At 73.0% G+C, this 56,301-nt stretch carries 54 protein-coding genes, 2 tRNA genes and 1 pseudogene (1 of these 57 only partly in view); 42 read left to right on the top strand and 15 right to left on the bottom strand.

Annotated features, from left to right (window positions below):
• From metG to V2J52_RS12960, 8 genes and pseudogenes are all read left to right on the top strand, one after another.
• Positions 1 to 738: the 3' end of a methionine--tRNA ligase gene (metG, locus tag V2J52_RS12990; protein ID WP_331228148.1), read on the top strand. 1,062 nt of this gene lie to the left of the window's left edge; 738 of the gene's 1,800 nt are visible here — the last part of the coding sequence; the start codon falls outside the window, past its left edge; the stop codon is at positions 736 to 738.
• Positions 735 to 1,649: a TatD family hydrolase gene (locus V2J52_RS12985; protein ID WP_331228147.1), complete on the top strand. Its 915-nt coding sequence runs from the start codon at positions 735 to 737 to the stop codon at positions 1,647 to 1,649. The genes metG and V2J52_RS12985 overlap by 4 nt, the downstream gene beginning before the upstream one ends.
• 129 nt (positions 1,650 to 1,778) lie before the next feature.
• Positions 1,779 to 2,162, top strand: a pseudogene (locus V2J52_RS17135) (ubiquitin-like domain-containing protein); the annotation flags it as partial.
• 12 nt (positions 2,163 to 2,174) lie between these two features.
• On the top strand, positions 2,175 to 2,849 hold the full coding sequence (locus tag V2J52_RS17130; RefSeq protein WP_491062111.1) for an aggregation-promoting factor C-terminal-like domain-containing protein: 675 nt from the start codon (positions 2,175 to 2,177) through the stop codon (positions 2,847 to 2,849).
• Positions 2,850 to 3,058: 209 nt separating this feature from the next.
• On the top strand, positions 3,059 to 4,348 hold the full coding sequence (locus V2J52_RS12975) for a resuscitation-promoting factor (RefSeq protein WP_331228145.1): 1,290 nt from the start codon (positions 3,059 to 3,061) through the stop codon (positions 4,346 to 4,348).
• 128 nt (positions 4,349 to 4,476) lie between these two features.
• On the top strand, positions 4,477 to 5,385 hold the full coding sequence (rsmA, locus tag V2J52_RS12970; protein WP_331228363.1) for a 16S rRNA (adenine(1518)-N(6)/adenine(1519)-N(6))-dimethyltransferase RsmA: 909 nt from the start codon (positions 4,477 to 4,479) through the stop codon (positions 5,383 to 5,385).
• The gene (locus V2J52_RS12965) at positions 5,382 to 6,311 is read left to right on the top strand and encodes a 4-(cytidine 5'-diphospho)-2-C-methyl-D-erythritol kinase (protein WP_331228144.1); all 930 of its coding nucleotides are present in this window, start codon (positions 5,382 to 5,384) and stop codon (positions 6,309 to 6,311) included. The genes rsmA and V2J52_RS12965 overlap by 4 nt, the downstream gene beginning before the upstream one ends.
• Before the next feature lie 64 nt (positions 6,312 to 6,375).
• Positions 6,376 to 7,233: a siderophore-interacting protein gene (locus V2J52_RS12960; protein ID WP_331228143.1), complete on the top strand. Its 858-nt coding sequence runs from the start codon at positions 6,376 to 6,378 to the stop codon at positions 7,231 to 7,233.
• 55 nt (positions 7,234 to 7,288) lie between these two features.
• Here the strand turns inward: V2J52_RS12960 and V2J52_RS12955 are convergent, their stop codons facing one another.
• The 5 genes from V2J52_RS12955 to V2J52_RS12935 all read right to left on the bottom strand — a co-directional run bounded on the left by V2J52_RS12955 (position 7,289) and on the right by V2J52_RS12935 (position 12,846).
• Positions 7,289 to 9,079 carry an ABC-F family ATP-binding cassette domain-containing protein gene (locus tag V2J52_RS12955; protein ID WP_331228142.1) on the bottom strand — a complete coding sequence of 597 codons (1,791 nt, stop codon included), beginning with the start codon at positions 9,077 to 9,079 and terminating at the stop codon, positions 7,289 to 7,291.
• Between the two features lie 81 nt (positions 9,080 to 9,160).
• Positions 9,161 to 9,676, bottom strand: coding sequence for a MarR family winged helix-turn-helix transcriptional regulator (locus tag V2J52_RS12950; RefSeq protein WP_331228141.1), 516 nt, complete (start codon positions 9,674 to 9,676; stop codon positions 9,161 to 9,163).
• A gap of 187 nt (positions 9,677 to 9,863) precedes the next feature.
• A complete protein-coding gene (locus tag V2J52_RS12945) occupies positions 9,864 to 11,096 on the bottom strand; it encodes an ABC transporter permease (RefSeq protein WP_331228140.1) in 1,233 nt (410 codons plus the stop codon).
• Entirely contained in the window at positions 11,093 to 12,079 is a 987-nt protein-coding gene (locus V2J52_RS12940; RefSeq protein WP_331228139.1) for an ABC transporter ATP-binding protein, read from the bottom strand. The genes V2J52_RS12945 and V2J52_RS12940 overlap by 4 nt, the downstream gene beginning before the upstream one ends.
• A gap of 116 nt (positions 12,080 to 12,195) precedes the next feature.
• Entirely contained in the window at positions 12,196 to 12,846 is a 651-nt protein-coding gene (locus tag V2J52_RS12935) for a TetR/AcrR family transcriptional regulator (RefSeq protein ID WP_331228362.1), read from the bottom strand.
• A gap of 140 nt (positions 12,847 to 12,986) precedes the next feature.
• Here V2J52_RS12935 and V2J52_RS12930 point away from each other — a divergent pair.
• The 3 genes from V2J52_RS12930 to V2J52_RS12920 all read left to right on the top strand — a co-directional run bounded on the left by V2J52_RS12930 (position 12,987) and on the right by V2J52_RS12920 (position 15,716).
• Positions 12,987 to 13,058: transfer RNA gene (locus V2J52_RS12930), tRNA-Gln, on the top strand.
• Positions 13,059 to 13,209: 151 nt separating this feature from the next.
• Positions 13,210 to 14,739 carry a bifunctional UDP-N-acetylglucosamine diphosphorylase/glucosamine-1-phosphate N-acetyltransferase GlmU gene (gene glmU / locus V2J52_RS12925; RefSeq protein ID WP_331228361.1) on the top strand — a complete coding sequence of 510 codons (1,530 nt, stop codon included), beginning with the start codon at positions 13,210 to 13,212 and terminating at the stop codon, positions 14,737 to 14,739.
• The gene (locus V2J52_RS12920; protein ID WP_331228138.1) at positions 14,736 to 15,716 is read left to right on the top strand and encodes a ribose-phosphate diphosphokinase; all 981 of its coding nucleotides are present in this window, start codon (positions 14,736 to 14,738) and stop codon (positions 15,714 to 15,716) included. The genes glmU and V2J52_RS12920 overlap by 4 nt, the downstream gene beginning before the upstream one ends.
• 72 nt (positions 15,717 to 15,788) lie before the next feature.
• Here V2J52_RS12920 and V2J52_RS12915 read toward each other — a convergent pair whose 3' ends face one another.
• Positions 15,789 to 16,301 carry a MarR family winged helix-turn-helix transcriptional regulator gene (locus tag V2J52_RS12915; protein WP_331228137.1) on the bottom strand — a complete coding sequence of 171 codons (513 nt, stop codon included), beginning with the start codon at positions 16,299 to 16,301 and terminating at the stop codon, positions 15,789 to 15,791.
• An 81-nt stretch (positions 16,302 to 16,382) separates the two neighbouring features.
• Here V2J52_RS12915 and V2J52_RS12910 point away from each other — a divergent pair, with 81 nt between their 5' ends.
• The 13 genes from V2J52_RS12910 (at position 16,383) to pth (ending at position 27,830) form a co-directional block, all read left to right on the top strand.
• The gene (locus V2J52_RS12910) at positions 16,383 to 18,611 is read left to right on the top strand and encodes an MMPL family transporter (protein WP_331228136.1); all 2,229 of its coding nucleotides are present in this window, start codon (positions 16,383 to 16,385) and stop codon (positions 18,609 to 18,611) included.
• Positions 18,608 to 19,387, top strand: a complete 780-nt coding sequence (locus V2J52_RS12905) for a TspO-related membrane protein (RefSeq protein WP_331228135.1) — start codon at positions 18,608 to 18,610, stop codon at positions 19,385 to 19,387. The genes V2J52_RS12910 and V2J52_RS12905 overlap by 4 nt, the downstream gene beginning before the upstream one ends.
• A gap of 47 nt (positions 19,388 to 19,434) precedes the next feature.
• On the top strand, positions 19,435 to 20,481 hold the full coding sequence (locus V2J52_RS12900) for a polyprenyl synthetase family protein (RefSeq protein WP_331228134.1): 1,047 nt from the start codon (positions 19,435 to 19,437) through the stop codon (positions 20,479 to 20,481).
• Positions 20,478 to 21,341: a phytoene/squalene synthase family protein gene (locus V2J52_RS12895; RefSeq protein ID WP_331228133.1), complete on the top strand. Its 864-nt coding sequence runs from the start codon at positions 20,478 to 20,480 to the stop codon at positions 21,339 to 21,341. The genes V2J52_RS12900 and V2J52_RS12895 overlap by 4 nt, the downstream gene beginning before the upstream one ends.
• A complete protein-coding gene (crtI, locus tag V2J52_RS12890) occupies positions 21,338 to 22,897 on the top strand; it encodes a phytoene desaturase family protein (RefSeq protein ID WP_331228132.1) in 1,560 nt (519 codons plus the stop codon). The genes V2J52_RS12895 and crtI overlap by 4 nt, the downstream gene beginning before the upstream one ends.
• Positions 22,894 to 23,235 carry a lycopene cyclase domain-containing protein gene (locus V2J52_RS12885; protein ID WP_331228131.1) on the top strand — a complete coding sequence of 114 codons (342 nt, stop codon included), beginning with the start codon at positions 22,894 to 22,896 and terminating at the stop codon, positions 23,233 to 23,235. Before crtI ends, V2J52_RS12885 begins: the two co-directional genes overlap by 4 nt.
• Entirely contained in the window at positions 23,232 to 23,549 is a 318-nt protein-coding gene (locus V2J52_RS12880) for a lycopene cyclase domain-containing protein (protein ID WP_331228130.1), read from the top strand. Before V2J52_RS12885 ends, V2J52_RS12880 begins: the two co-directional genes overlap by 4 nt.
• Positions 23,546 to 24,427: a prenyltransferase gene (locus V2J52_RS12875; protein ID WP_331228129.1), complete on the top strand. Its 882-nt coding sequence runs from the start codon at positions 23,546 to 23,548 to the stop codon at positions 24,425 to 24,427. Before V2J52_RS12880 ends, V2J52_RS12875 begins: the two co-directional genes overlap by 4 nt.
• Positions 24,427 to 25,038: a DUF2238 domain-containing protein gene (locus tag V2J52_RS12870; protein WP_331228128.1), complete on the top strand. Its 612-nt coding sequence runs from the start codon at positions 24,427 to 24,429 to the stop codon at positions 25,036 to 25,038. Before V2J52_RS12875 ends, V2J52_RS12870 begins: the two co-directional genes overlap by 1 nt.
• On the top strand, positions 25,035 to 25,853 hold the full coding sequence (locus V2J52_RS12865) for a glycosyltransferase family 2 protein (protein WP_331228127.1): 819 nt from the start codon (positions 25,035 to 25,037) through the stop codon (positions 25,851 to 25,853). Before V2J52_RS12870 ends, V2J52_RS12865 begins: the two co-directional genes overlap by 4 nt.
• Complete coding sequence (locus tag V2J52_RS12860) at positions 25,850 to 26,338, top strand: pyrimidine dimer DNA glycosylase/endonuclease V (RefSeq protein ID WP_331228126.1); 489 nt, start codon at positions 25,850 to 25,852, stop codon at positions 26,336 to 26,338. Before V2J52_RS12865 ends, V2J52_RS12860 begins: the two co-directional genes overlap by 4 nt.
• Positions 26,339 to 26,493: 155 nt before the next feature.
• Positions 26,494 to 27,126 carry a 50S ribosomal protein L25/general stress protein Ctc gene (locus tag V2J52_RS12855; protein WP_331228125.1) on the top strand — a complete coding sequence of 211 codons (633 nt, stop codon included), beginning with the start codon at positions 26,494 to 26,496 and terminating at the stop codon, positions 27,124 to 27,126.
• Positions 27,127 to 27,230: 104 nt separating this feature from the next.
• Positions 27,231 to 27,830 (top strand): aminoacyl-tRNA hydrolase, encoded by a 600-nt coding sequence (gene pth / locus V2J52_RS12850; RefSeq protein WP_331228124.1) that lies wholly within the window; start codon positions 27,231 to 27,233, stop codon positions 27,828 to 27,830.
• A gap of 3 nt (positions 27,831 to 27,833) precedes the next feature.
• Here the strand turns inward: pth and V2J52_RS12845 are convergent, their stop codons facing one another.
• Positions 27,834 to 28,454 (bottom strand): L-threonylcarbamoyladenylate synthase, encoded by a 621-nt coding sequence (locus tag V2J52_RS12845; RefSeq protein ID WP_331228123.1) that lies wholly within the window; start codon positions 28,452 to 28,454, stop codon positions 27,834 to 27,836.
• Positions 28,455 to 28,615: 161 nt separating this feature from the next.
• Here V2J52_RS12845 and mfd point away from each other — a divergent pair, with 161 nt between their 5' ends.
• From mfd to V2J52_RS12790, 11 genes are all read left to right on the top strand, one after another.
• Positions 28,616 to 32,299, top strand: coding sequence for a transcription-repair coupling factor (gene mfd, locus V2J52_RS12840; protein WP_331228122.1), 3,684 nt, complete (start codon positions 28,616 to 28,618; stop codon positions 32,297 to 32,299).
• Between the two features lie 119 nt (positions 32,300 to 32,418).
• On the top strand, positions 32,419 to 32,574 hold the full coding sequence (locus V2J52_RS12835; protein ID WP_331228121.1) for a hypothetical protein: 156 nt from the start codon (positions 32,419 to 32,421) through the stop codon (positions 32,572 to 32,574).
• A gap of 82 nt (positions 32,575 to 32,656) precedes the next feature.
• The gene (locus tag V2J52_RS12830; protein WP_331228120.1) at positions 32,657 to 33,220 is read left to right on the top strand and encodes a hypothetical protein; all 564 of its coding nucleotides are present in this window, start codon (positions 32,657 to 32,659) and stop codon (positions 33,218 to 33,220) included.
• A gap of 253 nt (positions 33,221 to 33,473) precedes the next feature.
• Positions 33,474 to 34,754: a phosphopyruvate hydratase gene (gene eno, locus V2J52_RS12825; protein WP_331228119.1), complete on the top strand. Its 1,281-nt coding sequence runs from the start codon at positions 33,474 to 33,476 to the stop codon at positions 34,752 to 34,754.
• Between the two features lie 146 nt (positions 34,755 to 34,900).
• The gene (locus V2J52_RS12820) at positions 34,901 to 35,587 is read left to right on the top strand and encodes an FtsB family cell division protein (RefSeq protein WP_331228118.1); all 687 of its coding nucleotides are present in this window, start codon (positions 34,901 to 34,903) and stop codon (positions 35,585 to 35,587) included.
• Positions 35,588 to 35,646: 59 nt separating this feature from the next.
• Positions 35,647 to 36,249, top strand: a complete 603-nt coding sequence (locus V2J52_RS12815) for a DUF501 domain-containing protein (protein ID WP_491062185.1) — start codon at positions 35,647 to 35,649, stop codon at positions 36,247 to 36,249.
• Positions 36,246 to 37,178 (top strand): Ppx/GppA phosphatase family protein, encoded by a 933-nt coding sequence (locus V2J52_RS12810; protein ID WP_331228117.1) that lies wholly within the window; start codon positions 36,246 to 36,248, stop codon positions 37,176 to 37,178. Before V2J52_RS12815 ends, V2J52_RS12810 begins: the two co-directional genes overlap by 4 nt.
• A gap of 67 nt (positions 37,179 to 37,245) precedes the next feature.
• On the top strand, positions 37,246 to 38,349 hold the full coding sequence (locus tag V2J52_RS12805) for a bifunctional 2-methylcitrate synthase/citrate synthase (RefSeq protein ID WP_331228116.1): 1,104 nt from the start codon (positions 37,246 to 37,248) through the stop codon (positions 38,347 to 38,349).
• Positions 38,346 to 39,185, top strand: coding sequence for a uracil-DNA glycosylase (locus V2J52_RS12800; protein WP_331228115.1), 840 nt, complete (start codon positions 38,346 to 38,348; stop codon positions 39,183 to 39,185). Before V2J52_RS12805 ends, V2J52_RS12800 begins: the two co-directional genes overlap by 4 nt.
• 32 nt (positions 39,186 to 39,217) lie before the next feature.
• A tRNA-Leu gene (locus tag V2J52_RS12795) sits at positions 39,218 to 39,291 on the top strand.
• 133 nt (positions 39,292 to 39,424) lie between these two features.
• The gene (locus tag V2J52_RS12790; RefSeq protein ID WP_331228114.1) at positions 39,425 to 40,828 is read left to right on the top strand and encodes an NAD(P)/FAD-dependent oxidoreductase; all 1,404 of its coding nucleotides are present in this window, start codon (positions 39,425 to 39,427) and stop codon (positions 40,826 to 40,828) included.
• Between the two features lie 20 nt (positions 40,829 to 40,848).
• Here the strand turns inward: V2J52_RS12790 and V2J52_RS12785 are convergent, their stop codons facing one another.
• Genes V2J52_RS12785 through V2J52_RS12770 form a run of 4 tightly spaced genes read right to left on the bottom strand, consistent with a single transcriptional unit; the run spans position 40,849 to position 44,688 of the window.
• On the bottom strand, positions 40,849 to 41,523 hold the full coding sequence (locus V2J52_RS12785; protein ID WP_331228113.1) for a response regulator transcription factor: 675 nt from the start codon (positions 41,521 to 41,523) through the stop codon (positions 40,849 to 40,851).
• A complete protein-coding gene (locus tag V2J52_RS12780) occupies positions 41,520 to 42,833 on the bottom strand; it encodes a sensor histidine kinase (protein ID WP_331228112.1) in 1,314 nt (437 codons plus the stop codon). The genes V2J52_RS12785 and V2J52_RS12780 overlap by 4 nt, the downstream gene beginning before the upstream one ends.
• Before the next feature lie 53 nt (positions 42,834 to 42,886).
• On the bottom strand, positions 42,887 to 43,729 hold the full coding sequence (locus V2J52_RS12775) for an ABC transporter permease subunit (protein WP_331228111.1): 843 nt from the start codon (positions 43,727 to 43,729) through the stop codon (positions 42,887 to 42,889).
• Entirely contained in the window at positions 43,726 to 44,688 is a 963-nt protein-coding gene (locus V2J52_RS12770) for an ABC transporter ATP-binding protein (protein ID WP_331228110.1), read from the bottom strand. The genes V2J52_RS12775 and V2J52_RS12770 overlap by 4 nt, the downstream gene beginning before the upstream one ends.
• A 289-nt stretch (positions 44,689 to 44,977) precedes the next feature.
• Here V2J52_RS12770 and V2J52_RS12765 point away from each other — a divergent pair, with 289 nt between their 5' ends.
• A complete protein-coding gene (locus tag V2J52_RS12765; RefSeq protein WP_331228109.1) occupies positions 44,978 to 45,871 on the top strand; it encodes a Bax inhibitor-1/YccA family protein in 894 nt (297 codons plus the stop codon).
• Positions 45,872 to 45,987: 116 nt separating this feature from the next.
• Positions 45,988 to 46,851, top strand: coding sequence for an LLM class flavin-dependent oxidoreductase (locus V2J52_RS12760; RefSeq protein ID WP_331228108.1), 864 nt, complete (start codon positions 45,988 to 45,990; stop codon positions 46,849 to 46,851).
• 70 nt (positions 46,852 to 46,921) lie between these two features.
• Here the strand turns inward: V2J52_RS12760 and V2J52_RS12755 are convergent, their stop codons facing one another.
• Positions 46,922 to 50,080: an efflux RND transporter permease subunit gene (locus V2J52_RS12755; RefSeq protein WP_331228107.1), complete on the bottom strand. Its 3,159-nt coding sequence runs from the start codon at positions 50,078 to 50,080 to the stop codon at positions 46,922 to 46,924.
• 67 nt (positions 50,081 to 50,147) lie between these two features.
• Here V2J52_RS12755 and V2J52_RS12750 point away from each other — a divergent pair, with 67 nt between their 5' ends.
• Together V2J52_RS12750 and V2J52_RS12745 are read left to right on the top strand one after the other, a co-directional pair.
• Positions 50,148 to 50,663 carry a MarR family winged helix-turn-helix transcriptional regulator gene (locus tag V2J52_RS12750; protein WP_331228106.1) on the top strand — a complete coding sequence of 172 codons (516 nt, stop codon included), beginning with the start codon at positions 50,148 to 50,150 and terminating at the stop codon, positions 50,661 to 50,663.
• Positions 50,664 to 50,674: 11 nt separating this feature from the next.
• Positions 50,675 to 51,076 carry an FKBP-type peptidyl-prolyl cis-trans isomerase gene (locus tag V2J52_RS12745; protein ID WP_331228105.1) on the top strand — a complete coding sequence of 134 codons (402 nt, stop codon included), beginning with the start codon at positions 50,675 to 50,677 and terminating at the stop codon, positions 51,074 to 51,076.
• Between the two features lie 19 nt (positions 51,077 to 51,095).
• Here V2J52_RS12745 and V2J52_RS12740 read toward each other — a convergent pair whose 3' ends face one another.
• Entirely contained in the window at positions 51,096 to 51,320 is a 225-nt protein-coding gene (locus tag V2J52_RS12740) for a hypothetical protein (protein ID WP_331228104.1), read from the bottom strand.
• 571 nt (positions 51,321 to 51,891) lie between these two features.
• Entirely contained in the window at positions 51,892 to 52,509 is a 618-nt protein-coding gene (locus V2J52_RS12735; RefSeq protein WP_331228103.1) for an ABC transporter ATP-binding protein, read from the bottom strand.
• Between V2J52_RS12735 and V2J52_RS12730 the strand changes: the two genes are divergently transcribed.
• Positions 52,510 to 52,902 carry a hypothetical protein gene (locus tag V2J52_RS12730; protein WP_331228102.1) on the top strand — a complete coding sequence of 131 codons (393 nt, stop codon included), beginning with the start codon at positions 52,510 to 52,512 and terminating at the stop codon, positions 52,900 to 52,902.
• Positions 52,903 to 52,940: 38 nt separating this feature from the next.
• Here V2J52_RS12730 and msrA read toward each other — a convergent pair whose 3' ends face one another.
• Entirely contained in the window at positions 52,941 to 53,711 is a 771-nt protein-coding gene (gene msrA, locus V2J52_RS12725; protein ID WP_331228101.1) for a peptide-methionine (S)-S-oxide reductase MsrA, read from the bottom strand.
• 179 nt (positions 53,712 to 53,890) lie between these two features.
• Between msrA and V2J52_RS12720 the strand changes: the two genes are divergently transcribed.
• Both V2J52_RS12720 and V2J52_RS12715 read left to right on the top strand, forming a co-directional pair.
• A complete protein-coding gene (locus V2J52_RS12720; RefSeq protein ID WP_331228100.1) occupies positions 53,891 to 55,243 on the top strand; it encodes an AI-2E family transporter in 1,353 nt (450 codons plus the stop codon).
• Positions 55,243 to 56,301: threonine ammonia-lyase (locus V2J52_RS12715; protein WP_331228099.1), on the top strand; the 1,059-nt coding region annotated here is incomplete at its 3' end. The genes V2J52_RS12720 and V2J52_RS12715, both read left to right, overlap by 1 nt.

Here is a 56,301-nt window from a genome sequence, read left to right as displayed (position 1 = left end):
CGCGGCGTCGTCATCTACGTGCGTGACGTGCTCGAGCGCTATCAGCCCGACGCCCTGCGCTACTTCATCTCCGCGGCCGGGCCGGAGACCCACGACAGCGACTTCACCTGGGCGGAGTTCCTCAACCGCACCAACGGCGAGCTCGTCGCCGGGTGGGGCAACCTCGTCAACCGGACCGCGTCGATGATCCACAAGAACGTCGGGCAGGTGCCGGCCGTCGGCGAGCTCACCGAGGTCGACCGCGCGCTGCAGCAGCAGATCGCCGCCGGCTTCGACGCCGTCGGCGACCTCATCGGCCGGCACCGTCAGCGTGCCGCGCTCGGCGAGGTGATGCGCCTCGTGGGCGAGGCGAACAAGTACATCACCGCCACCGAGCCCTACAAGCTCAAGGACGAGGGGCAGCAGGAGCGCCGCGCGACCATCCTCCACGTCGCCGTGCAGGCGGTCAGCGACCTCAACATCATGCTCAGCCCGTTCCTGCCGCACAGCGCCAACGCCGTCGACGCCGCCATCGGCGGTACCGGCGACGTCGCCCCGCTGCCGCGGCTCGAGGAGGTCGAGGACCTCGACGGCGGGCCGGGCTACCCGGTCATCACCGGCGACTACTCCGGGGTGCCGACGTGGGGGCAGCGCCCGGTCCGGGTGGGGGAGCCGGTCGGCAAGCCGGCGCCGATCTTCACCAAGCTCGACGACTCGATCGTCGCCGAGGAGCTCACCCGCCTCGGCGTCGAGCCGTGAGCCGCAAGGAGCGCGGCTGGCCACCGGTCCCGGAGCCGCTGCCCGCACCGGTCATCGACAACCACACCCACTTCCCGGTGGGCGCCGACGACGACCCGGGCGTCCGGGACGGCATGGCGCCGCTGAGCGTCGCGGAGCACCTCGCACGTGCCGCTGAGGTGGGCGTCACCCGGATGGTGCAGGTCGGCTGCGACCTCGACACCCTCGCGCCGAGCGTCGCGCTGGCCCACGAGCACCCGCAGGTCGTCGCCTCGCTGGCGATCCACCCGAACGAGGCGCCGCTCCACGCCGGCATCCGGGAGGTCGCGCCGGACGGCCTGGACCCCGCCGTCGCGCCGCGCCACGAGACGTCCCTGGACGACGCCGTCGCCCGGGTCGCCGAGCTTGCCCGCGACGAGCGGGTCCGGGCGATCGGCGAGACCGGCCTCGACTTCTTCCGGGGCGGGGAGCAGGCCCGGCGGGTGCAGCGGGAGTCCTTCCGGGCCCACCTCGCGCTGGCCAAGGAGCTCGACCTGCCGGTGCAGATCCACGACCGGGAGGCGCACGCCGACGTCGTCGACGTCCTCCTCACCGACGGCGCCCCCGCCCGGACGGTGTTCCACTGCTTCTCCGGAGACGTGGAGCTGGCCCGGCGCTGCGCCGAGCACGGCTGGTACCTCTCGGTCGCCGGCCCGGTGACCTTCAAGGCCAACGACCCGCTCCGGGCGGCGCTGCGCGAGGTGCCGGTCGAGCTGCTGCTTGTCGAGACCGATGCGCCCTACCTCACCGCCGCGCCCTACCGGGGCCGGCCCAACGGCCCGTACCTCATGCCGCTGACCGTCCGCCGGCTGGCCGAGGAGACCGGCACCGACCTCACCCGGCTGTGCCACCAGCTGACCGCCACCACCGAGGCCGTCTACGGCACCTGGTAGCACTCTCGGCGTCCACCGCTGCCCGATCGGCACTTGGGATCAGGTCACGAATCGGTTACGGTCTACCACAGGTCAGTCACGCTCGGTCGACGTCGTCGGCCGGGCGCCCTCCCTCAGACAGGACCAGCCGTGCCCGATCTCGAACCCCGGGCGAGACACCGTGAGGTCGTTCCGCCCGCCCACCGCCTGCAGCACGCCGCCCGCCGCGGCCTGCGCGGCGCGGTGCTCACCGCCATCGTCGGCGGCACCCTCGCCTTCGCCGTCGCGACCCCGTCGACGACGACCCAGCCGCTCGCGCCGGTGACCGCCGCCGCCTTCGAGGGCCGGGGCGACGCCGTCGAGCGGCACGCGGCCGGCTCCGCCGTCGCCTCCCGCTTCGAGTCCCGGGTCCCGCTGCCCGGCGCCGCGATCGAGATCGTCGTCGACGGCGAGCCGCAGCAGCTGACGACCTCGGCGACGACGGTTGCCGAGGCGCTGCTCGAGGCCGGCGTGCTCGTCGACGCCGACGACGTGGTGTCGGTGCCCATGGGCCAGCGGCTCTCGCCGGGCATGACGATCGCGATCACCTCGGTCGTGGCGCACGACCGGCACGAGACCGACACCGACCCGTTCGAGACCATCGAGGAGGAGGACGGCTCGCTCCTCACGGGCGAGCGGGAGGTCCTCACCGAGGGCGTCGACGGCGTCACCGCCACGACCGTGCGGATCACCCGCCGCGGCGAGGGCGAGGAGGACCGCGAGGTCATCGCCCGCGCGGTGCTCAGCGAGCGGGTCGACGAGGTCATCCGGGTCGGCACCGCCGAGCCAGAGCCGGAGCCGGAGCCGGTCGCGCCCCCCGCCGCGTCCAGCAGCAGCTCCTCGGGCTCGTCCGGCGACGCACCTGTCCCCACCTTCAGCAGCGGCGACACCCGCGCGATCGGCGCCGAGCTGGCCGGCGCCCGCGGCTGGGGCGGCGACCAGTTCCAGTGCCTCGACCAGCTGTGGGAGCGCGAGTCGAACTGGCGGACCACCGCCGAGAACCCGAGCTCGGGCGCCTACGGCATCCCACAGTCGCTGCCGGGGTCGAAGATGGCCTCGGCCGGTTCCGACTGGCGGACCAACCCGGCCACCCAGATCACCTGGGGGCTGGACTACATCGCCGGCCGCTACGGCACCCCGTGCGGTGCGCTCTCTCACAGCCACGCCCGCGGTTGGTACTGATCCACTGACCCGCTACCCCGCGTGAGCGACCTCACGTAGACCGACGCGTAACGATCCGGTTACATTCGTTGGCGGGTCTCTGGCGAGGCCCCGGTCGCTGCCCGCGACTCACCGCCGGATCAGACAGTGCGCGCACTCGCCGCGCACCCTCCGGGCCCAGCTCTCCGTCAGGCCCTCGTCTGTGCCGGACCTGCTACCCAAGGAATCCTGTGCCCTCGACTCCAGCCGTGCCCGAGAACCTCTACCCCGAGCCGACGCCGTCGCTCGACGACCAGTCGGCTGCCCGCCCCCGCCGCCGGCGCCGCGCCCTCGTCGCCGGGCTGGTCGCGGTCCCGATGCTCATCGGTGGTGGCGTGGCCGTCGCCACCGCGCACAAGACCGTCGAGCTCGACATCGACGGTGTGCAGACCACGGTGACGACTTTCGCCGGTTCGGTCGACGGGTTGCTCACCGAGCAGGACATCGAGCCCGGGGAGCACGACGCCGTCGGGCCCGCCCCGCAGGAGCCGCTGCATGACGGCGCGCTCGTCGTCGTGCGCTCCGCGCAACAGATCCAGGTGGACGTCAACGGGGAGCCGCGCGAGGTGTGGACCACCGCGCAGACGACCGCGGACGCCATCCACACCGTCGGTGAGGCCGGCCGTGCCGTCACGGTGGCCGCCTCCCGGTCGCTGGACGGCACCCGCCGCGCGCTGGACATGCCGCTCGTCGACGGTGAGCCGGTCGACGTCGTCGTCGACGGCGAGACGATCCGGGTGACGCCGAAGGACGAGGCTCACGTCGACGACGTCCTCGCCCTCGCGGAGGTGACCCTCGGCAAGCTCGACGACGCCGTCGTCACCACCGGCAACGACGGCGTCGCGCAGCTGATCGTCACGCGGGTGGCCCACACCCTGCGCGCGGACGCCGAGTCCATCCCGTTCGACACCACCGAGCGGCAGGACGACTCCCTCTACGTCGGCGAGACCCGCGTGGTCGAGGAGGGCGAGGAGGGCCGTCGGGTGCGCGCCCGGCTGGCGGTGCTCACCGGCGAGGACGAGTCGGTCAGCGACCCCAGCAGCTACGTCACCGTGCGCGAGCCGGTCGCACGGGTGGTCGCGGTCGGCACCAAGGAGCGTCCGGTCGCGCGGCCCAGCACCCCGGCCCCGTCGAGCTCGTCGTCCTCCGGTTCCTCGTCTTCTGGTTCCTCGTCTTCTGGTTCGTCGTCCTCCGGCTCTTCGGACTCCGGTTCGTCCGGCTCCTCCGGCGGCGGGGTCTCCGGCGGTGTGTGGGCGTCCCTCGCGCAGTGCGAGTCCGGTGGCAACCCGAGCATCGTCAGTGCCAACGGCCTCTACCACGGGCTCTACCAGTTCTCGGTGGGCACCTGGCAGTCGGTCGGCGGCAGCGGGCTGCCGTCGCAGGCATCGCCCGCGGAGCAGACCCAGCGCGCCCAGGCGCTCCAGGCCCGGTCCGGCTGGGGCCAGTGGCCCGCCTGCTCGGCCAGCCTCGGGCTGCGCTGAGCCGCCGCCTGACGAGGAGCCGCCGCCGCCCCGGCCGCGGCGGCTCGTCGGCGCCTGCGGTGGTTGCGGCTACGCTCGAGGACGTGACTGACCCGCAGCCGGCCGCCCCGGTGCCCCCGCCCGCCGGGGTGAGCGGAGAGGCGCCGCCACCGGCGGCACTCCTCGGCCCCGCTGACGTCCGCGCGCTCGCCGCCCGGCTGGGCATCCGCCCGACCAAGACGCTCGGGCAGAACTTCGTCGTCGACGCCGGCACCGTTCGACGGATCGTGCGGATCGCCGGTACCGGCCCGGGCGACGTCGTCCTCGAGGTCGGGCCGGGACTGGGCTCGCTCACCCTGGCGCTGCTGGCGACCGGCGCGCACGTCGTCGCCATCGAGATCGACCCGGTGCTGGCCGCCGCGTTGCCCGGCACCGTCGCGCAACGGATGCCGGACGCCGCCGGCCGGCTGACCGTGGTCGAAGCCGACGCGATGGCGGTCACCGAGCTGCCCGCGCTGCCCGACGGGACACCGGCCGCGCCGGACGCGCTCGTCGCCAACCTGCCGTACAACGTCGCGGTACCCGTCCTGCTCACCCTCCTCGAGCGGATGCCGAGCCTGCGCAGCGGCCTGGTGATGGTGCAGGCCGAGGTCGCCGACCGGCTCGCCGCGCCGCCGGGCTCGCGCACCTACGGGGTGCCGTCAGCCAAGGCCGCCTGGTACGCCGACACCCAGCGCTCGGCGACGATCGGCCGGACGGTGTTCTGGCCGGTGCCCAACGTCGACTCCGCGCTCGTCCGGCTCGAGCGCCGCGACCCGCCGTCGACCACCGCGGGGCGCGCCGAGGTGTTCGCCGTCGTCGACGCCGCCTTCGGGCAGCGGCGCAAGACGCTGCGGTCCGCGCTGGCTGGCTGGGCAGGTTCACCGGTGCTGGCCGCCGAGGCGGTGACCGCCGCCGGGCTGGACCCGACGCTGCGCGGTGAGCGTCTCGGCATCGTCGACTTCGCCCGGATCGCCGAGCACCGTCCCGTGCCGTCGGCGGCGCAGGAGGCTCGATGACCGAGTCCGTCCACGTACGCGCCCCGGGGAAGATCAACCTCGCGCTACGGGTCGGCGCGCCGGACAGCACCGGCTACCACCCGCTCACCACCGTGTTCCAGGCCGTCGACCTCTACGAGGACGTCACCGCGACCCGGACGGGCGCGTCCGACGGCGAGCTCACGCTGAGCGTCGTCGGCCGCGGCGCCGCGGCCGTTCCCACCGACGCCACCAACCTCGCGGTACGGGCGGCGGAGCTGCTGCGCGAGACCACCGGCGCCACGGCGGGCGCGCACCTGGAGATCGTCAAGCGGGTCCCCGTCGGTGGCGGCATGGGCGGCGGCTCCGCTGACGCCGCCGCGGCGCTGCTCGCCTGCGACCAGCTGTGGGGCCTGGGGCTCGACCGCGCGGAGCTCGTGGCGCTCGGCGGCCAGCTCGGCGCCGACGTCCCGTTCGCCCTCACCGGGCTCACCGCCGTCGGCACCGGCCGCGGCGACGTCGTCACGTCTGCGATGAGCAGCGGCACCTACCACTGGGTGCTGGCCACCCAGGCCCGCGGGACGCCGACACCGACGGTGTTCGCGGAGTTCGACGAGCTCGGCGGGCGGACCGCCGCGCCGCCCGAGCTCGACGACGACCTGCTGGCCGCGCTGCGCGCCGGCGACCCGCTCCAGCTCGCCCGGCACCTTGCCAACGACCTCGAGGAGGCGGCGCTCGAGCTGCGTCCCGAGCTCGCCGACGTCCTCGCGGCCACCGACCGTGCCGGCGCCCTCGCCGCCGTGGTCTCCGGCTCCGGGCCCACGGTCGCGGCGCTGTGCATCGATGCCTCCCACGCCCAGTCCGTCGCCAGCGTGCTGCGCGCCGCGCAGGTGGCCGACGACGTCCTCACCGTCACCGCGCCGACACACGGCGCACGCGTCCTCGAGCACGTCCAGCGCGAGGACTGATCACCGCGCCGGTGGGCGCAGCTGCCTGCCACCGGCCCCGCCCCCGACCGAGAGGGTCCGACCGATGACGACACCAACCACCGCCCCCGACCAGCGGCGCCCCCGTCCCGCGCGCCCGCAGCACGTCCTCACCGTGGTCTCGACCGAGCAGATCGGGCCACACCTGGTGCGGGTGGTCGCCACCGGGGAGTCACTGGCGCAGTTCTCCGACAACGGTGCCACCGACGCCTACGTCAAGCTGGTGTTCGTCGACCCCGCGCTCGGCCTCGAGCCGCCCTACGACATGGCCGCGCTGCGCGAGACGCTGCCGCCCGAGCAGCGCCCGGTGACGCGCACCTACACCGTGCGGTGGGTCGACCGGCCCGCCCGCCGGATCGCCATCGACTTCGTCGTCCACGGGGACACCGGCCTCGCCGCGCCGTGGGCAGCCGCCGCGGTGCCCGGCGACCAGCTCGTGCTCTCCGGCCCCGGCGGTGGCTACATGCCCGACCCGGCGGCCGGCTGGCACGTGCTCGCCGGGGACCTGTCAGCGGTGCCGGCGATCGCCAACGCCCTCGAGGCGCTGCCGGCGTCCGCACGCGGCGTCGCCCACCTGGAGGTCGAGGACGAGGCAGACATCATCGAGCTGGTGAGCCCCAGCCAGGTCCAGGTCCAGTGGCTGGTCAACCCCGACACCGACGACGTCGACTTCCTCGCCCGTGCGCTCGACGCCGGGCCTTGGTCGGCCGAGCCCGGCGTGGTCGCCGAAGACGTCCAGGTGTTCGTGCACGGGGAGCGGGAGTCCATCAAGGCCGCCCGTGCGGTGCTGCGTCGCCGCGAGATCCCCCGCGAGGCGACCTCCATCTCCGGCTACTGGGCGCGGGGCCGCACCGAGGACGTGTTCCAGGCCGAGAAGCGTCAGCCGATCGGCAAGATCGACTGAGCCGCGTCGCCCCTCGGCCGAGCGGGTGCGGCGCTCGGCCGAGCCGGTGCGGCGCTCAGCCGAGCTGGTCGGCGAGGTCCAGCCAACGGTCCTCGAGGGTGTCGGCCTCGTCCTCCAGCCGGGTGATCTCCGCCATCTCGGCGGCGATGGCGACATAGTCGGACTGGTCGATGTCCACGAGCTTGCGGCGGGCCTCGGCGGCGGTGGCGCGCATCCGCTCCATCCGGCGCTCCAGGGACGCCAGCTCCTTGGTCGCCTCGCGCAGCTCGCGGCCCGAGAGCCCGCCGCCGGCGTCGGCCGCGGGCGCGTCGTCGCCGCGCAGCGGAGCTGCCCCGGTGCCCGCCGGCTCGGCGGCCCGCAGCCGCAGGTACTCGTCCACCCCGCCGGGCAGGTGGCGCAGCCGGCCGTCGACGATCGCGTACTGCTGGTCGGTCACCCGCTCGAGCAGGTAGCGGTCGTGAGAGACCACGATGAGCGTCCCCGGCCAGGAGTCGAGCAGGTCCTCCATCGCGGTGAGCATGTCGGTGTCGACGTCGTTGGACGGCTCGTCGAGGATGAGCACGTTGGGCTCGGCGAGCAGCAGCAGGAGCAGCTGGAGGCGCCGCTGCTGGCCGCCGGAGAGCTCACCGACCCGCGTCGAGAGCTGCTCCTTCGCGAAGCCCAGACGCTCGAGCAGCTGGGCCGGCGTCATGTCCTTGCCATCGACGACGAACGTCGCCTGAGTCCGGGCCAGTACCTCGCGTACCCGGTCCCCGGCGATCTCGACGAGGTTGGCGAACTCCTGGTCCAGCACACCGAGCTTGACCGTCTTGCCGCGCTTGACGCGTCCGGAGTCCGGCGCCTGCGTGCCGGCGATGACGTTGAGGAGGGTGGACTTGCCCGAGCCGTTGGCACCGAGGATGCCGGTGCGTTCCCCGGGCGCGATCCGCCACTCGACCTCGCGCAGCACCGGCCGGTCGAAGGCCACCGAGACGTCGAGCAGGTCAATGACGTCCTTGCCGAGCCGCGCCGTCGCCATCTTGGTGAGCTCGACGCGGTCGCGGATCGGCGGCACGTCGGCGATGAGCTGGTTCGCGGCCTCGATGCGGAACTTCGGCTTGGCGGTGCGGGCCGGCGCGCCGCGGCGCAGCCACGCCAGCTCCTTGCGCATGAGGTTCTGCCGCTTCGCCTCGCTGGAGGCGGCCTGCCGGTCACGCTCCACCCGCTGCAGCACGTAGGCGGCGTACCCGCCCTCGAAGGGGTCGACGACGCCGTCGTGCACCTCCCAGGTGGTGGTGGCGACCTCGTCGAGGAACCAGCGGTCGTGAGTGATGACCAGCAGCCCGCCGGTGGCGGCCGGCCAGCGCCGCTGCAGGTGGCGGGCGAGCCAGGTGATGCCCTCGACGTCGAGGTGGTTGGTCGGCTCGTCGAGGCCGATGACGTCCCAGTCACCGACGAGGAGCGCGGCCAGCGCCACCCGGCGCCGCTGGCCACCGCTGAGGCTGCCAACAGTCGCGTCCCACGACAGGTCGCTCACCAGCCCGGAGATGACGTCGCGGACCCGGGGGTCGCCGGCCCACTCGTGCTCGGCGCGGTCACCGACGACGGCGAAGCCCACGGTGGCCGTCGGGTCGAGGGTGTCGCCCTGGTCGAGCACCGCCATCTGCACGCCGCCGCGGCGGGTGACCCGCCCGGCGTTCGGCTCGATGCGGCCGGCGAGCAGCCGCAGCAGGCTGGACTTGCCGTCCCCGTTGCGCCCGACGATGCCGATCCGGTCACCCTGGTCCACCCCGACGGTCACCGAGTCGAGGACGAGCTTGGTCGGGTACTCCAGGTGCAGGGACTCGGCCCCGAGAAGATGTGCCACTGCTCCAGGGTAAGGCGCCCCGGAGACGCCGCCGCGCGGCCGGCGCGGGGCGGCGCCCGCAGCCCGCACCCGGCGCGGGCGTCAGGTCTCGAAGGGGAGGGTGAGGCGGCGCAGCAGGCTGGTGAGCAGGGCGACCTCGTCGTCGTCGAGCTGGGCGAGGAGCTCCTGCTCGGAGTCGAGGAGGTCGGCCATCGCGGCATCGACCTTGGTCCGGCCGTGCTCGGTGAGGCGCACGAGCACCACCCGGCGGTCGGTGGCGCCGACCGCGCGCACGACGAGGCCGTGATCGACCATCCGGTCGATCCGGTGAGTCATCGTGCCCGAGGAGACGAGGGTCTCGGTGAGCAGCCGGCCGGCGGTCAGCTCGTAGGGCTCACCGGCGCGGCGCAGCGCCGACAGCACGTCGAACTCCCAGCCCTCGAGGTCGTGGTCGGTGAAGGCGCGACGGCGGGCGAGGTCGAGGTGGCGGGAGAGGCGCGACACCCGGGAGAAGATGTGCAGCGGCCTCGGGTCGAGGTCCGGCCGTTCCCGTCCCCAGGCCGCGACGATCCGGTCGACCTCGTCCTGAGTCGGCTGGGTGTCGCCCGGGAGTGCCATCCTCCGAGATTACTCGACATCGAGATATCTGCGGAGGAACCGCCCTGCCGGGGCCGGTCGCCCGGCCCCGGCACGCCCGGGTCAGCCTCGCAGGGCTTCGGTGAGCTTCATGCGGCCGCCGGTGNCCCCCCCCCCCCCCCCCCCCCCCCCCCCCCCCCCCCCCCCCCCCCCCCCCCCCACGCCCGGGTCAGCCTCGCAGGGCTTCGGTGAGCTTCATGCGGCCGCCGGTGTGGAGGACGCCGCGCTTGTAGATCCGGCCGGCGATCCACACCAGCAGCGGGATGATCGCCAGTGCGATGACGACGGCGAGCCCGATCTCCCAGGCCGCCACCGCTCCGTACACGCTGCGCATCGGCATCATGAACGGGGCGAAGAACGGCACCTGCGAGAGCACCTTGACGGCGGTGCCGTCCGGGTTGCTGGTGATGAGGAACATCGACAGGTAGAACGGCACGAACATGAGGAACATCAGCGGGGTGGTGACCGCGCCGATCTCCTCCTGCCGGGAGATGAGCGCGGCGAACCCGCCGAAGAGCAGCGAGTAGACCGCGAAGCCGAGCAGGAACCAGACGATCAGCATGAGCAGCGCCAGGCCGAGGTCGACCTCCACCCCGGACATCACCCCGGTGGCCGCCATCGCGGCGAACGTGCCACCCCCGAGGAGCAGGACCTGCGCGAGGCCGACGACGCCGATCCCGAGGATCTTGCCGGCGAGCAGCTCCGATGGCCGGATGGTCGCGAGGAGGATCTCCACGACCCGGGAGGACTTCTCCTCCACGACGCCCATGGCGATGAGCGAGCCGGTGCCGATGAGCGCGAACAGCAGCAGCGAGATCGCCACGATGGCGATGAGGTACTGGGGGCCGAACTGGTCGTCGTCCTCGTCCACGGCGAGCGAGGAGACCTGCGGCACCGCCTGGGCGAGCGCCTGCTGGACCTCGGCGGGGTCGCCGCCGAGCTCGGTCACCTGCACGGTGAGGACGTGCTCCTGGGTGGCGGTGGTGACGAGCGCGACGAGCTGCTCGTCGGGGGTGCTCTGCACCAGCAGCTCAGGGCGGTCCGCGGAGCCGGCGAGGAAGCCGTCGAGGTCGTCCTCGAGAGCCGTCTCGGCCGCGGCGCGATCCATGGTCTCGAGGTCGATGCTGGTGCCCATCGCGGCCGCGGCGGCGGTGAGGTGCGGCTCGAGGTCGGCGACGCCGGCATCGACGGCCACCGTGTAGTCGGCGCCGGTGTCGGCCTCGTCGCGGCTGACGAAGTAGTCGAGCACGAAGACACCCGCGACGAGCACGACGAGCATGATCGCCAGCGAGATGAGGTTGGACTTCGCCAGGAAGCGCACCTTCACCTCGCGCCGGGCGACGAGGCCGATCGCCCGCATGGTGCCGGTACGGCGCTGGTCTGGCTGCTGGTCGTTGCTCACGCGGCGTCCTTCCGTCGGCGGCCCAGACCTCGATGGCCCCGGCGCCCAGCGGTCTCCTCGGTGGGTTCCTCGGTCTCGGTGTCCGTGGTGCTGACGACATCGCGGAAGAGGTCGGACAGGCTCGGGCGGACGGCGGCGAACTCGCGCACCAGGCCGGCGCGCATCGCGGCCTCGAGGAACGGCTGCTCGACGCCGACCTCCTTGCCCTGCAGCTCCACGACGACCTCACGGCCATCGTCGCGCTGCACCGTGGCACCGGGCACCTGCTGCGCCCAGCCCGCGGCGGAGCCGTCGACGACGGCTCGCCACCGGAGGTTGGAGGTTGCCCGCAGCTCGTCCTGGGTCCCCACCGCCACCATGGTGCCGGAGCGGATGATGCCGACCCGGTCGCAGAGCCGCTCGACCAGCTCGAGCTGGTGGGAGGAGAAGATCACCGGCACGCCGTCGGCGGCACGCTCCTGCAGCACGGAGCTCATGACGTCCACCGCGACCGGGTCCAGCCCGGAGAAGGGCTCGTCGAGGACGAGGATCTCCGGGCCGTGGACGAGCGCGGACGCCAGCTGGACGCGCTGCTGGTTGCCCAGCGAGAGCTTCTCGACGTCGTCGCCGCGCCGGCTCGCCACACCGAGCCGCTCGGTCCACTGCTCCATCGCGGTGGTGGCGTCGGCGGTGCCCAGGCCGTGCAGCTTGGCGAGGTAGACCAGCTGGTCGCCGACCTTCATCCGCGGGTACAGGCCACGCTCCTCGGGCATGTAGCCGACGCGGCGACGCATCTGAAGGTCGAGCGGGCGGTCACGCCACCGGACCTCGCCGGAGTCGGCGGCCAGCACACCGAGCGCGATACGCATCGCGGTCGTCTTGCCGGCACCGTTGGACCCGACGAAGCCGAAGATCTCCCCGCTGTCGACAGCAAAGGTGAGGTCGTTCAAGGCCCGCAACGAACCGTAGGACTTGGTGATGTGCTCGAACTCGAGACGTGGCATCGGTGAAGAGCTCCCGGTGGTCGGAGTCGTCGCTCAGGGATGGTGGGCGTCACGACAGTATCTGTCGACCGCCGCGCCCCGCCATCGGGGCCGCGGTGAGTCGCGGCCCGCGGCCGTCACGCGTCGGTCGTCGGCGCGGGCGGCGTCGTCGGCGTGGTAGCAGCAGCCGGTCGCTCGGCGGTGAGGTGCGGGGTGGGCTCCAGGCCGCGCAGGCCGTTCCAGGCGAGGTTGACCAGGTGCGCGGCGACCTGCTCCCGGTCCGGGCTGCGGGCCTCGAGCCACCACTGGCCGGTGAGCGCGATCATCCCGACGAGCATCTGCGCGTACATCGGCGCGGTGTCGGGTGACAGCCGCCGACGGCGGAACTGGTCGGCGAGCATGTGCTCCACCTGGGTGGCGACGTCGCCGATGAGCGAGGAGAACGTACCGGTCGCCTGTGCCACCGGAGAGTCGCGGACGAGGATCCGGAAGCCGTCGGTGTTGGAGTCGATGTACTCCAGCAGTGCGAGCGCCGTGCGCTCGACGATCTTCTTCGGGTGGCCGCCGGTCTTGAGTGACTCGCTCAGCACCCCGAGCAGCTGGTGCAGCTCGCGGTCGACGATGACGGCGTACATCCCCTCCTTGCCGCCGAAGTGCTCGTAGACCACCGGCTTGGAGACCTTTGCCCGGGCGGCGACCTCTTCGACGCTCGTCCCCTCGAAACCCTTCTCGGCGAACAGTGCCCGGCTGACGTCAAGGAGCTGCTCCCGGCGCTGACCGGCGGTCATCCGGGGGCGAGAGGGGCGCGAACGGGTGGTGGACACCGCACCATCATGCCCTGCGCCCGCGACCGGCCCCCGGGCGGCAGAGGTGAGTCATGGCCGGTGCGCCTGGCAGACTGGTCGCTGCGTCGGCGCGGCCGGCGCGGTCCGCCCTGGTGTAACGGCAGCACACAGGCCTTTGGTGCCTTGAGGTCCGGGTTCGAATCCTGGGGGCGGAGCCGGCGGGTGGGTGCCGGCCTTGCCGCCCGGGCTAGAGTAGGAAGGCACGAGTCCGGGTCCGTCCCGGGCTGGAACCCGACGAGGGAGCCGTCCCGAGTGAGCGCTCAGCCAGCCGCCGTCATCGTCCTCGCCGCGGGCGAGGGCACGAGGATGAAGTCCCGCACCCCCAAGGTCCTGCACGCCATCGGTGGTCGTAGCCTGCTCGGCTTCGCGCTCGCCGCCGGCCAGGAGCTGCGGCCCCGCCGCCTCGCCGTCGTCGTCCGTCACGAGCGCGAGACCGTGGCCGCGCACGCGACCGAGCTCGTGCCCGGCGTCGTCGTCGTCGACCAGGACCAGGTCCCGGGCACCGGCCGGGCGGTCCAGTGCGCCCTCGGCGTGCTCGACGCCAAGGAGGAGGCCGGTCGCGCCCACGGCGGCGGCACCGACCGGATCAGCGGTCCGGTCGTCGTCACCGCCGGCGACGTCCCGCTGCTCGACGCCGGCACGCTGGGCGAGCTGCTCGCCGCCCACGAGGCCGACGGCAACGCCATCACGCTGCTGAGCACCCGCCTCGCCGACCCCTCCGGCTACGGCCGGGTCGTGCGCGGCGAGGACGGCGGGGTCACCGCCGTCGTCGAGCACCGCGACGCCACCGAGGAGCAGCGCGAGATCGACGAGATCAACGCCTCCGTCTACGTCTTCGACGCCGAGGTCCTGCGCGACGCGCTCGGCCGGGTGGGGACGCAGAACGACCAGGGTGAGGTGTATCTCACCGACGTCGTCGCGCTCGCCCACGAGGACGGCAAGCGGGTGCGCGCCGTCGTCGCCGACGACCCGTGGCTGGTCGAGGGCGTCAACGACCGCGCCCAGCTCGCCGCGATCGGCGCGGAGCTCAACCGCCGGATCGTCGAGGACTGGATGCGCGAGGGCGTCACCGTTGTCGACCCCGCCACGACCTGGATCGACGTCGACGTCACGCTGTCGCAGGACGTGACGATCCTGCCGGGCAGCCAGCTCCACGGCACGACGACCGTCGGTGACGGCGCCGAGATCGGGCCCGACACCACGCTGCGCGACGTCGTCGTCGGCGCCGGGGCGCAGGTGGTGCGCAGCCACGCCACCGCCGCGGAGATCGGGGCCGGCGCGAACGTCGGCCCGTTCGCCTACCTGCGGCCGGGCACGGTGCTCGGCGACGCCGGCAAGATCGGCACCTTCGTGGAGACCAAGGAGGCGCGGATCGGCGCGGGCTCCAAGGTGCCGCACCTGAGCTACGTCGGGGACGCGGAGATCGGTGAGGGCACCAACATCGGTGCCGCCTCGGTGTTCGTCAACTACGACGGCGTGGCCAAGCACCGCACCAGGATCGGCTCCAACGCACGCACCGGCTCGGACAACATGTTCGTCGCGCCGGTGACCGTCGGCGACGGCGCCTACACCGGCGCCGGCACGGTGGTGCGCCACGACGTGCCCGCCGGCGCGCTGGCGATCAACACCGTCAACCAGCGCAACATCGAGGGCTGGGTGCTGCGCCGACGCGCCGGCACCCCGGCGGCCGACGCAGCGCAGGCGGCGCTGGACGCCGACGCGGGCCGCGAGCTCTCCCCGCAGGCTCGGGCGGAGCTCGCCCGCGGCAACCATGGGCAGGCCGTTCCCCGTGACGGCAACACGACCGAGCAGACCGGGAGCGGCACCGACCGATGACAGGCATCACCACACGCGGCGAGAAGCGGCTCGTCGTCGTCTCTGGACGCGCCCACCAGTCGTTGGCCGACGACGTCGGCCGCGAACTGGGTATCGACCTCGTCCCGACGACGGCCTACGACTTCGCCAACGGCGAGATCTACGTCCGCTTCGAGGAGAGCGTGCGCGGCTCGGACGTGTTCGTCCTGCAGTCGCACACCGCCCCCATCAACCAGTGGTTGATGGAGCAGCTGATCATGGTTGACGCGCTCAAGCGGGCGTCGGCCAAGCGGATCACCGTGGTGGCACCGTTCTACCCCTACGCCCGGCAGGACAAGAAGCACCGCGGCCGCGAGCCGATCTCCGCGCGCCTGGTGGCCGACATGTACAAGACCGCCGGCGCCGACCGGCTGATGTCGATCGACCTGCACGCCGCGCAGACCCAGGGCTTCTTCGACGGGCCGGTCGACCACCTGTGGGCGATGCCGATCCTCACCGACTACGTCCGCTCCCGGGTGGACACCACCAACGTCACGGTCGTCTCGCCCGACGCCGGTCGCATCCGCGTGGCGGAGAAGTGGGCGGCCAAGCTCGGCGGCAGCCCGCTGGCGTTCGTGCACAAGACGCGCGATGTCACGCGGCCCAACCAGTCGGTAGCCAACCGGGTGGTCGGCGAGGTCGAGGGTCGCACCTGCGTGCTCGTCGACGACCTCATCGACACCGGTGGCACGATCGCCGAGGCCGTCAAGGTGCTGCTGGGCGCGGGCGCGCTCGACGTCATCGTCGTCGCGACGCACGGAGTGCTGTCCGACCCGGCGCCCCGGCGGCTGAGCGAGTGCGGTGCGCGTGAGGTGGTCATCACCGACACGCTGCCGATCGAAGCCAGCAAGATGTTCCCCAAGCTCACCGTGCTGCCCATCGCGCCGCTGCTGGCGCGGGCGATCCGCGCGGTGTTCGAGGACGGCTCGGTCACCAGCCTGTTCGACGGCGACTCCTAGTCAGTCACCGGCCGCCCGGCTCAGCCGGGCGGCCGGTGCGCGCTGCACCCGCCCGGCGGCAGGCGGGGGGCGCTAGACCGTGTCGCGCTCGTCGGTCAGCGGCATCGCGGTGACCAGCTCGATGAGCAGCCCGCGCAGCTGGTCGATCTGTGCCGGGGAGAGCGAGTCCCCGATGAGCGACTCCACCGCGTGCGCGTCGTCGAGCGTCGTCAGCGACTGCCGGCCGCTCGGGGTGAGCGCGACCACCTGACGACGACGGTCCGCCGGGTGCCGCTGGCGGGTCACGTGGCCGCTGCGCTCGAGGTTGCGCACCACCCGGCCGACCGCCTGCTCGGTCACGTGCATCTGCGCGGCGACCTGACGCTGCGACAGCGGGCCGCGGGCGAGCACGACGAGCACCGGGACCGAGGCGTGGCTGAGGTCCCAGGACAGCAGGTAGGCGTCCCAGGCGCGCTCGACCCGGCGGGCGGCCGCCGAGAGCAGCCGGCCGGTCGGCCACTTCTCCGGTGACGGGTACGCGATCGTCGGTCGCGTCGCGCCCTCCTCGCCGTCGCCCTCGGCATCGGTGCTGCCGGCTACCGTCACGGTTGCGGTGTGGTCGGCGCCATACCGGCCGCGAGGCGGCCGGAGTTGCGAGGTTGGGCGAGAGCAGGCATATTCCTCAACGTGCTTAGTATCAAGTCGGGTTCCGAACGTCGCAGCCAGCCTACCGGCGCGTCGCGCGGTGGGGCGATCGGGCGGGCGCTGCTGCTGCTCGCCGTGCTGGCGGCGTGGCTGGGGGTGGCCGCTTTCGGCGGGATGGCGCAGGGATCGCTCTCCGAGGTGCAGGAGAACGACCCGGCCGCGTTCCTGCCGTCGAGCGCGGAGTCCACCCGCGCCGACGAGCTCGCCGCTGGGTTCACCGACAGCCAGTCGCTGCCGGCGCTCATCGTCCTCGAGCCGGCCGGCGGCGGCGAGGTGAGCCCCGAGCAGATCGGTGCCGCCGAGGAGCTGGCTGCCCAGATCCCGCAGCACCCGCTGCCCGGCGGTCAGGTTATCGGCGACGTCCTCGCCGGCCCGGTCGTCGTCGTGCCCGCAGAGGACGGCGCGGCACTCATGCTCCCGGTGCCGGTCGATGCCGAGCTCGCCAACGAGCCACTCGGCGACACCGGCGAGCGCACCGTCAACGCCGTCGTCGACGAGCTGCGCACCCTCAGCGCCAACACGCTGCCCGGCGCCGAGCTCACCGGCTGGGTGACCGGCCCGGCCGGCTTCGTCGCCGACCTCGTCAACGCGTTCGCGGGCATCGACGGCGTGCTGCTGCTGGTCGCGCTCGTCGTCGTCCTCGTCATCCTCGTCCTCGTCTACCGCTCGCCGATCCTGCCCTTCACCGTGCTGCTGACCTCGGTGTTCGCGCTCTGCGCGGCCGCCCTCGTGGTCAAGCCGCTCGCCGGCAACGGCACGCTGCTGCTCAACGGGCAGAGCCAGGGGATCTTGTCGATCCTCGTCATCGGCGCCGCGACCGACTACTCGCTGCTGCTCGTCGCGCGCTACCGCGAGGAGCTCACCCGCCACGCCGAGCCGGTCGACGCGATGCGGGCTGCGTGGCGCGCCTCGGTCGAGCCGATCCTCGCCAGCGCCGGCACCGTCATCGTCGGCCTGCTCTGCCTGCTGCTCTCCGACCTCGGCTCCAACGCCAGCCTCGGCCCGGTCGGTGCCATCGGGATCGCCTCGGCGGTGCTCGCCGCGCTGACGCTCCTGCCGGCGCTGCTGCTCGTCGCCGGGCGGCGCTCCCGGGTGCTCTTCTGGCCGCGCCGGCCGGACCACGCCCCCGAGGCGGCCGCCGGCTCGGATCCCGTCACCACCGGGTTGTGGGGCCGGGTCGCCGGCCTCGTCGGCCGCCGGCCGCGCGCGGTGTGGGTGACCGTGGCGGTCGTCCTCGTCGGGCTCGCGGCGTTCCTGCCCACGCTGCAGGCGGACGGCACCGGCGAGACCGAGGTGTTCCTCGGCGACGTCGAGTCCGTCGCCGGCGAAGAGGTCCTGGTCGAGCACTTCGACGCCGGCCAGGTCCAGCCCATCGTCGTCATCACCGCGGAGGGTGAGGCCGACGCCGTCCTCGACGCCGTGCTCGAGGTGGACGGGATCCTCGACGGGCAGATCACCGCCGACCAGGAGTCCGGGCAGCCGGTCGTCGTCGACGGCCTGGTCCAGATCGAGGCCACGACGAGCGACCCCAGCGAGAGCCAGCAGGCCACCGTCACCGCCGCCGAGGTGCGTGACGCCGTGCACGCCGCGGACAGTGAAGCGCTGGTCGGGGGCGCCGCGGCGCAGCGGCTCGACACCCAGGAGACCGCCCGCGCCGACCTGCTGACCATCGTGCCGGTCGTCCTCGTCGTCATCTTCCTTATGCTCGTCCTGCTGCTGCGGGCGATCGTCGCGCCGCTGGTCATCCTCGCGGTCAACGTGCTGTCCTTCGCGGCGACCATGGGGCTGTCGGCGATCTTCTTCAACCACGTCCTCGGCTTCCCGGGCGCCGACGCGACCGTGCCGCTGTTCGGCTTCGTGTTCCTCGTCGCGCTGAGCATCGACTACTCGATCTTCCTGATGACCCGGGTGCGGGAGGAGTCCCTGCGCCACGGCACCAGGTCGGGGGTGCTGCGTGGCCTCGCGGTCACCGGCGGGGTCATCACCTCGGCGGGGCTGGTGCTCGCCGCGACCTTCGGCGCGCTCGTCGTCATCCCGCTGCTGTTCCTCGCACAGCTCGCCTTCATCGTCGCCGTCGGTGTCCTCCTCGACACCTTCGTCGTGCGGAGCCTGCTGGTGCCTGGGATGGTCTACGACATCGGCAGACGGGTGTGGTGGCCCTGGCAGACGCGGATACCCGACGACGGGAAGAGCGGCAGGCACAGCAAATGACGACGGATCGACGGGCGTCCCTCGTGCGACGCCTCGCGGTGACGATCAGCTTCGTCGGCTGCGTGCTCGGCTCGATGGTCGGGGTCGGTGTCTTCGGCGGCACCCCCATCGCCGAGGCCGCCGACGGGCTGCTCGCCGCCGACGCCACCCACCTCGCCCCCGGCTCCGGCGCCTTCTCGGTGTGGACCGTCATCTACATCGGGCTGGGCGCCTACACCCTGTGGCAGTGGTGGGACCCGGCCGACCACCGCCGCATCGGCTGGCTCGTCGTCGCCTCGCTGCTCCTCAACGCCGGCTGGATCCTGGTGGTCCAGGCCGGCCAGGTGTGGGGGAGCGTCGCCGTCATCGTCGTGCTCCTCGCGGTGCTCGCGACGATCTTCCGTCGGCTGCTCGCCCGCCCGCCCCGCAGCCGGGTCGAGACGGTCGTCGCGGACGGCACGCTGGGCCTCTACCTCGGCTGGGTGTCGGTGGCCACCTGCGCCAACCTCGCGGCCGCGCTCGCCGGCAGCGGCGTCACCGGCGGCGGTCGGCCCGCGTGGTGGGCGGCCGCGGTGCTCGCCGTCGTCGCGGTCCTCGGGGTGGCGCTCGCGCGCGCCGGGCGGGGCCGGCTGGCCCCGGCCGCGACGCTGGTGTGGGGACTGTCCTGGATCGCCGTCGCCCGCACCAGCGGCGACCTGATCTCCACCACCACCGCTGTCGCCGCCGGCATCGCCGCCGCGATCGTCGCGGTGGCCACCATGGTCTACCGGTTCCGCGGCACCCGAGGCGCGACCTGATGGAGTCGATCAGCGACGTGGGCGCGCCCGTCCGAGCGTCCCGGCCCATGCTGCGTGACGTTCGCGAGGCCGGGCTCGAGCGCACCGAGGCCGCGCTCGCCCGCTTCTTCGCCGCCGGCGACCGGCAGATCTCCAGCGCCGACCACCGGCGGCTGTGGACGGTGCTGCAGGAGTCGACGGCCGGGGGCAAGCGGTTCCGCCCGGCGCTGTTCCACAGCGTGTACCTCGCGCTGGGCGGCCGGGACACCGACGTCGCCGCCGAGGTAGCCGCCGCCCTCGAGCTGCTCCACACCGCGCTCGTCGTCCACGACGACGTCATCGACGGCGACACCGTGCGCCGCGGCCGCCCTAACGTGTCGGGCACCTTCGCTGCCGACGCCCGCGGGTGGGGGACCGCTGAGGACCGGGCGGCGCACTACGGGGACACTGCGGCGATCCTCGCTGGGGACCTGGCGCTCGCCGGGGCGGTGCGTACCGTCGCGCTGTGCGGGGCACCGGCGCCGGTCGTCCGCCGGCTCCTCGACGTCCTCGACGACGCGATCCACCGGACGGCTGCCGGTGAGCTCACCGACGTCCGGCTGAGCATCGTCGGGGGTGACGACATCGCCGAGACCATCGCCATGGAGCAGCAGAAGACAGCCGTCTACTCCTTCGAGCTGCCGCTGCGGCTCGCCGCCGTGCTCGCCGGCACCGAACCGGCGGAGGAGGCCGCGCTCGGCAACTTCGCCCGGCTCATCGGCGTCGCCTACCAGCTCGGCGACGACCTCGACGGCATGTTCGGCGACCAGACGACGACCGGCAAGAGCACGTTGTCCGACCTCCGTGGCGGCAAGACCACGCCGTTGATCAGCTACGCCCGCACCACCGCGGCCTGGCCGGCGATCAGCCCGTACCTGCACGCCGGCACCGTCGACGAGGAGGACGTCGCCCGGGTGCGCGACCTCCTCGAGCTGTGCGGGGCGCGCGCGTTCGTCGCGGACCTCGTGCAGGAGATGGCCGCCTCCGCCCGCAACGCGGTCGCCCACCTGGCGATCGCCCCGCTGCTCGAGGACTGGGTGCACGCCGTGGTCGCCTGCCGGGAGGGCGCGAGGTGAGCCTCGACCGGCGCTCGCCCGTCTCCCGCTACGACGCCGTGGCCGCCGCCAGCTCCGCCGTCGTCATCGGCTCCTACTCCACCTCTTTCGGGTGGGCCTGCCGGCTGCTGCCGGAGCCCGACCGGGCGCACGTGCGCAACATCTACGCCCTCGTCCGGCTCGCCGACGAGATCGTCGACGATCTCGACCCGTCCTGGCCGGTCGCCGACCGTGCCGAGATGCTCGATGCGCTCGAGGCGGAGACCCACCGCGCCGCGCGTACCGGGCGCAGCGCCAACCTGGTTGTCCACGCCTTCGCCGGCACCGCACGGGAGCACGGGATCACCGCCGAGCTCATCGCGCCCTTCTTCGCCTCGATGCGGGCCGACCTGTCGGTCACCGACCACGACGAGACCAGCCTCGCGGAGTACGTCCACGGTTCCGCGGAGGTCGTCGGGCTGATGTGCCTGCGGGTGTTCCTCCGCCGGGACGAGGACACCTACGCCCGGCTGGCCCCCGGGGCCGCTCGGCTCGGCGCGGCCTTCCAGAAGGTCAACTTCCTCCGCGACCTCGCCGAGGACCGCGACGCCCTGGGCAGGACATACTTCTCCGGCCTCGACCCTGCCACCTTCGGCGACAGCCACCGCGACCTCCTGCTCGACGACATCGACGCCGACCTCGCCGCCGCCGAGCAGGCGCTGCTCGAGCTGCCGGCCGGTGCCCGCCGGGCGGTGCGCGCGGCCCATCTGCTGTTCGCCGAGCTGTCCCGACGGCTACGGAGCACCCCTGCGGCCGAGATCCGCAGCTCCCGGGTGCGGGTGCCCGACACTGTCAAGGCGCGGCTCGTGCTGCGTGCCACGCTCTCCGGCGGGCGCCGATGACCCGGCCACCCACCGCCGTGGTCGTCGGCGGCGGCATCGCGGGGCTCGCCAGCGCCGCACTGCTCGCCCAGGACGGCTACGACGTCGAGCTGCTCGAGCGCGGGCCGGCGCTCGGCGGACGCGCCGGCAGCTGGCACGCCGACGGCTTCCGGTTCGACACCGGGCCCTCGTGGTACCTCATGCCCGAGGTCTTCGACCGCTTCTTCCGGCTGCTCGGCAGCTCGGCGGACGAGGCGCTCGAGCTGAGCACCCTCGACCCCGCCTACCGGGTGTTCTTCGAGGGCGACGCCGAGCCGCTCGACGTGCTGGCGAGCACCGCGGCGAACATCGCCACCTTCGAGCGGGTCGAGCCCGGCGCCGGAAAGCGGCTCGAGGCGTACCTGGAGAGCGCCAGCGACACGTACGACATGGCGCTCGAGCACTTTCTGTACACCAGTTTCACCTCGGTGCGGGAGCTGGCCACCCCGGCGGTCGCCCGCCGGGCCCACCAGCTGCTGCCGCTGCTGCTGCGCTCGCTGCGGTCGCACGTCGCCGCGCGCTTCTCCGACCACCGGTTGCGCCAGGTCCTCGGCTATCCCGCGGTGTTCCTCGGTTCCTCGCCGGAACGCACGCCGAGCATGTACCACCTGATGAGCTCCCTCGACCTCACCGGCGGCGTGCGCTACCCGGCCGGCGGCTTCGCCCGGCTGATCGAGGCGATCGCCGACCTCGCCCGGCAGGCCGGCGCCACGCTGCGCACCGGTGCCACCGCCACCGCGATCGTCACCGAGCCGGTCGCCGGCCGCGGCCGCCGGCGGGCCCGCGCCACCGGGGTGCGGTACCGCGACGCCGGCGGGCACGAGCAGCTGTTGCGGGCGGACGTCGTCGTCGGGGCGACCGACCTCCACCACATCGAGCACCAGCTGCTGCCGGCCGGGCTGCGCGACCACTCCGAGCGCTGGTGGCGGCGCAGCGACCCCGGGCCGGCAGGGGTGCTGGTCTACCTCGGCGTCACCGGCCGGCTGCCGCAGCTGGCCCACCACTCGCTGTTCTTCACCCGGGACTGGGACACCAGCTTCCGCGACATCCGCACCGGCCGCGTCCCTCGGCCGGCCTCGGCGTACGTCTGCACGCCGTCACGCACCGACCCCACGGTGGCGCCCGACGACGACGAGAACGTCTTCATCCTGGTGCCCGTCCCGGCGGACGTCGGGCTCGGTCGCGGCGGCGTCGACGGCGCCGGCTCGCCGGCGGTGGAGGAGATCGCCGACGCCGCGATCGACCAGCTCGCGCGGTGGGCGGACGTCCCAGACCTGCGCGACCGGATCCGGGTCCGGCGCACCGTCGGCCCGGCCGACTTCGCCGCGGACCTGGGCGCCTGGCAGGGCAGCATGCTCGGCCCCGCGCACACGCTGCGGCAGAGCGCGTTCTTCCGCGCCGGCAACGCCGCCCGGCGGGTGGCCGGCCTCTACTACGCCGGGGCGAGCACCATCCCGGGGATCGGCCTACCGATGTGCCTCATCAGCGCCGAGATCCTGTGCGACCGGCTGCGCGCGGAGCGAGGGGGGTCCCGATGATCGCGCTTGCCTACCTCGCCGCGCTGCTCGGGGCGACCGGCTGCATGGCGCTGCTCGACCGACGCTTCGCGCTGGTGCTGTGGCACGACGTCAGGCGAGCGCTGATCGTGCTCGTCGTCGGCGTCGCGTTCTTCCTGCTGTGGGACGTCGCCGCGATCGCCGCCGGCTTCTACCACCGCGGTGAGAGCGAGGCGATGACCGGGATCATGCTGGCGCCCGAGCTGCCGCTCGAGGAGCTCGTCTTCGTCACCTTCCTCTGCTACCTCACCCTCGTCCTCCACGCCCTGCTGGCCCGGGTCCTCGTCCGTCCGCGAGCACCGCGAGAGGAGGCCCGATGAGCTACCTCGGCCTCGCGCTGGCCTTCCTGCTCCCCAGTGCTCTCGTCAGCGTGGTCGCCGCCCGCCGGGCCCGTGGCCGGTGGTGGCTGACGACTGCGCTCACCCTCGCCGTGCTGCTGGTGCTCACCGTGGTCTTCGACTCGGTGATGATCTGGGCGGACCTGTTCCGCTACGACGAGTCCCAGCTCGCCGGCGTCACGCTGCTGCTCGCGCCGGTCGAGGACCTCGCCTGGCCGCTCGCTGCGGGCCTGCTGCTGCCGGCGCTGTGGGAGATCCTGGGACGACGGTCGTCGGTCGAGGAGGAGCAGCGTTGAGCGTGACCGCTGTGCCCGGGGCAGTTCGACAGCTCGTTGGCGCGTCCCGCCCGGTGAGCTGGATCAACACCGCCTACCCGTTCGCCGCTGCCTACCTGATGACCGGCGGCGGGGTCGACCTGCCGCTCGTGGTCGGTGCGCTGTACTTCCTCATCCCGTACAACCTGCTGATGTACGGGATCAACGACGTCTTCGACTACGAGTCCGACCTGCGCAACCCGCGCAAGGGCGGCATCGAGGGCGTCGTCCTCAACCGGCGCTGGCACCGGCTGACGATCGTGGCAGCGGTGGTGAGCAACGTCCCGTTCCTCCTCGTGCTGCTGGCGTGGGGCAGCGTCGCCTCGGCGCTGGTGCTCGCGGTGAGCGTGTTCGCGGTGGTCGCGTACTCCGCGCCTGGGCTGCGGTTCAAGGAGCGGCCGGGCCTGGACTCGCTGACCTCGAGCACCCACTTCGTCAGTCCCGCGGTGTTCGGCCTGGCGCTCGCCGGTGGCGAGCTCACCGGGACGGCCGTCGTCGCGCTGGTCGCGTTCTTCCTCTGGGGCGTGGCCTCGCAGGCGTTCGGCGCGGTGCAGGACGTCGTCGCGGACCGGGAGGGCCGGATCGGCTCGATCGCCACCGCGCTCGGCGCTGCCCGGACGGTGCGGCTGGCCATGGTCCTCTACGCCGCGGCCGGCCTCGTGCTGCTCACCGCCGGCTGGCCGGTGATGCTCGCCGCCGTGCTCGCGGTGCCCTACCTGGTGAGCATCGCCCCGTTCCGCTCGATGACGGACGCCGCCTGCGAGAGCGCCAACGCCGGTTGGCGCCGGTTCCTCTGGCTCAACCTCGTCACCGGCTTCCTCGTCACGCAGCTGTTCATCTGGATCGCGTGGCGGGGCTGATGGGGCAGCAGCGCGACACCGACCGGCCCGCCGCGCCGGCCCGCGCCGCGCTGCGGCTGCTCGCGGTCCACGGCCCGACCGGGCGGCGGGCGGCCGCGCAGGTCGTCGCGGGCGCCGCCGTCGTCAGTGTGCTCGTCAGCCCGCTGCTCGACCCGGTCGCCGTCGCGGTGCTCCTGCTCGTCCTCGGCGGGATCACCCTGCTGCGTGTGCTCGCGGTGCCGGCCGGCCTGCAGGCCCTCACCGGCGGCGCCCTGCTCGCCGCCGCCTGGGCGAGCGTGCTGCAGGTCTACGAGCGGGTGTGGTGGGCGGATATCGCCGCGCACCTTGCCGTCATCGCGGTGCTCGCCGCGTCCGCCGGCACCCTCATGGCCCGCGGCGGCCTGATGCGCTCGGCGCGCAGCAGGGCCGGGTGGTGGGGTGTCATCGTGACGACGACCGCCGTCGGGACCACGCTCGCAGTGGTCTGGGAGATCGCCGAGTGGTGGGGCCACTCCTACGTCGACCCGACCGTCGAGATCGCGCCGGGCGACACCGTCGGCGACCTCGCCGCCGGGATCGTCGGCGCGGCGGTGGCCGGCGTCGTCCTGGCTCGCCGCGGGGCCGATCGATGACGGACAGCGCCGGTGCCGTGGACAACTCTGCTGTCGGCGACAAGTCTGCTGTCGGCGAGAGGTCTGTTGTGGAGGGCGGGGGGTTGACGGTCAGCGTGGTCATCCCGGCACGGAACGACGCGGCGGCGCTGGACCGCTGCCTTGCCGCGCTCGGCTGGCAGACGGTCGCGCCGCTGGAGGTCGTCGTCGTCGACAACGCCTCGACCGACGCGACCGCAGCCGTTGCCCGCAGGCACGGGGCCCGGGTGGTGACCGAGACCAGGGTCGGGATCCCGATGGCGGCCGCCGCGGGCTACGACGCCGCCGGTGGCGAGGTCATCGCCCGGCTCGACGCCGACTCGGTGCCCGGTGCCGACTGGGTCGGGCGTATCACGACCGTGATGGCCGACTGCCGCTGGGATGCCGTCACCGGGGTCGGCCGCTTCTACGAGCTGCCACGCACCGGGGGAGCCGTGGCCGCGGTCTATCTCGGCGCCTACTACCTGCTGTGCCACGCGGCGCTGGGCCACCACGCGCTGTGGGGGTCGAGCATGGCGGTGCGCCGCAGCGCCTGGCTCGACGTCCGCGACGGCGTCCACGACGACGACGCCGAGCTGCACGACGACCTCGACCTCGCTTTTGCGCTCGGGCCCCGGTGCGCGATCCGGCTCGACCGGTCGCTGCGGGTGGGCGTGTCCGCCCGCAGCCTCGTCGGCGGGGCGCAGCTGCGCCGCCGCTTCCGCCGCGCGTTCCGCACCATCTCGGTCAACAGCGAGGTGCTGCCGCCGTGGCAGCGGTGGGCGGTCCGGCTGCGCCCGGAAAGACAGGCATCATGAGGATCTGGTCGCTGCGCCCGGACTACCTCGACCGGCAGGGGCTGATCGCGTGCTGGCGGGAGACGCTGCTGGCCCAGGCGGTGCTCGCCGGCCGTACCCGCGGCTACCGGGGCCACAGCCAGCTCCAGCGGCTCCGGGACTGCCCCGACCCGGTCGCCACCGTCGGTGCCTACCTCGTGGGGCTCCGCGAGGAGGCGACCGCCCGCGGCTACCGGTTCGACGCCACCCGCATCGACCAGCCGGCCGTGATCGAGCCTGCCGGCGTGGTGCTACCTGCGGCGGTGCCGCTCGACGACGCACCGGCCGCCGTCCCGCGGCTGACGGTCACCAGCGGGCAGGTCGACCACGAGTGGGGCCACCTGCTGGCCAAGCTCGCCGTCCGCAGCCCGGACCGTCACGCCGAGCTGCTCGGGGTGACCTCGGTCGCGGTCCACCCGCTCTTCGAGGTGGTGCCGGGGCCGGTCGCCTCCTGGGAGCGGGTCTGACGTTCGCGATGGTCGCCGACCTCGGCTAGCATGGGGCAGTTGCCTCGGCGAGGGCAGTCGGTGACCCCGGCTCCGTGATCGACGCGGTGGTGCTTCTCGGCGCCTCTGCTCGCGCCAGGCGCTGCCGCAGACCCGAAGCCCCAGAGGAGAACCCCGTGGCCGACAACTCCACGCTCACCGCCACCGTCCGCACCGAGTTCGGCAAGGGCGCCGCGCGCCGTACCCGCCGCGCCAGCCAGGTGCCCGCCGTGCTCTACGGCCACGGCACCGACCCCCGTCACCTGGCGCTGCCCGGGCACGACACTTTCCTCGCGCTGAAGGACAACCTCAACGCGCTCCTCACGCTCGACATCGAGGGCGAGGAGCAGCTCGCGCTGGCCAAGGACATCCAGCGCGACCCGGTCCGCCGCGACATCGTCCACCTCGACCTCGTGATCGTCCGCAAGGGCGAGAAGGTCACCGTCGACGTGCCGATCACCATCGTCGGCGAGTCCGGCCCGGGCACCATCCACCAGCTCGAGCTGCAGTACCTGACCGTCACGGTCCCGGCGACCAACATCCCCGAGCACATCGAGGTCAGCATCGAGGGCCTCGAGGACGGCGCGATCGTCCGCGTCTCCGACATCACGCGCCCCGAGGGTGCGGTCATCGAGGTCGACGAGGAGCACGAGGTCGTCATCATCTCCGTGCCGCGGGCGACCGCGGACGACCTCGCCGCCGACGAGGCAGCCGCCGAGGCGGGCGCCGAGGCCGGCACCGAGGGTGGCTCGGAGCCCACGGGCGCCTGATCTCCAGCACGTCCCCGCGTCGCGCCCAGGCTGTGCTCAGCCTGGGCNGCCCAGGCTGTGCTCAGCCTGGGCGCGACGTCGTCCCACGCCCCGAAGGAGGCAGCATGAGCAGCGGCACGTGGCTCGTCGTCGGACTCGGTAACCCGGGTGCGAAGTACGCCGGCAACCGGCACAACGTCGGCGCGATGGTCGTCGACACGCTGGCGCGCCGCGCCGGCACAGCGCTCACCAGCCACAAGGCCCGTGCCCACGCGGCGGACGTGCGCCTCGGCACCCTGCCGGGCGGACGCCCCGGCCCGCGGGTGGTGCTGGCGGTGCCCGGTGGCTACATGAACCTCTCGGGCGGTCCGGTGAATGCGCTGGCCGCCTTCTACGACCTCGAGCCGGACCGGATCCTCGTCGTCCACGACGAGCTCGACCTGCCCCCGCACCGGCTCCGCCTCAAGCGTGGCGGTGGCGAGGGCGGGCACAACGGGCTGCGGTCGATCTCGAGCGCGCTCGGCACCCGCGACTACGTGCGGCTGCGGGTCGGCATCGGGCGCCCGCCCGGGCGGATGGACGCCGCCGACTACGTGCTGCGCGACTTCGCCACCACCGAGCGGCCGGAGGTCCTCGTCACCCTGGAGGAGGCCGCCGACGCCGTCACCGACGTGGTGACCGAGGGCCTGGAGAGTGCGCAGCTGCGGCTGCACACCGAGGGCTGAGCGCTACTCGAACCTCGACGTGTCGCCGGCACCGGCGCGGCGGACCTCCGGGGCGCCGCCGGTGAGGTCGACGACGGTGGTCGGCTCGACCGATGCCACCGGCCCCTCGACGACGACGTCGACGGCGTGCCCGAGCTCCTCGTTGACCACCCAGCCCTCGGACATCGCCTCTTCCTCGTCGGGCCGGATGAGGGTGGAGGTGAGCATCGGCTCGCCGAGCTCGGCGAGGATCGCCAGCGCGATCCGGTGGTCCGGGATGCGTACGCCCACCGTGAGCTTCTTCGGGTGGAGCATCATCCGCGGCACCTCCTTCGTCGCGCTGACGATGAAGGTGTACGGACCGGGAGTCAGCGACTTCACCAGCCGGAAGCCCGAGTTGTTGAGGATGACGAAGCTGCCGGCCTGTGCCAGCGACGCGCACATGAGCGTGAAGTGGTGCTTGGCGTCGAGCCGTCGGATCGAGCGGATCCGTTCCAGCGCCTCCTTGCTGCCCATCCGGGCGCCGAGCGCGTACCCGGAGTCGGTCGGGTAGGCGATGAGGCCGCCGTCGCGCAGCGTGTCGGCAATCTGCGAGAGCCGGCGGGGCTGGGGGTCCTCTGGGTGCAGGTCGATGTAGCGGGCCATCAGTCCAGTGTGCCGCAGCGGCCGCCCGGCGTCCCGTCTTCGGTCGCCGCCACCGGCGCGGCGCCCGGGAGCGCGCACCGTCAGCCGCGCGACGTAGACTCACCCGGCACCCCGGATCCATCGGATCCGGGGCTTACGTGCTGCCCATCAGGCTAGGACCCATGAGACTCTCCGGACTCGTCGCCCCGCTGCTCACCGACCCCGCGTTCGCCGCTGCCGTCGCCGCTGCGCCTCAGCTCGGCGAACGCACGGTGAGCATGCCGCTGGGCACCCGCGCCCCGCTGGTGGCCGCCATCCTCGACGCGGTGAGCGACGCCGACGCCGCGGCCGGAACCGCCGCCCCGCGCCCGGTCGTCGTCGTCACCGCGACCGGCCGGGAGGCCGACGACGCTGCCGCGGCGCTGCGCGCGTTCCTGCCGGAGGACGACGTCGCGGTGCTGCCGGCGTGGGAGACGCTGCCGCACGAGCGGCTCTCGCCCCGTAGCGACACGGTGGCCCGGCGGATCGCCATCTTCCGCCGCCTCGCCCACCCCGGCGCCGGCCGCACCGGCGCGGTCCGGGCGCTCGTCGTCCCGGTGCGGGCACTGCTGCAGCCGGTGGTCGCCGGCCTCGGTGAGCTCGAGCCGGTCGCGCTCGACGTCGGGGACGAACGTGACCTCGAGCAGGTGGCCGCCGCGCTGGCGGGGGCCGCCTACACGCGGGTCGACATGGTCGAGCAGCGCGGCCAGTTCGCCGTCCGCGGTGGCATCCTCGACGTCTTCCCGCCGACGGAGAGCCACCCGATGCGGGTGGAGTTCTGGGGCGACACCGTCGAGGAGATCCGCTGGTTCGCCGTCGCCGACCAGCGCAGCCTGGAGAAGGCCGACCACGGCCTGTGGGCGCCGCCCGCCCGCGAGATCCTGCTGACCGACGAGGTGCGCGCCCGCGCCAGGGCGCTCGCCCCGCAGCTGCCCGCCGCCGCCGAGATGCTCGAGAAGCTGGCCGAGGGCATCGCCGTGGAAGGGATGGAGTCTCTCGCCCCCGCGCTCGTCGACCGGATGGAACCGGTGCTGTCGCTCGTGCCCGCCCGCAGCCTCGTGCTGCTCTCCGAGCCGGAGCGGGTCCGCCGCCGCGCGCACGACCTCGTCGCCACCACCGAGGAGTTCCTCGCCGCCGCGTGGGCCTCCGCCGCCGCCGGTGGCTCCACCCCGCTCGACCTCAGCTCGGCGTCCTTCGCCGGCCTCGAGGAGACCTACGAGCTCGCCGGTGAGCTGGGCCACGGCTGGTGGGGCCTGACGACCCTCTCCGCCGAGCTGCCGACCTCCCCGGAAGGCGACGCCAGCCCCCTCGTCGACGGCGCCGCATCCTCCCTCACCGACGGCGTCGCCCGCGCCGGGAGCGCCACCGAGGACGCCGCCCGCGCCGTCGCCGCCCGCGACGTCGACCCCTACCGCGGTGACGTCACCCGGGCGCTGGCCGAGCTGCGCGCGCTCACCAGCGACGGCTGGCGGCTGCTCATCACCACCCAGGGCCAGGGCCAGGCCCGCCGGATGGTCGAGCAGCTGACCGAGGCCGACGTCCCTGCCCGGCTGGTGGAGGACGTCCTCGACGAGCCGCCGGCCGCCGTCGTCCTCGTCGCCACCGCCTCGGTGCCGCGCGGCTTCGTCGCGCCCGACCTGCGCCTCGCGGTGGTCACGGAGTCCGACATCACCGGCCGCGGGGGCACCTCCACCCGTGACATGCGGCGGATGCCTTCCAAGCGGCGCGGTGTCGTCGACCCGCTCGCGCTGCGCGCCGGCGACTACGTCGTCCACGAGCAGCACGGCGTCGGCAAGTTCATCGAGCTCGTCCAGCGCACCGTCGGCACCGCGAAGAACGCGACCACCCGCGAGTACCTCGTCATCGAGTACGCCGCCTCGAAGCGGGGCCAGGCGGGCGACCGCCTCTACGTGCCGACCGACTCCCTCGACCAGGTGACGAAGTACTCCGGCGGGGAGGCCCCCTCGGTCAACCGGATGGGCGGCTCGGACTGGGCCAAGACCAAGGGCCGGGCCAAGAAGGCCGTCCGGGAGATCGCCGCCGAGCTCATCCGGCTCTACGCCGCGCGGGCCGCGACCAAGGGGCACGCCTTCGCCCCGGACACGCCCTGGCAGCGCGAGCTCGAGGACGCCTTCGCCCACATCGAGACGCCGGACCAGGTCGTGACGATCGACGAGGTCAAGGCCGACATGGAGAAGCAGATGCCGATGGACCGGCTGCTCTCCGGGGACGTCGGCTACGGCAAGACCGAGATCGCGGTCCGCGCCGCCTTCAAGGCGGTGCAGGACGGCAAGCAGGTCGCGGTGCTCGTGCCGACCACGCTCCTCGTCCAGCAGCACTACGACACCTTCTCCGAGCGGTACGCAGGCTTCCCGGTGACGGTCCGCTCGCTGTCGCGGTTCCAGACCGATGCCGAGGCCACCGAGGTGCGTGACGGTCTCACCAGCGGCAAGGTCGACGTCGTCATCGGCACCCACCGCCTGCTCACCGGCGAGATCCGTTTCAAGGACCTCGGCCTGGTGGTCATCGACGAGGAGCAGCGCTTCGGCGTCGAGCACAAGGAGACGCTCAAGCAGCTGCGTACCAACGTCGACGTGCTCGCGATGAGCGCCACCCCCATCCCGCGGACCCTGGAGATGGCGATCACCGGCATCCGGGAGATGTCCACGCTCGCGACGCCGCCGGAGGAGCGCCACCCGATCCTCACCTACGTCGGCCCGCACGAGGAGAAGCAGGTGGCTGCCGCGGTGCGCCGCGAGCTGCTGCGCGAGGGGCAGGTGTTCTACGTCCATAACCGGGTGTCCTCCATCCAGAAGACCGCCTCGCGGCTCGCTGAGCTGGTCCCCGAGGCGCGGATCGCCGTCGCCCACGGGCAGATGGGTGAGCACCAGCTCGAGCGCGTCATCCAGGACTTCTGGAACAAGGAGTTCGACATCCTCGTGTGCACGACGATCATCGAGACCGGGCTGGACATCTCCAACGCCAACACCCTCGTCGTCGAGCGGGCCGACACCTTCGGGCTCTCCCAGCTGCACCAGCTGCGCGGCCGCGTGGGGCGGGGCCGGGAGCGGGCCTACTCCTACTTCCTGTACCCGCCGGAGAAGCCGCTGACCGAGACGGCGCACGACCGGCTCGCGACCATCGCCTCGCACACCGAGCTCGGCTCCGGCATCCAGGTCGCGATGAAGGACCTGGAGATCCGCGGCGCCGGGAACCTGCTCGGCGGCGAGCAGTCCGGGCACATCGCCGGGGTCGGCTTCGACCTGTACATCCGGATGGTGGCCGGCGCCGTCGCGGAGTTCCGCGGCGAGAAGGAGGTCGAGAAGGCCGACGTCAAGATCGAGCTGCCGGTCGACGCGCACATCCCGCACGAGTACATCGGCCACGAGCGGCTGCGGCTGGAGGCCTACGCGAAGATCTCGGCGGCCGACGGCGACGAGGCGATCGACTCGGTGCGGGCCGAGCTCACCGACCGCTACGGCGCGGTGCCGGAGCCGGTCGAGCGGCTGTTCGCGGTCGCCGCGCTGCGCAGCCGGGCCCGCGCGGTCGGCCTCACCGACATCACCGCGCAGGGCAAGTACATGCGGTTCGCGCCGGTCGACCTGCCCGAGTCCGCCCAGCTGCGGCTCAAGCGGCTCTACCCGGGCACCGTGCTCAAGCCGGCGATCCGCACCGTGCTCGTGCCGTTCCCGATGACGGCGAAGGTCGCCGGCAAGCCGCTGCACGACGCCGCGCTGCTGGTGTGGGTCGGCGACCTCATCGACGCCGTGCTCCTCGGCTCGGTGACCGCGGCCGCCGGGGTGGCGACCTCGCCGGCAGCCGGCTGATCCCCGGGCGTGTCCACAGGTGCGGCCCACAGCCCTGTGGGGAGCTCGTCGCCCCCGGCGTGGCACGGGCGGCGATGTCAGTGGCGGGTGTGACAGTGGAAGGGACGGAAGGAGACATCATGAGCACCCTCACCACCGAGCGCCCCGTCACCGAGCACGCCCCGGACGTCGACCGTGACGGCCTCGAGGTCTACTGCGCCGAGGCGCAGGCCTGGGCGCGGACCCGCGACCTGTTCTGCGAGACCTGCGGCGCCACCGACCACGACCTGCGCTGAGGGACCGGCGCCGCGGTCTCTCCCGTACGATGGCCCGGATGCTCTGGCGGTGCGGTGCCGTCGGCACGAGGGAGGTTAGACGGTGACTTCGAGAAGGCTGACCCGCGGCATGGCCGCAGCCACGCTGGTGGCAGGACTCACGCTCGCGGGGTGCTCAGGAAACCCGGGGGCGGCCGCCGTCGTCGACGGGAACGAGGTCACCGAGAGCCAGCTCGCCGAGGCCGTCGCCGACTTCGCCGCGATCACCGGCCAGCCGGTCGAGCCGACCGCGATGCTCGGCACGCTCGTGGTCGGGCCGATCATCTTCGACGTCGCGCAGGAGTACGGCGTCGCAGCCTCCGACGAGGAGTCCGCCGCGCTGCTCGACCAGCAGATCGTTGCCAGCGGCACACCGTTGTTCGAGGAGCCCTACAGCGGTGGCGTGCTCGACGTCGCGCGGATCGCGATCGTCAACCAGACCCTCATGGCCAGCCCCGCCGGCGCCGAGGCGCAGGCCGCCATCGGTGAGCGGATCGCCACCGCCGACGTCGAGGTGAGCTCCCGCTACGGCGAGTTCGACCCGAGGGGCACCGTGGTGCCGACGCAGTTCGACTGGATCGCCGCGCCCCCCGCCCCCGAGCTCGAGGACTTCCAGCCCGTCGACTGACCCCGCCCGGCCCCCACCCTGCTCCCACCCTGGCCGCGACAGCGGGATTGTCCACGCGGCGGCGGCCCCACCGGCCCCCACCCTGGTCGCGACAGCGGGATTGTCCACGCGGCGGCCTCACCGACGGGCCGGACGTGACCCTCGCCACGTCCTGTTGCCCCGGTCATATCGCCTGCCGGAGGTCCCGTGTCGCTTCGGCGTCGGAGCACTATCGTGGACCCGAAAGCTCACCCGTCAATTGAAGGAGTCTTCTGTGGCCAGCATCGAGGCCGTAGGCGCCCGCGAGATTCTCGACTCGCGCGGCAACCCCACCGTGGAGGTCGAGGTCGCACTCGACGACGGCACCGTCGCCCGTGCCCAGGTCCCCTCGGGCGCGTCGACCGGCGCGTTCGAGGCCGTCGAGCGCCGTGATGGCGACAAGGGCCGCTACCTCGGCAAGGGCGTCCAGGACGCCGTCGACGCCGTCGTGGACACCATCGCTCCGGAGGTCCTCGGCATCGAGGCCAGCGAGCAGCGCATCATCGACCAGGTCCTCCTCGACCTGGACGGCACCCCGAACAAGGGCAAGCTCGGCGCCAACGCCATCCTCGGCGTCTCGCTGGCCGTCGCCCGCGCCGCCGCCGAGAGCGCCGGCCTGTCCCTCTTCCGCTACATCGGCGGCCCGAACGCGCACGTGCTGCCGGTGCCGATGATGAACATCCTCAACGGTGGCTCCCACGCGGACTCCAACGTCGACATCCAGGAGTTCATGATCGCGCCGGTCGGCGCCCCGACCTTCAAGGAGGCGCTGCGCTGGGGGGCCGAGGTCACCCACGTGCTCAAGGGCGTGCTCCAGGAGCGCGGCCTCAACACCGGCCTCGGCGACGAGGGCGGCTTCGCCCCCAACCTGCCGAGCAACCGCGACGCCCTCGACCTCATCCTCGAGGCCATCGAGAAGGCCGGCTTCACCCCGGGCAAGGACATCGCGCTCGCACTCGACGTCGCCGCCACCGAGTTCTTCGCCGACGGCGCGTACAACTTCGAGGGTCGGGCGGTGAGCCCGGACGAGATGATCGCGTACTACGCCAAGCTCGTCGAGGACTACCCGCTGATCTCCATCGAGGACCCGCTGTCGGAGGACGAGTGGGCCAGCTGGGCCACGCTCGTCGAGGCCGTCGGTGACAAGGTGCAGATCGTCGGCGACGACCTGTTCGTCACCAACCCCGAGCGCCTCGCCCGCGGCGTGGCCGAGCGCTCGGCCAACTCGCTGCTGGTCAAGGTCAACCAGATCGGCACGCTCACCGAGACCCTCGACGCCGTCTCGCTGGCGCAGCGCAGCGGCTTCACCGCGATGGTCTCGCACCGCTCGGGTGAGACCGAGGACACCACCATCGCCGACCTCGCGGTGGCCGTGAACGCCGGCCAGATCAAGACCGGCGCGCCGGTCCGTGGCGAGCGGGTCGCCAAGTACAACCAGCTGCTCCGCATCGAGGAAGAGCTCGACGACGCCGGTGTCTACGCCGGCCGCTCGGCCTTCCCGCGCACGCAGGCCTGAGGACGACCCCGCCGCCCGCGGCGGGACCGACCGGCCCGGCCCGAGACCACTCGGGGCCGGGCCGGTCGCATGTTCGGCATGGCTCGCATGACGACTCGCGCGAGGCGTTACCCGGTGCGCCGGTGGCGGTGAGAGACGATGAGCGCATGTCTGCCCGACGTCCGACCGGGCCTCGGGGCGCTCCCGGGGCGAACCGGCCGGCCGGTGCCACCACCCGCCCCGCGGGCGGCACCAGCCGTGCCGGAGGTGCCGCGCGCGCCGGCCGGTCGCCGGCTGCCCGCACGACGCCCGGCGGCTCGACCCGCCGGCCCCCGACGGCCCGCCCGGCCGCGACCAGACCGGCGGCCGCGCCGCCGACCAGCGGCCGCGGGCCCGTCGTCGACACCGCCGACGAGACGGCCGCGCCGACGATCACGCTGCGCGGCCTCGGGCTGTTCATCGTGCTGCTCGTCGCCTTCGTCGTCCTCGCCCCGACGCTGCGCCACGCCGTCGAGCAGCAGGAGCAGATGCGCCAGCTGAGCGCGAACATCGAGACCGAGCTGACCCGCAACGAGGCCCTCGAGCTCGAGCTCGAGCAGTGGCAGGACGAGACCTTCGTGCAGGCGCAGGCTCGCGACCGGCTCGGCTATGTCATGCCCGGCGAGCAGACCTACCGGGTGATCGACCCGGAGGTGGTCGTCGGAGAGGAGGCCGAAGAGGAGGTCGGGGCGATCGCGGCGATGCTCGACGCCCCCTGGTACGTGACCATCTGGGACTCGGTGACCATGGCGGGGGAGGCCGGCAGCGGGGACGACGCGACCGGGGACGGCCGCTCGACGAGGTCCGCCGGCTGAGCGTCGGGGATCACACCCAGGAGTTTCTCGGCGTGCGCCCGGTGGGGCACAATCGGCTGGTGCCTCACCGCCGGCCCGCCGCTGCCACTGATTCGCCGCTTCCCGTCGACCCCGGGCCCGGTCCGGGCGTCACCGACGCGGACCTGCGGACGCTCGCCGCTCAGCTCGGCCGGGTGCCGCGCGGCGTCGTCGAGATCGCGGCACGGTGCGTGTGCGGCCGGCCGCTGGTGGTGCGCACCGCGCCCCGCCTCGACGACGGCACGCCGTTCCCCACGAGCTTCTACCTCACCGCGCCGGCGGTCGTGCGGGCGGTGAGCACGCTGGAGGCCGACGGGGTGATGCGGGAGATGACCGAGCGGCTCGAGGCCGACCCGGACCTCGCCGACCGGTACCGCACCGCCCACGAGGACTACCTCGCCCGGCGCGCCGAGCTCGGCGACGTCCCCGAGATCGCCGGCACCTCCGCCGGCGGCATGCCGACCCGCGTCAAGTGCCTCCACGCGCTCGTCGGTCACGCGCTGGCCGTCGGGCCCGGCGTCAACCCGTTCGGTGACGAGGCGCTGGCGCTCATCGCGTCCCGGTGGCGGCCGGACCGCTGCGGCTGCACCGAGATCGACGGCCGCGAGGACGCCACCGGCCCTGCCACCGAGGACCCGCGATGACCCGCGTCGCCGCCATCGACTGCGGCACCAACTCGATCCGGCTGCTCATCGGCGACATCGACCGGTCGCGGCGCCTCACCGACGTCGTCCGCCGGATGGAGGTGGTCCGGCTCGGCCAGGGCGTGGACCGCACCGGGCTGCTCGACCCCGAGGCGCTGGAGCGCACGCTGCACGTCACCCGTGAGTACGCCGACGCCTGCCGGGAGCACGGCGTCGAGGTGATCCGCTTCGTGGCGACCTCGGCCACCCGCGACGCCGGCAACCGCCACACCTTCGTCTCCGGCGTCCGTAAGATCCTCGGCGTCGAGCCGGAAGTTATCAGCGGCCAGGAGGAAGCGGCGCTCTCCTTCGCCGGTGCGAGCAGCGTCGTCGAGCCGGAGGCGGCGCGGCCGCTGCTCGTCGTCGACATCGGCGGCGGCTCCACCGAGATCGTGCTCGGCAACGACGTGCCGATCGCCGCGGCCTCGATGGACATCGGCAGCGTCCGGCTCACCGAGCGTCACCTGCGGTCCGACCCGCCGGGGAGCAAGCGGTGCCGCGCGGCCCGGCACGACATCCGCGAAGGCCTCGACCGGATCGCCGAGGTGGTCCCGCTGGACCGGACGGCCACCGTCGTCGGCGTCGCCGGCTCGATCACCACCGTCACCGCCCACGCGCTGGGGCTCACCAGCTACGACCGAGACCGGATCGACGGCGCCCAGCTGCCGGTCGAGACCGTGCTCGCGTCGTGCGAGGCGCTGCTCACCGCCAAGCGCAAGGAGCGGGCCGCGATGGGGTTCATGCACCCCGGGCGGGTGGACGTCATCGGCGCCGGCGCGCTCATCTGGGCGGAGGTCATCGAGTACGTCCGGCGGCTCAGCGGTGACGTCACCACGGTGCGCACCAGCGAGCACGACATCCTCGACGGGATCGCACTGAGCATCAGCTGACCGCGGTCCACGTGTCCGCCGGCCCCACCCGCGCTAGGTTGGGGTGCCACGTGGGAACGGAGCGATGATGAGTTTTGTCGAGATCCGCAAGGGCCTGGTCGGCGTGGTCGCCGACACCACCGCCATCTCCAAGGTGGACCCGGAGAGCAACTCGCTGCTCTACCGCGGCTACCCGGTGCAGGAGCTGGCCGCCCGCTGCTCCTTCGAGGAGGTCGCCTACCTGCTGTGGCACGGGGAGCTGCCGACCGAGGAGCAGCGTGCCGCGCTCGCCGCCGAGGGCCGTGCGCAACGGGCGCTGGCCGACCCGGTGCGCCGGGCGATCGACCTCGTCCCGCTCACCGCCCACCCGATGGACACGCTGCGCACCGCGGTGAGCGTCATCGGGGCGACCGACCCGCGCGCCGCGGACCCGTCGGCGGACTATGCCAAGTCGGTGCGGCTGCTGAGCCAGGTGCCGGCGATCATCGCCTACGACCAGCGGCGACGGCGCGGGCAGGACCTCGTCGACCCGCGTCCCGATCTCGGCTACGTGGAGAACTTCCTCCACATGACCTTCGGCGAGGAGCCGCCGCCGGTGGTCGTCGACGCGTTCAGGGTTGCCCTCATCCTCTACGCCGAGCACTCCTTCAACGCCTCGACCTTCACCGCCCGGGTGATCACCTCGACGCAGTCCGACCTGTACTCGGCGGTGGTGGGCGCGATCGGGGCGCTCAAGGGGCCGTTGCACGGCGGGGCGAACGAGGCCGTCATGCAGGTGCTCGACGAGATCGGCAGCGCCGACCGCGCCGAGGAGTGGCTCGACCAGGCGCTGGCCGACGGGCGCAAGATCATGGGCTTCGGGCACCGCGTCTACAAGCGTGGTGACTCCCGGGTGCCGAGCATGAAGGCGGCGCTCGACCGGCTCGTCGCCCACCACGGCAGCCAAGAGCTCGCCGAGATGTACGACGCGCTGCAGGCGGCGATGCTCGACCGCAAGGACATCCACCCGAACCTCGACTACCCCTCGGGGCCGGCGTTCCACCTCATGGGGTTCGACACCCCGACGTTCACCCCGCTGTTCGTCGCCGCCCGGGTGGTCGGCTGGACGGCCCACGTGATGGAGCAGGCGGCCGACAACGCCCTCATCCGGCCGTTGAGCGACTACAGCGGCCCCGCCGAGCGTCACCTGTGAGCGTTGCCCCGGGCGCCGGCAGCTTCGTCCCGCCGGGCACCGGCTGGCCCGGCGACCAGGCCACCCCGCAGACGCCGGTGGCCCGGTCAGCCGCCGGCGTGCGCCGGCTGGCGGCCGGCAGTCCTGACCTCACCGTGCTCGATGCCCGGTCCACCGTGTGCCGCGCCTGCCCCCGGCTGGTCGCGTGGCGTGAACGCGCCGCCGTCGTCAAGCGACGCTCGTTCGCCGCGGAGACGTACTGGGGCCGACCGGCCGCCGGCTTCGGCGACCCCGCCGGGCACCTGCTGATCGTCGGGCTGGCCCCGGCCGCGCACGGTGCCAACCGCACCGGTCGGCTGTTCACCGGCGACCGCTCGGGGGACTGGATCTTCGCGGCGCTCCACCGGGCCGGCTACGCGAACCAGCCGGTGTCGGTGGCCGCGGACGACGGGTTGCGGCTCACCGGTGCCCGGATGGTCTCGGCGGTGCGCTGCGCGCCACCGGGCAACGCCCCCGAGCCGGCCGAGCGGGCCGCCTGCGCCGGCTGGCTCGAGCGGGAGATCACGCTGATGACACCGACGACGACGGCGATCCTTGCGCTGGGCGGTATCGCGTGGCAGGCGACGTTGCGGGCGCTGGCCGCTCTCGGCTGGCAGCTGCCGCGACCGCGGCCGGCCTTCGGTCACGGCGCGACGGCACGGGTGGTCACGCCGTCGGGCCGGGAGATCGTCGTCGTCGGCAGCTACCACGTGTCCCAGCAGAACACTTTCACCGGCCGGCTGACCGAGGCGATGCTCGACGACGTCCTCGCCCGCTGCCGGGAGACCGCGCGGCCCGATCCGCCGTCGCGTCCGTAGGATGGCTCCGCGCGGCCACGGCGGCCGTGCCTGCCCCCATAGCCCAATCGGCAGAGGCAACCGACTTAAAATCGGCTCAGTGCGGGTTCGAGTCCCGCTGGGGGTACCGGTGCGCGAGCGGTGCGAAGCTGTGATGTCACGCACCGCCTCGGTGCCGAGAACGGCGACAACCCGCGGGTTTGCTGCCGCACTGCGGACCTCCCTGGTGCGTTCTCGGCGGCCGCGGCTAGCATCGAGGGATGAGCTCCGCCACCAGCACGACCTCGCCCGCCCGCCGCTCACCCGGACAGCGCCGCACCAAGCGCATCCTCATCCTCGGCGGAGGGTACATCGGTCTCTACACCGCCCTCGGGCTGCGTAAGAAGCTCGGGCGCGAAGAGGTCGAGATCGCCGTCGTCGACCCCCGCTCCTACATGACCTACCAGGCATTCCTGCCCGAGGCGGCCGCCGGGGCGCTCGAGCCCCGCCACGTCGTCGCCCCGCACCGGCGCCTGCTGCGCGGCTGCACGCTCGTCACCGGCAGCGTCACCGAGATCCGCCACGCCGACCGCCGCGTCGTCATCGAGCCGGTCGAGGAGGGTGACTCCTACGAGCTCGCCTACGACGAGCTCGTCGTCGGCCTCGGCTCTGTCGCGCGCACGCTGCCCATCCCCGGGCTGGCGGAGTTCGGCATCGGCTTCAAGCACGTCGAGGAGGCCACCGCGCTGCGCAACCAGGTGCTCGGCAAGATGGACGTCGCCGCCTCGACCTGGGACGCCGAGCAGCGCCGGCGCAAGCTCACCTTCGTCTTCGTCGGTGGCGGGTTCGCCGGCATCGAGGCGCTGGGTGAGATCGAGGACATGGCCACCGCCGCGGCCAAGCAGTTCGACTCCATCTCCCGCGAGGACATGCGGTTCGTGCTCGTCGAGGGCGCCGGTCGGATCCTGCCGGAGGTCGGCGAGGAGCTCGGCGGCTACGCCCTCGAGCAGCTGCGAGCCCGCGGCGTCGAGATCCGGCTCAACACCTTCCTCGAGTCCTGCATCGATGGCGACATCAAGCTCTCCGACGGCGAGGAGTTCCAGGCGGACACCCTGGTGTGGACCGCCGGGGTCAAGGCCCACCCGATCCTGGGCAACTCCGACCTGCCGCTCGACGAGCGTGGCCGGGTGCGGACCAACGCCGCGCTCCAGGTCGCCGGCGACGACGGCGCGGTGGACGGCGCCTGGGCGGCCGGTGACTGCGCGGCGGTCCCGGACCTCACGTCTGACGTCCCCGGTGCCACCTGCGGACCCACCGCGCAGCACGCGGTCCGTCAGGGCCGGCAGATGGCTGCCAACCTCGCGCTGGCGGTACGCGACCAGCCGCCGGTGAACTACGTGCACGAGAACGTCGGCACGGTGGCGTCGCTGGGCCTGGGCAAGGGCGTGGCCAACGTCGGCGGCTTCAAGCTGCGCGGCCCGGTCGCCTGGTTCATGCACCGCACGTACCACATGTGGGCGATGCCGACCTTCAACCGCAAGGTGCGGATCGTGCTCGACTGGACCACCGCGCTCTTCTTCCGCCGCGAGCTGGTCGCGCTGGGCTCCCTGCAGAGCCCGCGGGCGTCCTTCGTGGCTGCGGCGACCGTCGATCCGAAGAAGGAGCCGGCACCGACCGCGACCTGAGGCCGCCGGGGCGCCGGGCGTCAACCGCCCGGCGTCACCAACCCGGTCTCGTAGGCCAGCACGACGGCCTGCACCCGGTCGCGCAGGTCGAGCTTCGACAGCACCTTGCCGACGTGCGTCTTGACCGTCGCCTCGGAGACGACGAGCCGCGCAGCGATCTCGTGGTTCGACAATCCCTCCGCCACGAGGGTGAGGACCTCCAGCTCACGGGCGGTCAGCGACCCGAGCCGCTCCACGGTGCCCACCGGCCCGGCCGTGCCCTGCGCGGGCAGCTGCGCGGCGAACAGCTCGAGCATCCGGCGGGTCACCCGCGGGGAGACGACGGCGTCTCCCGCCGAGACGGTGTGGATGGCCGCGACCAGCTCCGCCGGCCGGGTGTCCTTGAGGAGGAAGCCGCTGGCTCCGGCGTGCAGCCCGGCGAAGGCATACTCGTCGAGGTCGAAGGTGGTGAGGATGAGCACCCGGCACTGCGGGTGGTCGGCGACGATCCGCTCGGTGGCCTCGATGCCGTTGAGGCGCGGCATCCGCACGTCCATGAGGATGACGTCGGGCAGCAGGGCCCCGGCCATCGTCACCGCGGCCGCGCCGTCGGCCGCCTCACCGACCACCTCGATGTCGTCCTCGGCGTCGAGCACCAGCCGGAAGCCCATCCGCAGCAGCGCCTGGTCGTCGGCGAGCAGCACCCGGATCGTCATTCGTCCTCCTCGGTCCAGCGCAGCAGCGCTCGCACCCGCCACCCGGTGCTCGTCGGTCCGGCGTCGACATGTCCGTCATACACTGCCGCACGCTCGCGCATCCCGACCAGCCCGCGGCCGTCCGCGCTGACCGGGGCGGGGCCGCCGTCGTCGTTGTCCACCTCGATGACCACTCGGCCCTGCCACCGCTCGATGGTGACCGCGATCCGCGGCGCGCCCGGCGCGTGCCGCAGCGCGTTGGTGAGCGACTCCTGGACGACCCGGTAGACCGCCAGCTGGAGGCCGGCGTCGTGGGGCAGCGGGGGACCGGACTCCTCGAAGGTCACCGGCAGGCCGGCGGCCTGGAACTGTGCAACGAGGTCGCCGAGGCTGGGGGCCGCAGTCGGCTGCGGGCTCAGCGGGGCGGCGCCGGACCCGTCCGGCTCCTCGCGCAGCACTCCCAGCACCCGGCGGGTGTCGGCCAGCGCGGACCGGCCGGCGGCCGACAGCTCCGCGAGCGCCTCGCGCGCCTGCTCGGGCCGGCGGTCGAGGGCGGCCGCGGCGCCGTCGGAAAGCGCGACCATGACCGAGAGGCTGTGCGCGACGACGTCGTGCATCTCCCGGGCGATCCGGTTGCGCTCGGCGACGAGGGCGATCTGCTCGCGCTGGTCGCGCTCGAGAGCGAGCTGGGCGGTGCGCTCCACCAGCGACGCGACGTGCAGCCGCCGGCCCCGGGCCGCGGCACCGAGTGCGAGCGCGATCACCGACAGCGCCAGCTGCGTCGACCCGGTGACGAGCAGTGCCTGGGTGGCGGTGAGCTCGATGGCGTCGGTGTCGGGGCCGGTGGTCACGACCGTCTGGCCATGATTGGTGGCCCACTGCGCGTAACCGGCGACGTAGAGAAGATTGACCACCACGAGGCTGCCCCACGCCACCGCCGGGCGGCGGAACGCGGCGACCGCGTACAGCGCGAGGACAGAGGCGATCTCGATCCCGACTGCGTCGCCCAGCACGAGGAGCGCGACGAGCAGCGCCGCGGTCACCAGGCCGAGCACGAGCACCGGCTCGTGGCGCCGGCGCAGCAGCGCGCCGCCGGCGACCAGCGCGAGCACGACGGCGGCCAGCGGGTTGCCTTGTCCTGCCACCGACCAGATGATCGTGGCGATCGCCGGCAGGAGGTACCAGCACGCGACGACGACGTCCATGACGGCCGGGTGCCGGTGGAAGAACCGGCGCACCGGCCCCAGCCGCCGGGCAGAGAGCGCGGTGATCGGCTCCGTCAGCGGAGGCAGGCCGCCTGAGGGAAGGTCGCCCGGGGGCAGGGACGGCACCGGGGGACGGCCGCCGTGCGGCACGTCCCCCGGTGCGGTAGGCCGCGTCGTGCTCAGGCGTCCCTCCTACGCAGGAGCACCGCGGCGGCTGTGAGGGCGACGGCGATGTAGATCGCGAAGACGCCGAGCCCGGCCCACGGGTCGAGGAGGGGTGGGATGCCCTGCATGGCCATCTCCATCCCCGGGCTGTCGATCGCGATGATCCGCTCGCCGGCCGTGGTGGGCAGGTAGGGGTAGAAGTCCTGCAGGAAGTCGACCGCGCCCATGGCGAGCTGGAAGATGATCGGCAGCAGCAGGAGGATGCCCAGCACGGTGGCGATCGCGCCGGCGGAGTGGCGCAGCAGCGCCCCGATGGCGAGCCCGAAGAGCCCGACGGCCGCCAGGTACAGCCCGGTGCCCCAGAACATCCGGAGGACGTCAGGGTCGCCGAGGTCGGCCGCGCCGCCGACGTCCGACAGCATCGGCGCCGTCACGAGGTATGACAGCCCGACCCCGATGACGCCGACGACGAACGACACGACCACGATGAGGATCGCCTTGGCACCCAGCACCGGCAGCCGGCTCGGCACCGCGGCCAGCGTCGAGCGGATCATGCCGGTGGAGTACTCGCCGGAGATCATGAGCACGCCGAGCACCGCGATGACCAGCTGGGCCATCGAGTAGGTCAGGCCGAGCACCATCGTGGCGTCCAGGCCGGCGTCGAAGCCGGCCTCGGCCGACTGGGACAGCCCGAAGGCCATGAGCAGCGCCATGAGGACCATCGACACGAGGGTCGCGCCGATCGCCCAGTAGGTGGAGCGCAGCGACCAGAACTTCAGCCACTCGGAGCGCATCACGCGCGGGAAGCTGACGGGGCGGACGGTGACGGGCGCGGGGCCCTGAGCGACGGCGGTCATCGCGCGGATCCTTCCTGGAGGTGTGCGGGCACGGCGTGGGCGACGTGGCCCTCGGCGGACTCGGAGCGGTACTCGACGTCGTCCTGGGTGAGGGAGAGGTAGGCGTCCTCGAGGGAGGCCCGGACCGGTGTCAGCTCGTGCAGCACGATCCCGGCACCGGCCGCGGCCTCACCGATCTCCTCCGCCGGCCGGCCGAGGACCTCGAGCAGGCCCGGCTCGGAGGTCCGGATGGTCACGCCGTCCCGGGTCAGCAGCTCGGCGAGCTCGGTGGCTCGCGGCGAGCGGACCTTGACGGTGGTCCCTTGGCTGGCGTCGATGACGTCCTGGACCGGGCCGGCGGCGATGATCTTGCCGCGGCCGATGACCAGCAGCTGGTCGGCGGTCTGCGCCATCTCGCTCATCAGGTGGGAGGAGAGGAAGACGGTGCGCCCCTCGCCGGCGAGGTACCGCACCATGGTGCGGACCCACTTGACGCCCTCGGGGTCGAGGCCGTTGACCGGCTCGTCGAGGATGAGCGTGCGGGGGTCACCGAGCAACGCCGAGGCGATGCCCAGCCGCTGCCCCATGCCCAGCGAGAAGCCGCCGACCCGCTTCTTGGCTACCGCCTGCAGCCCGGTCATCTCGATGACCTCGGAGACCCGGCTCTTGGCGATGCCGTGCGTGGCGGCCATCGCCCGCAGGTGGCTGTAGGCGCTGCGGCTGGTGTGGACCGCTTTCGCGTCCAGCAGCGCCCCAACCTCGTGCAGCGGGGCGCGGTGCTTGGCGTACGGCTTGCCGTTGACCGTCACGCGGCCCGACGTCGGCCGGTCCAGGCCGACGATCATCCGCATCGTGGTGGACTTCCCGGCCCCGTTGGGTCCGAGGAAGCCGGTCACCGTCCCGGGCGCCACCGTGAAGCTGACACGGTCGACGGCCGTCTTCGGGCCGTAGCGCTTGGTGAGCTCGTGGGCCTCGATCATGAGATCCCTCCCTTTCGTCGGTCCCACGCTATGGCCTGCGACCGCCGTGGAGCATCGTCTGTGGGCTGATTCGGCCGGCGGTGCCGTCACCCCGCTGGTTGACGGACTCATCCTCAGGGATGAGGCGGGGCTGGCGGTGTGGCCCGGGGAACACCTGGTGGTGCCTGGACGTTGGACCGGTGAGACCGTGCCGCACCGAGCGAGCCGGTACGGCACATAGGATGGACCCCGACGACCCGCCCGGACGTCGGCGCCCCGCCGGCCGTCGCACAACCAGGAGGCCCACCTCGTGAGCAACCCCGTCTTCGAGAACAGTCCGCACTTCGGCGAGAAGCGCCGAGGCCGGAACGTTCCGAGCAGCACGCCGAACGGCTACCCCGTGCACCCGGGCTACGCGCCCGGCGGTACCACCGGCACGATGGCCCCGCCGGTGCCGAGCCCCACCGACCGGCAGTTCGAGCACCTCACGCAGAGCTACCAGCAGCCGTCGGCCGGCCCGGTGAACACCGGCCGGATGACCTATGACGACGTCATCATCAAGACCGGTGGCCTGCTCACGCTCGTCATCGCGATGGCCGCCGTCAACTGGTTCCTCCTCGGCGGCAACATGATCGTCACCATCGGTGGCCTCGTCGTCGGGCTGGTCCTCGGTCTGGTCAACGCCTTCAAGAAGGAGCCGAGCCCCGCGCTCATCGCCGGCTACGCGGCGGCCGAGGGGCTGTTCCTCGGTGGCATCTCGATGTTCTTCGAGCTCATGTACCCCGGGATCGTGCTCCAGGCCGTGCTCGCGACCGTCGCCACCTTCGTCGCGACGCTGGTGCTGTTCAAGAGCGGCACGATCCGGGTCACCCCGAAGCTCACCCGGTTCGTCCTCATCGCGCTGGTCGGCTACGCGCTGTTCTCGCTGGTCAACATCGGCGTGATGCTGTTCGGCTCGGGCGACGCGGCGTGGGGGCTGCGCTCGAGCGTCGAGATCATGGGGATCCCGCTCGGCGTGTTCGTCGGCATCTTCGCGGTCGGCCTCGCGGCGCTCTGCCTCATCATGGACTTCGACGCGATCAAGCGCGGCGTAGAGCAGGGCGCCCCGGCGCGCTTCGCGTGGTCGGCCGCCTTCGGGCTGCTCGTCACCCTCGTGTGGCTCTACCTCGAGTTCCTGCGCCTGATCGCCATCCTGCGCAACTGACCTCGCAACCTCGGCCACGGGCCTCGGCACACCACGTGCCGGGGCCCGTCGTCGTCCCCGGGGCGGTCCTCGCGCCAGCCGGATGAGGCCGGTCGCCACCGGGGGATGATGGTGGCATGAGAATCGGGATCGAGATCCTTCCCCAGCAGCGGTGGCGAGCGGGGGCTGCGCTGTGGCAGCGCGCCGAGGCGATGGGCTTCGACCACGCCTGGACCTTCGACCACCTTGCCTGGCGCACGCTCGTCGACGAGCCGTGGTTCGCCACCGTGCCCACCCTCACGGCGGCGGCGATGGTCACCTCGACGATCCGGCTCGGCACCTGGGTCGCGTCGCCCAACTACCGCCACCCGGTGACCTTCGCCAAGGAGCTGATGTCGCTCGACGATATCTCTGCCGGCCGCATCCTGCTCGGTGTCGGCTCTGGCGGGACGGGCGTCGACGCCGACGTCCTCGGCCGGCCACGTCTCGACGGGCCGGCGCGTCAGCAGCGGTTCACCGAGTTCGTCGAGCTGCTCGACCAGCTGCTCAGGCACGAGCGCACGACGTGGTCGGGGGAGTACTTCAGCGCGGTCGACGCCCGGATGATCCCCGGCAGCACTCAGCAGCCGCGGATGCCGTTCGTCGTCGCCGCCAACGGGCCGCGGTCGATGGCGCTCGCCGCCGCCCACGGGGAGGGCTGGGCGACAGTCGGGACGCACGGGTTGGCCGAGGACGAGTGGTGGACCGGTGTGGCCAGGCTCGCCGCCCGGTTCAGCGAGATCGAGGCCGAGCACGGCCGCTCCGGCATGCCGCGCTACCTCGACCTCGACACCGCCGCCTACACGCTCGACTCCGTCGACCACGTCGAGGACAGCGTGGGACGGGCCCGGGAGCTCGGCTTCACCGACGTCCTCGTCCACTGGCCGCGCCAGTCCGGGATCTACGCAGGCGACGAATCAGTGCTCGAGGCCCTCGCCGAGCGCCTCCCCGCCCTGCAGTAACCCCGCGGCACCCGCCGCCCGCCAGCACCGACCTATGCGGGGGAGAGTGGGCAGGGGCGGGCGGGGTGGGTTAGTCCTCGGGGGTGCCGAGGGGGTGGCTGGCGGACGGCGCGCGGTGCCGGGCGTCGGGGGAGCTCGCCGACCCTTGCTCGGTGCGGTGGGCACGCCCGGCTCGGCTCGCGCGCTTGTCGGCCCGCCGTTCCACGCGTCGCTCGACGAGCAGGTAGAGCACCGGCACGAGGAGCAGGGTGAGGAACGTCGAGGTCACCAGCCCGCCGATGACGACGAGCGCCAGCGGCTGGGAGATGAACGCGCTGCCGCCGGTGATCCCGATCGCCATCGGGGTCAGTGCGGCGATCGTCGCCGCCGCCGTCATGAGGATCGGTGCCAGCCGGTGCCGGCCGCCCTCCTCGATGGCGTCGCGGATGCTCATCCCCTGGCGGCGGTACTGGTTGATGAGGTCGATGAGCACGATCGCGTTGGTCACGACGACGCCGACGAGCATGAGCGCACCGATGAGCGCCGGTACCCCCAGCGGCGTGCCGGTGACGAGCAGGAGGGCGATCGCGCCGGTCGCCGCGAACGGCACCGAGATCAGCAGGATGAGCGGCTGGATCAGCGAGTTGAACGTCGCCACCATGACGAGGTAGACGATCGCGATCGCGAGCAGCAGCGCCAGTGCGAGGCTCTCGAACGCATCACCCTGATCGGCGCTGATGCCGCCGATCTCCGCCGTGACACCGGCGGGCAGGTCGAGCCCGTCGAGCGCGGTCTGCAGGTCCGCGGTGACCGCGCCGAGGTCGGTGACGGTCGCGGTGGCGGTGACCGAGGCACTGCGCAGCCCGTCGGCGCGGGTGACGCTCACCGGCTGCGCGACCTCGTCGACGGTGGCGATCTCGCTCAGCGGCACCATGCCGGTCGCCGTGGTCACCGGCAGTGACTCCAGCTCCGCCGTCGTCGCGGGCACCTGGCCTGCCTGGAGCACGACGTCGCTGCGTCCGGTGCCGGTGTTGATCGACCCGATGGTCGAGCCCCGGAGCGCGGCCGAGACCACCTGGCCGACCTGAGCCTCGGTGGTACCGAGGGCAGCGGCCGCCTCACGGTCGACCTCGACGTGGACCGTCGGTAGGTCGGCGGCAAGGTTCGACGCGACGTCGGCGGTGGCGTCGATGCTGCTGACAGCGTCGACGACGTCCTCGGTCGCGGTGGTGACGTCGTCGCCGTCGGCGCCCGAGACGACGACCTCGAGCCCGCCGGCGAAGCCCGCCATGCCGGCGCTGACGGTGAGCTCACCGGCGCCGTCGACCGCGGTGAGCCGGTCGCGCAGGTCGGCCTCGATGGCCGCGGCGTCCGCGTCGAGGTCGAGGGTGATGGCGAAGGTGGTATCGCCGCCGCCGCCGAGGAACGCCATCTCAGCGCCGCCGGAACCGCCGGTGACCTGGTAGGTGGTGACGTCGTCGAGCTCGGCGACGACCTCCTCGACCTGGGCCGCGGCCTCGTCGGCGGCCGCCAGCGACGTGCCGGCGGGCAGCGACTGCGTGACGTTGAGGGTGTTCTGGCCGGTGTCCCCGATGAACTCGGTCTCCAGCTGGGTGGCCATCCCCAGGGTGCCGGCGAAGATCGCGGCGGCGGCCACGAGGGTGACCCACGGCCGGCGGGCCACGCCGCGCAGCGTGCGGACGTAGGAGCGTTGCAGCAGGCCGGTGCGCTCCTTCTGCTCCGCGGCCTCCCGGACCGCCTGTGCGTCCGGGCCGCTGTCGGGGGAGCGGAGGAACCAGTAGGCGATGACCGGCACGATGGTCAGCGCGACGAGCAGCGAGGCGAGCAGCGCGAGCGCGACGGTGAAGGCGAACGGCCGGAAGAGCTCGCCGACCATGCCGCTGACCAGCCCGATCGGCACGAACACGGCGGCGGTGGCGATCGTCGCGGAGGTGATCGCGCCGGCAACCTCACGCACGGCGTCGAGGATCGCGGTGCGTCGGTCCTTGCCGTAGGACAGGTGCCGGTTGATGTTCTCGATGACGACGATCGAGTCGTCGACGACGCGCCCGATGGAGACCGTCAGCGCCGCGAGCGTGAAGAGGTTGAGGGAGAACCCGACGACCTTGAGCCCGATGAGCGCGACGATGAGCGACAGCGGGATCGACACCGCTGTCACCGCCGTCGGGCGGACCTTGCGCAGGAACAGCAGGATGACGACGACGGCGAAGACCAGTCCCAGCAGGCCCTCGGTGGTGAGGTCCTCGATGGACTGCTCGATGAACGGTGCCTGGTCGAACACCACGACGATCTGGGCGTCAGCGCCGAGGACGGTCTCGAACTCGGCGAGCTGCTCCTGGACCGCCTCGGAGATCTCGACGGTGTTGCCGTCCGGGGTCTTGGTGACCGCGATGCCGAAGCTGTCGCGGCCGTCGGTGCGGGTGAAGGACGACGCCGCGACGGGCTCGGCGGAGACGTCGGCGACGGCATCGAGCCGGACCGGGCCGGCCTCGGTCGCGAGGGGCAGCGCGGCGATGTCCTCGGCGGAGGTGAGCCGGTCACCGGTCTCGACCGACAGGGTGCGGTCGCCCTCGGTGAGGCTGCCGCCGGGCACGACGACGCCGTTGGTCTGCAGCAGCGTGCCGATCGCGTCGGGGCCGAGGCCGGCGGCGGCGAGCGCGGCGAGGTCGACGTCGATGGTCACCTGGTCGTCGCTGGCCCCGGTGAGCTGGACGTCGCGCACCCCGTCGATCCGTTCGATCTCCGGGACGACGACGGTGCGCAGGGTCTCGACCGCCTCGTCCTGGTCGCCGTCGGTGGTGGCGGAGAGCTGGACGACGGGCAGGTCGTCGACACCGCCGCTGATCACCTGGGTGTCGGCCGCATCGGGAAGCGCCGCGGAGAGCCGGGCGATGGCCGCCTGGTACTCCTGCTGGGCGTTGGTGACGTCCGTGCCGTACTCGAGCTCGAGCATGACGACCGACAGGTTCGCGCTCGACGTCGAGGTGGTGCCCTCGAGACCGGCGACGACGCCGGCCGCCTGCTCCACCGGGTCGGTCACCTGCTGCTCGACGACCTCGGGCGAGGCGCCGGGGTAGCTCGTGACCGCGCCGACGATCGGCAGGTCCAGCGACGGGATGAGCTCCTGCTTGAGCGAGGTGGTCGCCCACAGGCCGCCGATGACGGCGAGGATGGTGGCGAGCGCGACCAGGGCGCGATTGCTGAGGCTGAACCGGGCGAGAGTGCCCACGCGTTCTCCAGGGTTAAGATGGTTCGGTACGGACTAATACTTAGGTTGACCGAAAGTAAGGTTACACGTGGCCGAGCGGGCAGACCTCATCGTGGCGGTGACCGAGGCGCAGGCGAGCATCACCGGCCTTCTCGCGCACGAGCAGTCCGAGCTGATCCTCAGCTCCCCGCTGACCATGGCGCAGCTGAAGATGCTCATGCTGCTGCGGATCCACGGAGCGACCGGCGGCCACGAGCTCGCCACCCACCTGCGGGTCTCGATGCCCAGTGTCTCAGGCATGGTGGACCGGCTGGCCACCCGGGGGCTGGTGGAGCGGCGCGAGGACCCGGCGGACCGACGGGTGCGCCTGGTCGCGCTCAGCGACCGTGGCTCGGCGATGATCGCCGAGCATGAGGCCGTCGGCCGCGAGATCAGCGACGAGATCTTCGCCGACCTCGACGTCGAGGACCTGAGGGCGCTGGCCCGCGGGCTCGGCGCGGTGCAGCGGGCGGCGGCTCGCCGCGCCGAGCGCAGGGGCCTCACCGCGCCGCCGGCACGCGACGCCGGTGGCTGCCGCGGGGACGATCCCGCCGCCAACCCGTAAGGTTGTTGCCCATGAGCAACCTCCCCACCGCCTCCGGTTCCTTCGGCGACAAGCCGACCATCACCTTCCCCGGCACCCCGGCCCCCGAGGGCCTGCAGGTGTCGGTCCTCGAGCCCGGCGACGGCCCCGTCGTCGAGGTCGGCGACACCATCGTCGTCAACTACCTCGGCCAGGTGTGGGACGGGTCGATCTTCGACACCTCCTACGACCGCGGCCAGACCATCTCCTTCCCGATCGGGATGGGCATGGTCATCGGCGGCTGGGACGACGGTCTTGTCGGCAAGGCCATCGGCTCCCGCGTGCTGCTGTCGATCCCGCCGGAGCACGGCTACGGCGAGCGTGGCGTGCCGCAGGCCGGCATCAAGGGCGGCGACACCCTCGTGTTCGTCGTCGACGTCGTCGGGGTGGAGTAGCCGGCTCGTTAGCGCTGCATCAGCCGACGACGTCGCGGCGGACCGGCAGTGCCAGTGCCACCACGGCAGCCGTCGCCGCATATCCGAGAAGGACGAGCCCGCCGAGCCAGGGATCGCCGACCACGGGCACGCCGGTCCCCGTCTGCTGGCCAACGGCGTCGACGAGGTAGGTGGACCGGGTGAGCGCGGTCGTGGCGCCGCCGGGCAGCAGGGCGTAGACGGCGTTGATGCCGGGGAGCAGCATGACGAGGGGCTCGACGAGGTAGAAGGCCCCACCGTCGCGGCGGCCGCGAGCAGCTGGTGACGGGCGATGGCACCGATCCCGACCCCGATGAGCGTGTAGACCGCGGCGGCGACGGCGATGCGCAGCAGCTGGTCGATCACATCGCCAACAGGTGCGCCGACGGCCGTGCCATGGGCCGCAGTCGCGGCGTACAGGGCGATGCCCGCGGCGACCGCGCTCAGCACGCCGTAGCTGAGGCCGAGGCCGGTGTAGGTGACGAGCTTGGCGGCGAGCACGCGACCGCGCCGTGGGACCGCCACGAACGTGGTGCTCACGGTGCGGTGCTGGTACTCGCTGGTCATCGCCAGGGTGCCGAGCAGAGCCGGCACGAAGAGCAGGACGCCGAGCAGGCCCAGCACTGCGGAGACGCCCTCGGGAGTGTCAAGGCCGGGCATCGGTGGCGTCGCGTTCTCGGGGCCGACGGCGGCGATCAGGCCGACCATTCCGGCGCCGAGGACGACCGCGAGGAGTGCCGCCCAGCGGGGCAGGCGGGTGGCGAGGAGGCGGATGGTTTCGCCGTGGATGAGGCGTCTCATGTCGTCCCTCCGGTGAGTGCGAGAAACGACTCCGTCAGCGTCCTGTGGGCGCCTCGGACCTCTGGCAGGGAGGCCGCGGAGACGAGGCGGCCCTGGTCGATGAGAACCACGTCGTGGGCCACCTCCTCGAGCTCGGCGAGGACGTGGCTGGAGACCAGCACGGTCCGGCCCTCGGCCGCGCAGTCCGCGAGGAACCGGTGCAACCAGGCAGTGCCGGCGGGATCGAGGCCGTTGCCGGGTTCGTCCAGCAGCAGGATGGGCGGGTCGCCCAGCAGTGCGGTCGCGAGGTGGAGCCGTTGCCGCATGCCGGTCGAGAAGCCGCCGGTCCGGCGGTCGGCGAAACCGCCCATGTCGACGAGGTCGATCACCTCGTCGACCCGCGGCCGCGCGATCCCGCTGAGCGCCGCGTAGGTGCGCAGGTGGTCACGTCCGGTGGAGCCCGGGTGCGAGCGGGCGGAATCGAGCACCGCGCCCACGGTTCGGGCGGGGTGCACCAGCATCCGGTAGGTGGTGCCGTCGATGAGGACTCGACCGGCATCCGGGGGCGGGAACTGACCACTGCGCAGCTGCGGGAGGCGATGCCGGACGTCACCGCCGCAACTCTCTACCGGCACGTGGCGACGCTCATCGAGGCCGGGATCTTCGCCGTCGTCCGGGAACGTCGTGTCCGTGGCGCCGTCGAACGCACCCTGGCGCTGGGCGGACGGGCTCCCCGGCTCGACGCGGCGGGGCTGGGGCAGATGAGCACCGGCGAGCTGCGTCGGGCGTTCGCCGTGTTCCTCGCCCACCTCGCCGCGGACGTCGACCGCTTCCTCGAGGCGGACTCGGCGGGGCAGGGCGAGGTGCGGGACCTCATGGGGTTGGGCCAGATGCCGCTACGGGTGTCGGTCGACGAGCTCGGTGCGCTCCAGCAGGAGCTCCAGGCGGTGCTGCAGCGCTACGTCGACACGGGGGAAGGCGACAGTCCGCGCGTGGTGCTCAGCACCGTGCTGCTGCCGAGTACCTGACCGGTCAGCGCGCGGGCGGCGCCACGCTCGCGGATCGATCAGGCATCGGCGTCGAGCGCCCGTTCGACCACCTCGTCGGTGATGACGTGTCCCGGCACGTGGGGGAGCATGGCGGGCAGCACGTCCTGCTGCGCCGGGACCTCGTCCTGCCGCACCAGCCCGACCGGGCAGCTGAAGCCGTTGGGCCCGTGGTTGCAGTACCCGCCCGGGTTCTTGTGCAGGTACTGCTGGTGGTACTCCTCGGCGTAGTAGAACGTGGCCGCCGGCGCGATCTCGGTGACTACCGGGCCGTGGCCGGCGGCCGCGAGGACCTCGCCGAACGCGTCCCGGGTGACAGCCGCCGCGTGCTGCTGGGCCGGTGTGGTCCAGTAGATCGCCGACCGGTACTGGGTGCCGACGTCGTTGCCCTGGCGGTTGGGCGTCGTGGGGTCGTGGTTCTCCCAGAACGCCTTGAGCAGCTGCTCGGGCGAGACTCGCGTGGGGTCGTAGACCACCTGGACGGCCTCGGTGTGGCCGGTCTGCCCGGTGCAGACCTCGGCGTACGTGGGGTTCGGCGTGAAGCCGCCCTGGTAGCCGGCGGCGGTGGAGATCACGCCGTCGAGGCGCCAGAAGATCCGCTCCGCGCCCCAGAAGCAACCCATGGCGACGTAGAGCACCTCGGCGGCCTCGGGCCACGGGCCCTGCAGCGGCGCGTCGAGCACCTCGTGGCGCTCGGGCGCCGGGGAGCCGGGCTGCGGCCGGCCGGACAGCGCCTGCTCGGCCGTGACCATCGTGGGTGTCGGGCGGAAGAACATTAGCGGGCCTCTCATGACGACGACGGGCAGGATGCCGGCTGCCTCACGGGGGGACAGGCAGCCGGCATCACCAGGTGCAACATACGGGGCGCCGGTCTTCTTCCCGGCCGCTGCCCGCGCGTGGTCGTCCGGCGGTTCTGGCGGTGCGGGACGTAGGCTGAGCCGCGGCAGACCCCTGACGATGGTAGGAGACCATGGCTGAGAACCCATCCGGCTGGTGGTCGCGGCTCACGCCCGCACGGCGCGACAGCGGCACCCCAGCCCGTGCGCCACGAACCGGCGCCGACTCGGCCGGCACCGACCTGCTCCCCGCCCGCACCGCCGGGCGGCCCGCCGTCGAGGCCGCGCCCTACGTGCCGGGGTCGGTGCGGACGGCCGCCGCGTGGGCCTGGCGGCTGCTGGTCATCGCGGCGGCGAGCGCCCTGGTCGGCTATCTCATCATCACGTTCAAGCTCGTCGTCGTCGCCTTCGTCATCGCGCTCCTGCTCGCGGTGCTGCTCGACCCGGTCGCGACCTGGCTGCGCAAGCGGCTGCGGTTCCCCCGCGCGCTGGCCGCGCTGACCACCATCGTCCTCATGCTCGGGGTCGTCACCACGCTGCTGACCCTCGCCGGCCGGTCGATCATCGGGGGCTTCGCCGACCTCGCCTCCCAGGCCACCGCCGGGTTCAGCGAGCTGCTCGACTGGTTGACGTCCGGGCCGCTGGCGATCGGTCAGACCCAGCTCGACACCTGGATCGAGGAGGGGCTGGGGCAGCTCGAGGCCAACAGCGGCGTGCTGGTCTCCGGTGCGCTCGGGGCCGCCACCTCGGCCGGGCAGATCGTCACCGGCGCGCTCATCGCGCTGTTCTGCCTCTTCTTCTTCCTCAAGGAGGGGCGCCGCATCTGGCAGTGGTTCGTCCGGCTGGCCCCGGTACCGAGCCGGGAGCGGATCAACGAGGCGGGCATCCGCGGCTGGCTCACCCTCGGCGGCTACACCCGCACCCAGATCCTCGTCGCGTTCGTCGACTCCGTCGGCATCGGGATCGGTGCCGCGATCCTCGGGCTGCCGCTCGTGCTGCCGCTGACGATCCTCGTCTTCCTCGGCTCGTTCATCCCGATCATCGGGGCGCTGGTCAGCGGGTCGGTCGCGGTCCTCGTCGCGCTGGTCGACCAGGACGTGAAGACCGCCCTCATCATGCTCGGGATCGTGCTGCTGGTGCAGCAGGTCGAGGGCAACCTCCTGCAGCCGTGGCTGATGGGCAACGCCGTCTCGCTGCACCCGGTCGCGGTGCTGCTCGCGGTGACCGCCGGCACCGGGGTCGCCGGCATCCTCGGCGCGCTGCTGTCGGTGCCGATCGCCGGGGTCGTCAACACCGTGGTGCTGTATCTGCACGGCCACGACAAACATCCCAAGGCCGCGACGGACTGGCACCGCCCGGGTGGACCGCCGGGCATCTTGTTCCGGTCGATCGCGGATTCCTACGGTGGTGACCAGACCGGTGCGCTGGCAGCGGCCATCGACGCCGACGACGACGAGAAGCCGGCGTCGCCGGACCGCGCGGACTGATGGCTGCGGCCGGCGTCATCGGGCTCGCCGAGATAGAGGCGGCGGCCCGGCTGCTCACCGACGTCGCCTGGCGCACCCCGGTCGAGGAGAGCACCACGCTCTCCCGGCTCGCCGGCACCCGGGTGCTGCTCAAGTGCGAGAACCTGCAGCGCACCGGCTCGTTCAAGCTGCGCGGGGCGTACAGCCGGTTGTGGCGCCTGACGCCTGAGCAGCGGGCCCGTGGCGTCGTGGCGGCCAGTGCCGGCAACCATGCCCAGGGCGTGGCGTTCGCGGCGCAGCGGCTGGGCACCCCGGCGCTGGTGTACATGCCGGAGAACGTCGCGCTGCCCAAGCTCGCCGCCACCGAGAGCTACGGCGCGCAGGTCCGGCTGCACGGCGCCACCATCGCGGAGGCGCTGACCGAGGCGCAGCGGGAGGCAGCGCGCAGCGGTCGGGTCTTCATCGCGCCGTTCGACCACGTCGACGTCATCACCGGGCAGGCGACCATCGCGCTCGAGATCATCGACCAGGTGCCCGACGTCGGCACCATCGTCGTCCCCACCGGCGGTGGCGGCCTGCTCGCCGGGGTCGCGGCGGCGGTCGCGGCGACCGGCCGGGACATCGACGTCGTCGGGGTGCAGGCCGCGGGTGCCGCCGCCTTCCCCGGCTCCCTCGAGGCTGGGCGGCCGGTGGTGCTGCCGGCCATGACGACGATGGCCGACGGCATCGCGGTGCCGTCGCCCAGCGAGCTCACGCTGGGGATCGTGCGTGACACCGGGACCAGGGTGGTGACGGTCACCGAGGAGCAGATCGGCCAGGCCATCCTGCTGCTGAGCGAGCGCGCGAAGCTCGTCGTGGAGCCCGCCGGGGCGGTCGGTGCGGCCCTGGTCATGGCCGGTGCTCGCCCGCTGCGCGGCACCGTGGTGGTCATCCTCTCCGGCGGCAACGTCGACACCCTCGTGCTCGACCGGGTGCTGCGCCACGGCCTGGTGAGCGCCGGCCGCTACCTGCAGCTGCAGCTGCGGGTGCCTGACCAGCCCGGCTCGCTGGCCGCGCTGCTCGCGGTGCTCGCCGGCACC

The organism is Georgenia sunbinii, from assembly GCF_036421875.1.
GTDB classification, from domain to species: Bacteria; Actinomycetota; Actinomycetes; order Actinomycetales; family Actinomycetaceae; genus Georgenia_B; species Georgenia_B sunbinii.
Note: the sequence above shows the minus strand (reverse complement) of the source record. Positions and strands in the feature narration are given on the sequence as shown.

Coding starts and splice junctions, on each gene's coding strand:
- V2J52_RS17130 (WP_491062111.1), top strand. CDS start 2,175: ATGGGCCAGCGGCTCTCGCCGGGCATGACGATCGCGATCACCTCGGTC.
- V2J52_RS12965 (WP_331228144.1), top strand. CDS start 5,382: ATGACCGAGTCCGTCCACGTACGCGCCCCGGGGAAGATCAACCTCGCG.
- V2J52_RS12960 (WP_331228143.1), top strand. CDS start 6,376: ATGACGACACCAACCACCGCCCCCGACCAGCGGCGCCCCCGTCCCGCG.
- V2J52_RS12950 (WP_331228141.1), bottom strand. CDS start 9,676: ATGGCACTCCCGGGCGACACCCAGCCGACTCAGGACGAGGTCGACCGG.
- V2J52_RS12940 (WP_331228139.1), bottom strand. CDS start 12,079: ATGCCACGTCTCGAGTTCGAGCACATCACCAAGTCCTACGGTTCGTTG.
- V2J52_RS12935 (WP_331228362.1), bottom strand. CDS start 12,846: ATGACCGCCGGTCAGCGCCGGGAGCAGCTCCTTGACGTCAGCCGGGCA.
- glmU (WP_331228361.1), top strand. CDS start 13,210: ATGAAGTCCCGCACCCCCAAGGTCCTGCACGCCATCGGTGGTCGTAGC.
- V2J52_RS12920 (WP_331228138.1), top strand. CDS start 14,736: ATGACAGGCATCACCACACGCGGCGAGAAGCGGCTCGTCGTCGTCTCT.
- V2J52_RS12905 (WP_331228135.1), top strand. CDS start 18,608: ATGACGACGGATCGACGGGCGTCCCTCGTGCGACGCCTCGCGGTGACG.
- V2J52_RS12900 (WP_331228134.1), top strand. CDS start 19,435: ATGCTGCGTGACGTTCGCGAGGCCGGGCTCGAGCGCACCGAGGCCGCG.
- crtI (WP_331228132.1), top strand. CDS start 21,338: ATGACCCGGCCACCCACCGCCGTGGTCGTCGGCGGCGGCATCGCGGGG.
- V2J52_RS12885 (WP_331228131.1), top strand. CDS start 22,894: ATGATCGCGCTTGCCTACCTCGCCGCGCTGCTCGGGGCGACCGGCTGC.
- V2J52_RS12880 (WP_331228130.1), top strand. CDS start 23,232: ATGAGCTACCTCGGCCTCGCGCTGGCCTTCCTGCTCCCCAGTGCTCTC.
- V2J52_RS12870 (WP_331228128.1), top strand. CDS start 24,427: ATGGGGCAGCAGCGCGACACCGACCGGCCCGCCGCGCCGGCCCGCGCC.
- V2J52_RS12865 (WP_331228127.1), top strand. CDS start 25,035: ATGACGGACAGCGCCGGTGCCGTGGACAACTCTGCTGTCGGCGACAAG.
- V2J52_RS12860 (WP_331228126.1), top strand. CDS start 25,850: ATGAGGATCTGGTCGCTGCGCCCGGACTACCTCGACCGGCAGGGGCTG.
- pth (WP_331228124.1), top strand. CDS start 27,231: ATGAGCAGCGGCACGTGGCTCGTCGTCGGACTCGGTAACCCGGGTGCG.
- V2J52_RS12845 (WP_331228123.1), bottom strand. CDS start 28,454: ATGGCCCGCTACATCGACCTGCACCCAGAGGACCCCCAGCCCCGCCGG.
- mfd (WP_331228122.1), top strand. CDS start 28,616: ATGAGACTCTCCGGACTCGTCGCCCCGCTGCTCACCGACCCCGCGTTC.
- V2J52_RS12835 (WP_331228121.1), top strand. CDS start 32,419: ATGAGCACCCTCACCACCGAGCGCCCCGTCACCGAGCACGCCCCGGAC.
- V2J52_RS12820 (WP_331228118.1), top strand. CDS start 34,901: ATGTCTGCCCGACGTCCGACCGGGCCTCGGGGCGCTCCCGGGGCGAAC.
- V2J52_RS12810 (WP_331228117.1), top strand. CDS start 36,246: ATGACCCGCGTCGCCGCCATCGACTGCGGCACCAACTCGATCCGGCTG.
- V2J52_RS12805 (WP_331228116.1), top strand. CDS start 37,246: ATGAGTTTTGTCGAGATCCGCAAGGGCCTGGTCGGCGTGGTCGCCGAC.
- V2J52_RS12790 (WP_331228114.1), top strand. CDS start 39,425: ATGAGCTCCGCCACCAGCACGACCTCGCCCGCCCGCCGCTCACCCGGA.
- V2J52_RS12785 (WP_331228113.1), bottom strand. CDS start 41,523: ATGACGATCCGGGTGCTGCTCGCCGACGACCAGGCGCTGCTGCGGATG.
- V2J52_RS12775 (WP_331228111.1), bottom strand. CDS start 43,729: ATGACCGCCGTCGCTCAGGGCCCCGCGCCCGTCACCGTCCGCCCCGTC.
- V2J52_RS12770 (WP_331228110.1), bottom strand. CDS start 44,688: ATGATCGAGGCCCACGAGCTCACCAAGCGCTACGGCCCGAAGACGGCC.
- V2J52_RS12760 (WP_331228108.1), top strand. CDS start 45,988: ATGAGAATCGGGATCGAGATCCTTCCCCAGCAGCGGTGGCGAGCGGGG.
- V2J52_RS12745 (WP_331228105.1), top strand. CDS start 50,675: ATGAGCAACCTCCCCACCGCCTCCGGTTCCTTCGGCGACAAGCCGACC.
- V2J52_RS12740 (WP_331228104.1), bottom strand. CDS start 51,320: ATGCTGCTCCCCGGCATCAACGCCGTCTACGCCCTGCTGCCCGGCGGC.
- msrA (WP_331228101.1), bottom strand. CDS start 53,711: ATGAGAGGCCCGCTAATGTTCTTCCGCCCGACACCCACGATGGTCACG.
- V2J52_RS12720 (WP_331228100.1), top strand. CDS start 53,891: ATGGCTGAGAACCCATCCGGCTGGTGGTCGCGGCTCACGCCCGCACGG.